This window comes from Streptomyces sp. NPDC051219, assembly GCF_040682335.1.
Lineage (GTDB): Bacteria > Actinomycetota > Actinomycetes > Streptomycetales > Streptomycetaceae > Streptomyces.
The window spans coordinates 113,705-171,375 of record NZ_JBFBAS010000009.1 but is presented as its reverse complement, the minus strand read 5'-3'; the positions used below and the strand labels follow the sequence as shown (position 1 = coordinate 171,375).

At 70.0% G+C, this 57,671-nt stretch carries 46 protein-coding genes and 4 pseudogenes (2 of these 50 running past the window's edge); 37 read left to right on the top strand and 13 right to left on the bottom strand.

Annotation, left to right across the window (positions count from 1 at the left end; genetic code table 11):
• Positions 1–276, top strand: partial view of a tRNA (N6-isopentenyl adenosine(37)-C2)-methylthiotransferase MiaB gene (miaB, locus tag AB0M62_RS13830; RefSeq protein WP_366074377.1) — the final stretch only. The gene continues 1,215 nt to the left of window position 1, outside the view; 276 of the gene's 1,491 nt are visible here — the last part of the coding sequence; its start codon lies beyond the left edge, outside the window; its stop codon occupies positions 274–276.
• Between the two features lie 60 nt (positions 277–336).
• Positions 337–1,047, top strand: a complete 711-nt coding sequence (locus AB0M62_RS13825) for a class III extradiol dioxygenase subunit B-like domain-containing protein (protein WP_366074376.1) — start codon at positions 337–339, stop codon at positions 1,045–1,047.
• Positions 1,048–1,142: 95 nt separating this feature from the next.
• On the opposite strand, the gene AB0M62_RS13820 is transcribed toward AB0M62_RS13825, so the two are convergent.
• The gene (locus AB0M62_RS13820) at positions 1,143–1,394 is read right to left on the bottom strand and encodes an antitoxin (RefSeq protein ID WP_366074375.1); all 252 of its coding nucleotides are present in this window, start codon (positions 1,392–1,394) and stop codon (positions 1,143–1,145) included.
• Between the two features lie 24 nt (positions 1,395–1,418).
• Positions 1,419–1,643: a hypothetical protein gene (locus AB0M62_RS13815; protein ID WP_366074374.1), complete on the bottom strand. Its 225-nt coding sequence runs from the start codon at positions 1,641–1,643 to the stop codon at positions 1,419–1,421.
• 184 nt (positions 1,644–1,827) lie between these two features.
• Here AB0M62_RS13815 and miaA point away from each other — a divergent pair, with 184 nt between their 5' ends.
• The 4 genes from miaA to AB0M62_RS13795 all read left to right on the top strand — a co-directional run bounded on the left by miaA (position 1,828) and on the right by AB0M62_RS13795 (position 6,525).
• On the top strand, positions 1,828–2,766 hold the full coding sequence (gene miaA / locus AB0M62_RS13810) for a tRNA (adenosine(37)-N6)-dimethylallyltransferase MiaA (protein ID WP_366074373.1): 939 nt from the start codon (positions 1,828–1,830) through the stop codon (positions 2,764–2,766).
• Between the two features lie 107 nt (positions 2,767–2,873).
• Positions 2,874–3,302, top strand: coding sequence for a hypothetical protein (locus AB0M62_RS13805; RefSeq protein ID WP_366074412.1), 429 nt, complete (start codon positions 2,874–2,876; stop codon positions 3,300–3,302).
• Between the two features lie 29 nt (positions 3,303–3,331).
• On the top strand, positions 3,332–4,213 hold the full coding sequence (gene dapF, locus AB0M62_RS13800; RefSeq protein WP_366074372.1) for a diaminopimelate epimerase: 882 nt from the start codon (positions 3,332–3,334) through the stop codon (positions 4,211–4,213).
• A 140-nt stretch (positions 4,214–4,353) separates the two neighbouring features.
• The gene (locus AB0M62_RS13795; protein WP_366074371.1) at positions 4,354–6,525 is read left to right on the top strand and encodes an HD domain-containing protein; all 2,172 of its coding nucleotides are present in this window, start codon (positions 4,354–4,356) and stop codon (positions 6,523–6,525) included.
• Between the two features lie 76 nt (positions 6,526–6,601).
• Here AB0M62_RS13795 and AB0M62_RS13790 read toward each other — a convergent pair whose 3' ends face one another.
• Complete coding sequence (locus tag AB0M62_RS13790; protein ID WP_366074370.1) at positions 6,602–7,132, bottom strand: hypothetical protein; 531 nt, start codon at positions 7,130–7,132, stop codon at positions 6,602–6,604.
• Positions 7,133–7,458: 326 nt separating this feature from the next.
• Between AB0M62_RS13790 and AB0M62_RS13785 the strand changes: the two genes are divergently transcribed.
• Together AB0M62_RS13785 and hflX are read left to right on the top strand one after the other, a co-directional pair.
• Positions 7,459–8,904 (top strand): M1 family metallopeptidase, encoded by a 1,446-nt coding sequence (locus AB0M62_RS13785; RefSeq protein WP_366074369.1) that lies wholly within the window; start codon positions 7,459–7,461, stop codon positions 8,902–8,904.
• 214 nt (positions 8,905–9,118) lie between these two features.
• Positions 9,119–10,618, top strand: a complete 1,500-nt coding sequence (gene hflX / locus AB0M62_RS13780) for a GTPase HflX (protein ID WP_366074368.1) — start codon at positions 9,119–9,121, stop codon at positions 10,616–10,618.
• 97 nt (positions 10,619–10,715) lie between these two features.
• Here the strand turns inward: hflX and AB0M62_RS13775 are convergent, their stop codons facing one another.
• Both AB0M62_RS13775 and AB0M62_RS13770 read right to left on the bottom strand, forming a co-directional pair.
• A complete protein-coding gene (locus AB0M62_RS13775; protein WP_366074367.1) occupies positions 10,716–11,888 on the bottom strand; it encodes a hypothetical protein in 1,173 nt (390 codons plus the stop codon).
• A 168-nt stretch (positions 11,889–12,056) separates the two neighbouring features.
• Positions 12,057–13,277 (bottom strand): hypothetical protein, encoded by a 1,221-nt coding sequence (locus tag AB0M62_RS13770; protein ID WP_366074366.1) that lies wholly within the window; start codon positions 13,275–13,277, stop codon positions 12,057–12,059.
• 256 nt (positions 13,278–13,533) lie between these two features.
• Here AB0M62_RS13770 and AB0M62_RS13765 point away from each other — a divergent pair, with 256 nt between their 5' ends.
• From AB0M62_RS13765 to AB0M62_RS13745, 5 genes are all read left to right on the top strand, one after another.
• Positions 13,534–14,916, top strand: coding sequence for a diaminobutyrate--2-oxoglutarate transaminase family protein (locus tag AB0M62_RS13765; protein ID WP_366074365.1), 1,383 nt, complete (start codon positions 13,534–13,536; stop codon positions 14,914–14,916).
• A 29-nt stretch (positions 14,917–14,945) separates the two neighbouring features.
• Positions 14,946–16,862 carry an IucA/IucC family protein gene (locus AB0M62_RS13760; RefSeq protein WP_366074364.1) on the top strand — a complete coding sequence of 639 codons (1,917 nt, stop codon included), beginning with the start codon at positions 14,946–14,948 and terminating at the stop codon, positions 16,860–16,862.
• A 41-nt stretch (positions 16,863–16,903) separates the two neighbouring features.
• Positions 16,904–17,698, top strand: coding sequence for a GNAT family N-acetyltransferase (locus AB0M62_RS13755; protein WP_366074363.1), 795 nt, complete (start codon positions 16,904–16,906; stop codon positions 17,696–17,698).
• 146 nt (positions 17,699–17,844) lie between these two features.
• On the top strand, positions 17,845–19,683 hold the full coding sequence (locus tag AB0M62_RS13750; RefSeq protein ID WP_366074362.1) for an IucA/IucC family siderophore biosynthesis protein: 1,839 nt from the start codon (positions 17,845–17,847) through the stop codon (positions 19,681–19,683).
• Positions 19,684–19,723: 40 nt separating this feature from the next.
• Positions 19,724–21,745 carry an ATP-dependent DNA helicase gene (locus tag AB0M62_RS13745; RefSeq protein ID WP_366074361.1) on the top strand — a complete coding sequence of 674 codons (2,022 nt, stop codon included), beginning with the start codon at positions 19,724–19,726 and terminating at the stop codon, positions 21,743–21,745.
• 81 nt (positions 21,746–21,826) lie between these two features.
• On the opposite strand, the gene lexA is transcribed toward AB0M62_RS13745, so the two are convergent.
• Positions 21,827–22,612: a transcriptional repressor LexA gene (gene lexA / locus AB0M62_RS13740; protein WP_366074360.1), complete on the bottom strand. Its 786-nt coding sequence runs from the start codon at positions 22,610–22,612 to the stop codon at positions 21,827–21,829.
• Positions 22,613–23,079: 467 nt separating this feature from the next.
• Between lexA and nrdR the strand changes: the two genes are divergently transcribed.
• From nrdR to AB0M62_RS13725, 3 genes are all read left to right on the top strand, one after another.
• Entirely contained in the window at positions 23,080–23,592 is a 513-nt protein-coding gene (gene nrdR, locus AB0M62_RS13735) for a transcriptional regulator NrdR (protein ID WP_254371405.1), read from the top strand.
• 131 nt (positions 23,593–23,723) lie between these two features.
• The gene (locus AB0M62_RS13730) at positions 23,724–26,630 is read left to right on the top strand and encodes a vitamin B12-dependent ribonucleotide reductase (protein ID WP_366074359.1); all 2,907 of its coding nucleotides are present in this window, start codon (positions 23,724–23,726) and stop codon (positions 26,628–26,630) included.
• A gap of 473 nt (positions 26,631–27,103) precedes the next feature.
• Complete coding sequence (locus tag AB0M62_RS13725) at positions 27,104–28,057, top strand: hypothetical protein (protein WP_366074358.1); 954 nt, start codon at positions 27,104–27,106, stop codon at positions 28,055–28,057.
• A 195-nt stretch (positions 28,058–28,252) separates the two neighbouring features.
• Here the strand turns inward: AB0M62_RS13725 and AB0M62_RS13720 are convergent, their stop codons facing one another.
• On the bottom strand, positions 28,253–28,780 hold the full coding sequence (locus tag AB0M62_RS13720; protein ID WP_366074357.1) for a TerD family protein: 528 nt from the start codon (positions 28,778–28,780) through the stop codon (positions 28,253–28,255).
• A gap of 413 nt (positions 28,781–29,193) precedes the next feature.
• Between AB0M62_RS13720 and AB0M62_RS13715 the strand changes: the two genes are divergently transcribed.
• The 8 genes and pseudogenes from AB0M62_RS13715 (at position 29,194) to AB0M62_RS13680 (ending at position 35,011) form a co-directional block, all read left to right on the top strand.
• Positions 29,194–29,367: a hypothetical protein gene (locus tag AB0M62_RS13715; RefSeq protein ID WP_366074356.1), complete on the top strand. Its 174-nt coding sequence runs from the start codon at positions 29,194–29,196 to the stop codon at positions 29,365–29,367.
• A 190-nt stretch (positions 29,368–29,557) separates the two neighbouring features.
• Positions 29,558–29,716, top strand: a pseudogene (locus AB0M62_RS13710) (DUF2795 domain-containing protein); the annotation flags it as partial.
• 108 nt (positions 29,717–29,824) lie between these two features.
• The gene (locus tag AB0M62_RS13705; protein WP_366074355.1) at positions 29,825–30,160 is read left to right on the top strand and encodes a metalloregulator ArsR/SmtB family transcription factor; all 336 of its coding nucleotides are present in this window, start codon (positions 29,825–29,827) and stop codon (positions 30,158–30,160) included.
• A pseudogene (locus AB0M62_RS13700) lies at positions 30,157–30,505 on the top strand (hypothetical protein). The gene AB0M62_RS13705 and the pseudogene AB0M62_RS13700 overlap by 4 nt, the downstream one beginning before the upstream one ends.
• A gap of 74 nt (positions 30,506–30,579) precedes the next feature.
• Complete coding sequence (locus AB0M62_RS13695; protein WP_366074354.1) at positions 30,580–31,185, top strand: YdbC family protein; 606 nt, start codon at positions 30,580–30,582, stop codon at positions 31,183–31,185.
• Between the two features lie 165 nt (positions 31,186–31,350).
• Positions 31,351–32,010, top strand: a complete 660-nt coding sequence (locus AB0M62_RS13690; RefSeq protein WP_366074353.1) for a histidine phosphatase family protein — start codon at positions 31,351–31,353, stop codon at positions 32,008–32,010.
• Positions 32,011–32,022: 12 nt separating this feature from the next.
• Positions 32,023–32,928, top strand: a complete 906-nt coding sequence (locus AB0M62_RS13685) for an ADP-ribosylglycohydrolase family protein (protein WP_366074352.1) — start codon at positions 32,023–32,025, stop codon at positions 32,926–32,928.
• A gap of 509 nt (positions 32,929–33,437) precedes the next feature.
• Positions 33,438–35,011 (top strand): annotated as a pseudogene (locus tag AB0M62_RS13680) (DUF4173 domain-containing protein).
• A 66-nt stretch (positions 35,012–35,077) separates the two neighbouring features.
• Here the strand turns inward: AB0M62_RS13680 and AB0M62_RS13675 are convergent.
• The gene (locus AB0M62_RS13675; RefSeq protein ID WP_366074351.1) at positions 35,078–36,631 is read right to left on the bottom strand and encodes an MFS transporter; all 1,554 of its coding nucleotides are present in this window, start codon (positions 36,629–36,631) and stop codon (positions 35,078–35,080) included.
• 113 nt (positions 36,632–36,744) lie between these two features.
• On the opposite strand from AB0M62_RS13675, the gene AB0M62_RS13670 reads away from it, so the two are divergent.
• Genes AB0M62_RS13670 through AB0M62_RS13660 form a run of 3 tightly spaced genes read left to right on the top strand, consistent with a single transcriptional unit; the run spans position 36,745 to position 38,800 of the window.
• The gene (locus AB0M62_RS13670) at positions 36,745–37,368 is read left to right on the top strand and encodes a TetR/AcrR family transcriptional regulator (RefSeq protein WP_366074350.1); all 624 of its coding nucleotides are present in this window, start codon (positions 36,745–36,747) and stop codon (positions 37,366–37,368) included.
• Between the two features lie 49 nt (positions 37,369–37,417).
• Positions 37,418–38,119: a ribonuclease HII gene (locus AB0M62_RS13665; RefSeq protein WP_366074349.1), complete on the top strand. Its 702-nt coding sequence runs from the start codon at positions 37,418–37,420 to the stop codon at positions 38,117–38,119.
• Positions 38,120–38,179: 60 nt separating this feature from the next.
• Positions 38,180–38,800: a hypothetical protein gene (locus AB0M62_RS13660; RefSeq protein ID WP_366074348.1), complete on the top strand. Its 621-nt coding sequence runs from the start codon at positions 38,180–38,182 to the stop codon at positions 38,798–38,800.
• Between the two features lie 177 nt (positions 38,801–38,977).
• On the opposite strand, the gene AB0M62_RS13655 is transcribed toward AB0M62_RS13660, so the two are convergent.
• Positions 38,978–39,607, bottom strand: a complete 630-nt coding sequence (locus AB0M62_RS13655) for a hypothetical protein (RefSeq protein WP_366074347.1) — start codon at positions 39,605–39,607, stop codon at positions 38,978–38,980.
• Positions 39,608–39,825: 218 nt separating this feature from the next.
• Positions 39,826–41,988: a RecQ family ATP-dependent DNA helicase gene (locus AB0M62_RS13650; protein ID WP_366074346.1), complete on the bottom strand. Its 2,163-nt coding sequence runs from the start codon at positions 41,986–41,988 to the stop codon at positions 39,826–39,828.
• A gap of 109 nt (positions 41,989–42,097) precedes the next feature.
• Between AB0M62_RS13650 and AB0M62_RS13645 the strand changes: the two genes are divergently transcribed.
• The 7 genes and pseudogenes from AB0M62_RS13645 to AB0M62_RS13615 all read left to right on the top strand — a co-directional run bounded on the left by AB0M62_RS13645 (position 42,098) and on the right by AB0M62_RS13615 (position 51,580).
• Positions 42,098–43,378 (top strand): DUF4192 domain-containing protein, encoded by a 1,281-nt coding sequence (locus AB0M62_RS13645; protein WP_366074345.1) that lies wholly within the window; start codon positions 42,098–42,100, stop codon positions 43,376–43,378.
• Positions 43,379–43,516: 138 nt separating this feature from the next.
• Positions 43,517–44,969, top strand: a pseudogene (locus tag AB0M62_RS13640) (glycogen debranching N-terminal domain-containing protein).
• A 72-nt stretch (positions 44,970–45,041) separates the two neighbouring features.
• Positions 45,042–45,806 carry an NUDIX domain-containing protein gene (locus AB0M62_RS13635; RefSeq protein ID WP_366074344.1) on the top strand — a complete coding sequence of 255 codons (765 nt, stop codon included), beginning with the start codon at positions 45,042–45,044 and terminating at the stop codon, positions 45,804–45,806.
• A gap of 101 nt (positions 45,807–45,907) precedes the next feature.
• Positions 45,908–47,647 carry an ATP-binding cassette domain-containing protein gene (locus tag AB0M62_RS13630; protein ID WP_366074343.1) on the top strand — a complete coding sequence of 580 codons (1,740 nt, stop codon included), beginning with the start codon at positions 45,908–45,910 and terminating at the stop codon, positions 47,645–47,647.
• Positions 47,648–47,752: 105 nt separating this feature from the next.
• Positions 47,753–48,694 (top strand): FadR/GntR family transcriptional regulator, encoded by a 942-nt coding sequence (locus AB0M62_RS13625; protein WP_366074342.1) that lies wholly within the window; start codon positions 47,753–47,755, stop codon positions 48,692–48,694.
• Between the two features lie 353 nt (positions 48,695–49,047).
• Positions 49,048–50,607, top strand: coding sequence for an RNA polymerase sigma factor (locus AB0M62_RS13620; RefSeq protein WP_366074341.1), 1,560 nt, complete (start codon positions 49,048–49,050; stop codon positions 50,605–50,607).
• A 133-nt stretch (positions 50,608–50,740) separates the two neighbouring features.
• Positions 50,741–51,580: a serine protease gene (locus AB0M62_RS13615; RefSeq protein WP_366074340.1), complete on the top strand. Its 840-nt coding sequence runs from the start codon at positions 50,741–50,743 to the stop codon at positions 51,578–51,580.
• A gap of 127 nt (positions 51,581–51,707) precedes the next feature.
• Here the strand turns inward: AB0M62_RS13615 and AB0M62_RS13610 are convergent, their stop codons facing one another.
• On the bottom strand, positions 51,708–51,938 hold the full coding sequence (locus AB0M62_RS13610; RefSeq protein WP_254371384.1) for a hypothetical protein: 231 nt from the start codon (positions 51,936–51,938) through the stop codon (positions 51,708–51,710).
• Between the two features lie 429 nt (positions 51,939–52,367).
• On the opposite strand from AB0M62_RS13610, the gene AB0M62_RS13605 reads away from it, so the two are divergent.
• The 3 genes from AB0M62_RS13605 to AB0M62_RS13595 all read left to right on the top strand — a co-directional run bounded on the left by AB0M62_RS13605 (position 52,368) and on the right by AB0M62_RS13595 (position 56,725).
• On the top strand, positions 52,368–54,488 hold the full coding sequence (locus AB0M62_RS13605; protein WP_366074339.1) for a DNA topoisomerase IV subunit B: 2,121 nt from the start codon (positions 52,368–52,370) through the stop codon (positions 54,486–54,488).
• A gap of 141 nt (positions 54,489–54,629) precedes the next feature.
• Positions 54,630–55,136 (top strand): DUF485 domain-containing protein, encoded by a 507-nt coding sequence (locus tag AB0M62_RS13600; RefSeq protein WP_366074338.1) that lies wholly within the window; start codon positions 54,630–54,632, stop codon positions 55,134–55,136.
• Complete coding sequence (locus AB0M62_RS13595) at positions 55,133–56,725, top strand: cation acetate symporter (protein WP_366074337.1); 1,593 nt, start codon at positions 55,133–55,135, stop codon at positions 56,723–56,725. The genes AB0M62_RS13600 and AB0M62_RS13595 overlap by 4 nt, the downstream gene beginning before the upstream one ends.
• Before the next feature lie 58 nt (positions 56,726–56,783).
• Here the strand turns inward: AB0M62_RS13595 and AB0M62_RS13590 are convergent, their stop codons facing one another.
• The gene (locus AB0M62_RS13590; RefSeq protein WP_366074411.1) at positions 56,784–57,467 is read right to left on the bottom strand and encodes a response regulator; all 684 of its coding nucleotides are present in this window, start codon (positions 57,465–57,467) and stop codon (positions 56,784–56,786) included.
• Positions 57,468–57,481: 14 nt separating this feature from the next.
• A protein-coding gene (locus tag AB0M62_RS13585) for a sensor histidine kinase (RefSeq protein WP_366074410.1) crosses the window boundary here: on the bottom strand, positions 57,482–57,671 show its 3' end. The gene runs 1,382 nt beyond the window's last position; only the last 190 of its 1,572 coding nucleotides appear in the window; the start codon falls outside the window, past its right edge; its stop codon occupies positions 57,482–57,484.

Genomic DNA, 57,671 nt, shown 5'->3' with positions numbered 1-57,671 from the left:
GGCCGTGCCCCCGACAACCGCCTCGTCCACTTCACCAAGCCCGCAGAGCCGGTACGCCCGGGCGACGTGGTGACAGTGGACATCACCTATGCGGCCCCGCACCACCTGCTCGCGGAAGGCCCCGCCAAGGCCGTGCGGCGCACCCGCGCGGGCGATGCCTGGGAGAAGCGGACGGCGGCCCCGGCGCAGCCGGCGGGTGTGATGCTCGGCCTGCCGACCATCGGTGCTCCGGCGCCGCTCCCGGCTCCGTCCGGCGGCTGCGGCGCCACTGCCTGAGGAAGTCGGCATCCGGGGTCGTCCGACCGATCGAGCCGAACACCCCCTAGGCTGCGGATCATGCTCGTAGCCGCAGCCGTCTGCCCGTGCCCGCCGCTTCTCGTTCCCGAGGTCGCTGCCGGAGCCGCTTCCGAACTCGACGCCGCCCGGGCCGCCTGCTCGGACGCCCTGGGGGTGCTGGCCGCGTCGCGGCCCGACCGGTTGATCGTCGTCGGCCCCGCGGAGCAGGAGGGGCGGGGCCCGCATCCGCAGGGGGCGACCGGTTCGTTCCAGGGCTTCGGGGTGGATCTGCGGGTAAGTCTCGGTCCCGCGGCGAGTACGCCGGAACGGCAACTTCCGGGGTCCCTCGCGGTGGCCGCCTGGCTGCTTCAGCACGCCTACTGGTCGGCTTCGCCGGTCGAGGGGCTCGGGGTGGGCGAACCGCTGGCGACCGAGCGCTGTCTGCAGGTCGGACGGGATCTGGCCGCCCAGGCGGAACGGGTCGCCCTGCTCGTCATGGGCGACGGCAGCGCCTGTCGCAGCGTCAAGGCGCCCGGCTACCTCGACGAGCGGGCCGCCGGGTTCGACGCGGTGGCCGCACGGGCGCTGGGCGATGCGGACGTGACCGCCCTGGCGGCGATCGACGCACACCTCGCGTACGAACTGAAGGCGGCCGGACGGGCCCCGTGGCAGGTTCTGGCGGGCGCCGCCGAAGGGGCGTCCCTGGGCGGACAGCTGCTGTACGAGGACGCACCCTACGGCGTCGGGTACTTCGTGGCCGCCTGGTCGTAGCGGCGCACGTTCGTCCCTCCCTCCGCCGGAACACGGCGGAGACGGCCGCCGGGCGCGTGTGCCCCACGGCCGTCCCCGGTCGTCCACCCGTGGACTCAGAACTTGGCCGACGGAGTGGTTCCGCCGCCCTCGCCGCCCTCTTTGTGCGCGAGCCGGTCCAGCGCGTGCTTCGCCTTGTCCGTACCGGTCGCGATCTGGCTGCTGTACTTGCCCTTGGTCTTGGAGTCGACCGTCCTCGCGGCCTTGTCCAGCCCGTGCTCGATCTTTCCCCCGTGCTGGTGCGCAAGGTCACCGACCTTGTCCTTCGCCGGGCCGAGTTTGGCTTTCAGTGTGTGCAGCAGGCCCATGGGTCACCTTCTCCCGACAAGGTTCTATTTGCGGGCGCCTTCGCCGGCCTCGCTGTCCGCCGCCTCCTCCGCCGACTGCTGCTTGGGAATGTCGACTCCCTCGGCGGCGGCATCGGTCGCCACAGGCTCCGTGGCCTCCGCCTTGGCCGCGGGCTCGGCCGAAGCGGGCGAGCCCGTCGCTGGAGTGGCCGCCATTGAACCGTCGCCCGACGGTTCAGATTTCCGACGAAACCGTGCAAAAACGCCCATATCTACTCCATACATTACTCGTGTGGGCGAAATCCCGCGCCGCCCGGAGCGCCTCATTGCGTCGCCCGGAGGCAGCCGGTCCGTAAACCGGCGGCCGGAACCTCGCAACAGGCAACGACCCCGGTCTTGTGCCGTCACGTAACTCGTTCGGGGGGCGAGCAGCCGGGTTTGCGAGACTGGGTCGGTGAAAAGCGCACCTCCCGCTTCGCGGGTCATCGCCGTCGTCGGTCCGACCGCGGCCGGAAAGTCCGATCTGGGTGTCGCCCTGGCCCAGCACTTCGGCGGCGAGGTCGTCAATGCCGACTCCATGCAGCTCTACCGGGGGATGGACATCGGCACCGCCAAACTGACGCCCGAGGAACGCGGCGGCATCCCGCACCACCTCCTGGACATCTGGGACGTCACCGAGGCGGCGAGCGTCGCGGAGTACCAACGCCTCGCGAGGGCGGAGATCGACCGGCTACTGGCAGAGGGCCGCACGCCCGTGCTGGTCGGCGGCTCCGGACTGTACGTCCGCGGAGCCATCGACGCCCTCGAGTTCCCCGGTACCGATCCGGCCATCCGCGCCCGGCTGGAGGAGGAACTGACCCTGCGCGGCCCCGGCGCGCTGCACGCCCGGCTGGCGGCCGCGGACCCGGCGGCCGGGCAGGCCATCCTGCCCAGCAACGGCCGCCGTATCGTCCGCGCCATGGAGGTGATCGAGATCACCGGCCGCCCCTTCACCGCCAATCTGCCGGGCCATGACTCCGTGTACGACACCGTCCAGATCGGCGTGGACGTGGCCCGCCCAGAACTCGACGAAAGGATCTCCCTCCGGGTCGACCGCATGTGGGAGGCCGGCCTGGTGGACGAGGTGCGCACGCTGGAGGCGCGCGGATTGCGGGAGGGGCGTACGGCCTCGCGCGCACTCGGCTACCAGCAGGTTCTCGCGGCGCTCGCGGGGGAGTGCACAGAGGACGAGGCGCGCGCCGAGACCGTACGCGCCACCAAACGCTTCGCGCGCCGGCAGGACTCATGGTTCCGGCGCGACCCGCGGGTGCACTGGCTCAGCGGAGCGGCCGCGGACCGCGCGGAACTCCCCGGACTCGCTCAGGCGTTGGTCGAACGAGCGGTCACAGCCTGATCACGTGATGGCATCGGGACGCTCCGGTCGTCGATCAGGCGGCCGGGAGCGTGCCATCATCGAGCTTCGATCGACCAGTGAAGTCCGAGTTGGGAGGGCGCGTGGCGATGGAGGCCGGCCCTCGCGACACAGATCAGGGAACCCCTGAAGAGGCGGCTCGACTGAGCCCGGACGGACCGGAGCACGACGAGCCGGCGCCCGAGTTCGAGGTCGAACTGCGCCCGCAGCGGCGCCTGCGGATCTGGCAGCTCGCCCCGATCGTGATGCTCGCCGCGGTGGGGTCGCTGATGTTCGCGTTCCCCCTCGCCTTCGAGTTCGGCGACGGTGGAGCCGTGGTGGCCATGCTGGGGCTGCTGATCAGCTGCTGCGCGGCCGGCTGGGGAATGATGGCCGCCCGCCGGGTGGGTCACACCTGGCCAGGACTGCCGCCCAGAGGCTCCGGCGAGCGCCGCGACTGGCGGGTGATCGCGCTGTACGCGACCGTGGTCCTCGCCGTGGCCGTGCTCTCCGTCTGGCGCGTGGCCCGGCTCCGCTGACCTCGGCCGCAGCTTTGTACGATGGGCGCGTGACCATCTCGCAGATCGCCTTCCTCAAGGGCCACGGCACCGAGAACGACTTCGTGATCGTTCCCGACCCGGACAACACGATCCACCTGCCCGAGGCGCTGGTCGCCAGGGTCTGCGACCGCCGGGCCGGCATCGGCGGCGACGGGGTGCTGCACGTCGTACGATCCGCAGCGCATCCCGAGGCGAAGGCGATGGCCGACGACGCCGAGTGGTTCATGGACTACCGCAACGGCGACGGCTCCATCGCCGAGATGTGCGGCAACGGAGTCCGGGTATTCGCCCACTACCTCCAGCACGCCGGCCTGGTGAGCGCGGGGGACGTCCCCATCGCCACCCGCTCCGGGGTCAAGCAGGTGCACATCGCCAAGGACGGTGACGTCACCGTCGTGATGGGCAAGGCCGTGCTTCCCGGGGACGGCGTCACCGTGACCGTCGGCGGCCGTAGCTGGCCCGCCCTCAACGTCAACATGGGCAATCCCCATGCCGTCGCCTTCGTCGACGACCTCGATCACGCCGGCGACCTGTTCTCCGTGCCGCCCTTCAGCCCCGCCGCCGTCTACCCGGACGGCGTGAACATCGAGTTCGTCGCGGACCGCGGCCCGAACCACGTCGCCATGCGCGTCCACGAGCGCGGAGCCGGTGAAACCCGCTCCTGCGGGACCGGCGCCTGTGCCGTCGCCGTCGCCGCGGCCCGCCGGGACGGCGCCGACCCCTCGGTGACCGGGGCTCCCGTGACGTACACCGTGGACGTACCAGGCGGCACTCTGGTGATCACCGAGCTGCCGGACGGAACCGTCGAGATGACCGGTCCGGCCGTGATCGTGGCCGAAGGCTCGATCGACTCGGCCTGGTTCGCAGCAACCGAAACGGCCGCCGCCTAGGGCTTCGCTCGAATGGGTGATCCGGTTCACGCTGAGCGAGAGCCTGACTGCGCCACGTGGTGGGGTCGGTAGCATCAAGCACCGGTCCGGAGGGCACATCACCGCCCGCCCACCGCCGGTCGATGCTGCCGGAGGTGCCCATGAGTGCAGAGGCCACGAACCCCGACGCGCACAGTCGCAGACGCGCCCGTCCCCGGATCGACCTCCGCCGGCTGGGCCGCGCCGCTCTGCTGGGGCCCGCCGGCAGGGACCGGCTTCCGGACGCGATCGGCCATGTCGCGGACGCCCACCGGGCGCACCACCCCGACGCGGATCTCGCCGTGCTGCACCGGGCGTACGTCCTGGCCGAGTCCTCGCACCGCGGTCAGATGCGCAAGAGCGGCGAGCCATACATCACCCATCCGCTCGCCGTCACGCTGATCCTCGCCGAACTCGGCGCGGAGACCACGACCTTGACCGCTTCCCTCCTCCACGACACGGTCGAGGACACGGAGGTGACACTCGATCAGGTGCGGGCGGAGTTCGGGAAGGAGGTCTGCTACCTCGTCGACGGCGTGACGAAGCTGGAGAAGGTCGATTACGGCGCGGCCGCCGAGCCGGAGACCTTCCGCAAGATGCTCGTCGCCACCGGCAACGACGTCCGGGTCATGTCGATCAAACTCGCGGACCGGCTGCACAACATGCGCACGCTCGGGGTGATGCGCCCCGAGAAACAGGCGAGGATCGCCAAGGTGACCCGGGACGTCCTGATCCCGCTGGCCGAACGGCTCGGCGTACAGGCCATGAAGACCGAGCTGGAAGATCTCGTTTTTGCGATCCTGCACCCCGAGGAGTACGAGCACACCCGTGTCCTCATCGCCGCGAACGCAGCGCACGAGGACCCCCTCCCCGTCATCGCGGACGAGCTGAGGACGGTACTGAAGGAAGCCGGAATCCCGGCCGAAGTACTCATCCGGCCCCGGCACTTCGTCTCCCTCCACCGGGTTCGGCTGCGGCGTGGCGAGCTGCGCGGTTCCGACTTCGGACGGCTCCTCGTCCTGGTCGGTGAGGACGCCGACTGCTACGGGGTCCTGGGCGAACTTCACACCTGCTTCACCCCGGTAATCTCGGAGTTCAAGGACTTCATCGCCGTTCCCAAGTTCAACCTGTACCAGTCGCTCCACACGGCTGTCGCCGGCCCCGACGGCGCCGTGGCCGAAGTCCTCATCCGTACCCACCAGATGCACAAGGTCGCCGAGGCGGGTGTCATCGCGCTCGGCAATCCGTATGCACCGGCGGAGGGCGGCGAACCGGCGGAGGTGGGCGGCTCCGGCGACGCGTCGCGGGCAGGCGAGGCGCGAGTCGAGGGGGAGCGGGCCGACGGAGAACGCGCCGACGGGGAGCGGGCCGACGGGGAAAGGGCCGACCCCACCCGTCCCGGCTGGCTTTCGCGGCTGCTCGCCTGGCAGCAGTCCGCTCCCGACCCCGACACGTTCTGGAGTTCTCTGCGCCAGGACCTCTCCGAGGACCGGGAGATCACCGTCTTCCACTCCGAGGGCGGCACACTCGGCCTTCCCGCCGGCGCGAGCTGCGTGGACGCGGCGTACGCCCAGCACGGCGAGGCCGCCCACGCGTGCATCGGGGCGCGCGTCAACGGACGGCTGGCGACCCTGGGCACCGGCCTCAGCGACGGCGACACCGTACAACTGCTGCTGGCGCACGACGCGACCTCCGGCCCCTCACCGGAGTGGCTCGATCACGCGCGCACGCCCGCGGCCCGGATCGCCATCACCGCATGGCTCACGGCCCATCCCGAGGCCGTGAAGGTTCCGACCGCCGCGCCCCGCCCGGCAGCCGCCGCGCCCGGCACCGTCCGGCAGACCGCGGCCAACGCCGTGGCGGACCTGCCGGAGGCGACCGTACGGCTCGCCGGCTGCTGTACACCGGTGCCGCCCGACGCGGTGACCGGCTTCCCGGTGCGCGGCGGGGTGGTCACCGTCCACCGTGTCGAGTGCGCCGCCGTGGCCCGGATGGAGGCCGCCGGACGGGCCCCCGTCGGGGTGCGCTGGAGGGCGACCGGGGACTGCCGGGTCACGCTGGTCGCCGAATCGTTCGGCCGTGCGCACCTGCTCGCGGACCTGACCGAGGCGATCGCGAAGGAGGGCGCGGCGATCGTATCCGCGACCGTCGAACCTCCCACCGAACAGCGCGTCCGGCACACCTACACCCTGCAACTCCCGGATGCCGCAGGGCTGCCTGCGCTGATCCGCGCGATGCGCGACGTCCCGGGCGTGTACGACGTGAGCCGCGCCCAGCACCCCGCCTCCGCCTGAGCCAGTGATCACCTACCGCGACGGCCGTCGCGGTATGCCGAGGTATGAGGGCCGTCGAGGTACGCGGGCTTCCCGGCTACGGTCGTGAGGTGCCGGCCGTGTCGGCATCGAGGAGCCCGAGCAGTGTCTCGCGGTGGAGGTCTGCGATCGGGCCGAGAAGGTCCGGGTGGCGCAGCAGCGGCGCCGCATGGTGATCGCGAGGGCTGGGAATCGTCAGCCGACGCGCGTCGCCCACACTGTCCGAGCCGTGGTGGGTCGCGGACAGGCAGGCCGCAGCGACGGTGGCGAGTTCGGCGTCGGCGAGCAGGCAGGTCGCCCAGCTGACGACGGTTTCGTCCACCCAGGTGCGCCAGGCGTATTCGGCCGAATCCAGCGGGAGGGCATCGGCGCCGGTGACGGAGTCCAGCCGGCCGGAGCCGCCGGGGCCGAGCATGTTCAGCAGCTCGGCGTCCAGCACCGTGGGGTAGCGGAGGGCGGCGGCGATGGTGGCCGCCTGCCGTGCCTGGGCTTCGGCCAGGGCGAGGTTCAGCGAGCCGGCTGCCGGCGGGAATGCCGACAGCAGCCAGCGAGTGGAGGCAGCTATGACCGGCGAGAGATCACTGAGCATGGTGGTCCGTCCTTTGCACGTGCCCGCCATGGTTCGGTTACCTGTGCGTGATCCGGTCGCGAGCATTCGCGCGCCTGGGGCGCGGGTGGCAGGTAAGAGTAAGGCGGCCGCCTGAGCGGCGACAGGACGTACGTCACAGCCGGGATTCCCCTCGCCGCCCGCCGCCCCGCCGCCCACGCCGCGCAGGCGGGGCCGTGCGCCCCGGATCGGACGTGGAGCGACCAGGCTTCATCCGGGCCCGATCCGCAGGGGCCGCCAGACCCCGTTCGGGTGGGCGGAACGCGCGGCGTCACCGCGTACGCGGCGGGCCCTGGTAGCGGTGGTGCATGAAGCTGACCTCCCGCCGCGTACGCGCCGCACTGCTGGCCGCCGTCTCGGCCGCCCTCCTCGGCGCGGCTCTTCCCCCGCCCGCGCCGCTCGGTATCGGCGATCCGCTCTTCCCGCACCTGGGCAACCCCGGCTACAACGTCCTGGCGTACGACATCGCCTTCACCTACGGCGGAAACAACACCAAACCGCTGGACGCGGTCACGAAGATCGATGCTGTGGCCACCGACAAGCTCCAGCAGATCAATCTCGATTTCGCCGACGGCACGGTCCGCGGTGTCGCGGTGAACGGGCTCGCCGCCGGCTTCGCGGGCGCGGGCGAGGACGTGGTCGTCACTCCCGTGCATCCCCTGGCCGAGGGCATGCCGTTCTCCATCACCGTGCGGCACACCAGCGAGCCGAAGGGGACGGCGGACGGCGGCTGGGTACGGACCGAGGACGGGCTGGCGATGGCGAACCAGGCCGACGCCGGGCACCGCGTCTTCCCGAGTAACGACCACCCGTCCGACAAGGCGTATTTCACCTTCCGGATCACCGTGCCCGAAGGGCTGACGGCGGTGGCCAACGGTCTGCAGGTGGCGCGGGACCGCCGCGGGGCCACCAGCACGTGGACGTACCGGACCGCCCGCCCGATGGCCACCGAGCTCGCCCAGGTGTCCATCGGCCGCTCCGCCGTGGTGCGGCGGACCGGACCACACGGACTGCCGGTCCGTGATGTGGTGCCGGCCGCAGACAAGGACGCGCTGGAGCGCTGGCTGAGGAAGACCCCCGGGCATCTGGAGTGGATGGAGTCCAAGGTGGGCCGCTACCCCTTCGAGACGTACGGAATGCTCATCGCCCGGGCCGACACCGGCTTCGCGCTGGAGACGCAGACGCTGTCCCTCTTCGAACGGCAGCTGTTCATGCGGCCCGAATACCCGGAGTGGTACGTCGACTCGATCATGGTCCACGAGCTGGCCCACCACTGGTTCGGCAACAGCGTCACGCCCCGGGCCTGGGCGGATGTGTGGCTGAGCGAAGGACACGCCACCTGGTACGAGGCCCTCTTCACTGAGGAGCGCAACGCGGACCGGACGCTGGAGGCCAGGATGCGCATGGCCTACGAGCACTCGGACGCCTGGCGCGCGGCCGGCGGGCCGCCCGCCGCGCCCAAGCCGGCGGCCCCGGGCCAGAAGATCGGCCTCTTCCGGCCGGTGGTGTACGACGGCAGTGCGCTGGTTCTCTACGCGCTGCGCCAGGAGATCGGGAAGCCCGCCTTCGAGGCGCTGGAGCGGCGCTGGGTGCGTGAGCACCGGCACACGTCGGCCGGCACCGCCGACTTCGTGAGGCTGGCGTCCCAGGCCGCGGAGCGGGACCTGACAGGATTCTTCCAGGGCTGGCTGTACGGCCCCAAGACCCCTGCCATGCCCGGACGGCCCGGCTGGAGGAGCGCCCCGCCTGTCTGACGGTCCAGCCGGCGGTGCGGCAGGTTCGGCGGGGCCGTGGCGGGAATAACCGTATGACGTGCGCGCAGTAGCGTGCCACTATCGAACCGTCGGCTGCGCTGCCGGGCGAACGATTCGGCAAGACCTTGCGGGAACCCGCGGGGACCTGCGGGAATGTTCCGGATCCGTCACGCGTTGTGATTGACGAATGAGATTCCATCGACGTAAGGAACCAATGACCTCCTCTTCTTCCCCTTCCCAGGACGCGCAGGATGCGCAGAGCTTCACCGAGAGCCTTCGGGCCGATGCCCTGATGGAAGAGGACGTCGCCTGGAGCCAAGAGATCGACGGAGACCGGGACGGCGATCAGTTCGACCGCTCGGAACGAGCGGCGCTGCGTCGCGTGGCCGGCCTTTCCACCGAACTCGAGGACGTCACCGAAGTCGAGTACCGGCAGCTGCGCCTCGAGCGGGTCGTGCTGGTGGGCGTCTGGACCTCGGGGACCGTGCAGGACGCCGAGAACTCCCTCGCAGAGCTTGCAGCGCTGGCCGAGACGGCGGGCGCGCTGGTGCTCGACGGCGTCATCCAGCGGCGGGACAAGCCGGACCCGGCGACCTATATCGGATCCGGCAAGGCGCAGGAACTGCGCGACATCGTGCTCGAATCCGGGGCAGACACCGTGGTGTGTGACGGTGAGCTGAGCCCCGGCCAGTTGATTCACCTCGAAGACGTCGTCAAGGTCAAGGTGGTCGACCGGACCGCACTGATCCTCGACATCTTCGCCCAGCACGCCAAGTCCCGAGAGGGCAAGGCGCAGGTTGCCCTCGCGCAGATGCAGTACATGCTGCCGAGGCTCCGCGGCTGGGGTCAGTCGCTCTCCCGTCAGATGGGTGGCGGCGGTTCCGGTTCCTCGGGCGGCGGTATGGCCACCCGTGGTCCCGGTGAGACCAAGATCGAGACGGACCGGCGTCGGATCCGCGAGAAGATGGCCAAGATGCGCCGGGAGATCGCGGAGATGAAGACCGGCCGCGAGATCAAGCGGCAGGAGCGCAAGCGCAACAAGGTGCCTTCGGTCGCGATCGCCGGGTACACCAACGCAGGCAAGTCCTCGCTGCTCAACCGGCTCACGGGCGCGGGCGTCCTCGTGGACAACGTCCTGTTCGCCACCCTCGACCCGACCGTGCGCCGGGCCGAGACGCCCAGCGGCCGGGGGTACACCCTGGCCGACACCGTCGGGTTCGTCCGGCATCTGCCGCACCACCTGGTCGAGGCGTTCCGCTCCACCATGGAGGAGGTCGGCGAGTCCGACCTGATCCTGCACGTGGTGGACGGCTCTCATCCGGTTCCGGAGGAGCAGCTGGCCGCCGTGCGCGAGGTGATCCGTGACGTGGGCGCGAGCGATGTGCCCGAGGTCGTGGTGATCAACAAGGCGGACGCTGCCGATCCGCTCGTACTGCAGCGGCTGCTGCGCATCGAGCGGCACGCGATCGCCGTGTCGGCCCGTACCGGTCAGGGCATCGACGAGCTCCTTGCGCTGATCGACGCCGAACTGCCCCGCCCGCAGGTGGAGATCGAAGCCCTCGTGCCGTACACGGCGGGCGGGCTGATCGCGCGGGCCCACTCCGACGGTGAGGTGATCTCCGAGGAGCACACCCCGGAGGGCACGCTGCTCAAGGCGCGGGTGCACGAGGAGCTGGCGGCGGACCTGGCACCGTACGTGCCGGCCGCGCACTGAGCGCCGCTCGCGGAACAGCTGAAGAGCAGAACGGCAGAAGCCGAAGGCCGGCCCCCTCGGACGAGGAGTCCGGCCTTCGGCCTTGCGGCGGGTGGCGTTACCGTCCGGCGAACTTGTCGCTCATCGTGGTGTAGATCTCCTGCGCACCCTCACCCAGTCGCGGACCGGCGAGCCAGCCCGAGGTGACCGGGCCGATAGAGGTGTTGGAGACCAGCGCGAGCTTGCCGTTCGGCTGCTCGGAGAACCAGCCGCCGCCGGAGGATCCACCGGTCATCGTGCAGCCGATGCGCCACATGGTCGGCGTACCGGGGCTGATCGACAGCCGGCCCGGGCGGTCAACGCACTTGTGCATGATCGCGCCGTCGAACGGCGGGGCGGCCGGGTAGCCCCAGGCACCCATCGCGGAGATGCTCTGGGCCTCGGGGGCGTCGAAGTTGACGTCCAGGGCGACACCGACGGTCTCCTCGAGCGTCTTGGTGCCCTTCTCCGGCTTCACGTGCATCACCGCGTAGTCGTACGGAGCACCCTCGCCGCCGGTCGGGCCGCCCTGGGAGATCCACTCACCGGAGGTCGAGACCCAGTCGGCCCAGTAGACGCCGTACGGCGCCACTTCCTGCGGCTGGGCGTTCTCCAGCTCGGCCGGGGACTTGCCGAGGTCGTTGTAGGCGGGGACGAAGGCGATGTTGCGGTACCAGCCGCCGGCCTGCCCGGCGTGCACGCAGTGGCCCGCGGTCCACACCAGGTTGGACTTGCCCGGGTTCTTCGGGTCCTTGATCACCGTGGCGGAGCAGACCATCGAGCCCTCGGGGGCGTCGAAGAAGACCTTTCCGACCGGGGCCGCGTTCTTGTGGTACGGCTTGTCCTCGGCCTCGGCCCGCACAGGGGCGGGCTCCGGGTCCGTGACGCCCTGGTCACCGGAGATGTCACCGGCGGCGAGCGTCTTGGTCGGCGACTTCGCCGTCGTCATCCGCTCGGGCTTCCACAGGTCTTCGATGACCGGGTTGACGAAGTCCTTGGCCTCGCGCAGCCAGTCGTCCTTGTCCCAGTTCTTCCAGGCGCCGTTCTTCCACTTGTCCGGGTCGATGCCGTGCTGCTTCAGCTGGTCGGCCAGGTCGGCGACATCGGCGCTGCCCTCATTGCCGGCCACCGCGGAAGCGGAGTCGCTGGGCTTGTCGCTCGACTCGTCCTCGGTGGGACCACAGCCGGTGGCGGTGAGCGCCAGTGCCGCGGCGAGGCCGGTGGCGGCCAGCAGCGGACGTATGGATCGCATGAAACAAAAACCCCCGATAGGTTCTTCTCAATGTCATGAACTTGTCACGCTGCGGCTCGCATCTGACGAACGGCTGAAGCGCAACACCCCACTATGCCTGTGCTGTTGTGAGATGCGGACGCGGGGTCCCGCCCGCCGTCGGCGTGCGGGACCGCGTGCGTGCACCGGCTACCGACCGGCGAACTTCTCGCTCACCGCGTCGTAGATTCCCTTGGCCTCCTGGCCCAGTCGCGGGCCGGCGAGCCAACCGGCCGTCACCGGGCCGATGGAGGTGTTGGACACCAGAGCCGGCTTGCCGTCCCGGCCCGTCGCCACCCAGCCTCCGCCCGAGGAGCCGCCGGTCATGGTGCAGCCGATGCGGTACATGGTCGGATCGGTGGTGTTCAGTGCCAGACGGCCCGGCCGGTCGGCGCACTGGAACTGCTTCTGCCCGTCGAAGGGGGGCGCTGCCGGGTACCCGGTGGCGGTGATGCGGCTGACCTGCTGCACGGCCGGGGCGTTGAACTCCACCGGCACCGCCGAACCGACGGTCTCCTCCAGCGACTTGCCACCGCTGCCCTTTTCCGGGGTGACGTGGAGCACCGCGAAGTCGTAGGGCGCGCCCTGGCCGCCCGTGGGCCCGCCCTGCGAGATCCACTGCTCCGAGGTCTGCGCCCAGTCGCCCCACCACACGCCGTACGGGGCGACCTCTTCGCGCTTGGCACCCTTCAGCTCCGCCGCGGACTTGCCGGCGTCGTTGTAGGAGGGCACGAACGCGATGTTGCGGTACCAGCCGCCGTTCTTGCCGGCATGCACGCAGTGGCCGGCGGTCCACACCATGTTGGACTTGCCCGGATGGGCGGGATCCTTGACGACGGTCGCGGAGCAGACCATGGAACCCTCGGGACCGTCGAAGAACACCTTCCCGGCTTCGGGAACGCTGCCGTGGTACGGCGGACTGACGGACGTGGCCTTCACCGGCTCCGGCGTCGGGTCCGTCTTGCCCTGGTCGCCGGACAGGTCCTCTTCCTCGACCGGCTTGTCGGGCTGCTCGGCGTCACGCATCCGGTCCGGGTCCCAGAGGTCCTCGATGATCGGGTTGATGTAGTCGCCGGCCTCGCGCAGCCAGTCGTCCTTGTCCCAGTTCTTCCAGGCGCCGTTCTTCCACTTGTCCAGGTCGACACCGTGCTCCTTGAGCCGGTCCTTCAGGTCGTCCGGGATGGTGATCTTGCCGTCGGCCGACTGGCTCGCGGAGGCGGACGGCTGGTCGGCGGCGTTGTCCTCGCTCGGACCGCAGGCCGTGACGGTCAGGGCGAGCACGGCGGAAAGGCCGACGGCTGCCCGCACGGGGCCTCTGCGACGCGCGCTCCTCCCGCGTCGGGCAGCGAAGGCCGGGCGTATGGGTCGCATGTCTTGATCCCCCTGGGACTTCGAAAGCTGAAGCGAACTCGTTGCTCACGCCGGCGTCCGAGCGACGGGCCCCGGAGTGCAGCCCCCCACTATGCCGGTGCCGTTGGGGACGGCTGGAGGCAGGGCCGCGGTTCCTTTACCGCAAGGATCTTCCGCCTGACCCGTGATCCATTGCCGTCGGCGTCGTTGGTACGTACGGGGTCACCCGATCAGCGTTCACGTTCGCACAGCAACCACTGCGGGAGGACCAACAGCCGTGGCCGTGACCGAGACCGCCGCTCCGGCGGTGCCGAGCGCCGCGCACGAGGGCATCCTGCGGCGGCAGTCCCTGCGCGAGTCGGCAGCCCGGACCTACGCGCGCTCACTGCCCATCGTGCCGGTGCGCGCGCGGGGGCTGACGATCGAAGGGGCGGACGGGCGGCGCTATCTGGACTGCCTATCCGGCGCGGGGACGCTGGCTCTCGGCCACAACCACCCCGTGGTCCTGGAGGCGATCAGAAAGGTCATCGACTCCGGCGCTCCGCTGCACGTCCTCGACCTTGCCACGCCGGTCAAGGACGCCTTCACCACCGAGCTGTTCGCCACCCTCCCGCGCCAACTCGCCGACAGCGCACGGGTGCAGTTCTGCGGCCCCGCCGGTACGGATGCCGTCGAGGCGGCCCTCAAGCTGGTCCGGACCGCTACCGGCCGCCGTGGCATCCTCGCCTTCACCGGTGCATACCACGGGATGACGGCAGGGGCCCTCTCCGCCTCCGGGGGCGCCGAGGACGTGCGCGTGACCCGGCTGCCCTACCCGCAGAACTACCGCTGCCCGTTCGGTGTGGGCGGCGAACGCGGGGCCGAACTCTCCGCCCGGTGGACCGAGAGTCTGCTGGACGACCCCAAGAGCGGAGTCCCCGCCCCGGCCGGGATGATCCTCGAACCCGTGCAGGGCGAGGGCGGTGTGATTCCGGCGCCCGACAGCTGGCTGCGCCGGATGCGTGAAATCACCGCGGACCGCTCGGTTCCGCTGATTGCGGACGAGGTGCAGACCGGCGTAGGGAGGACCGGCGCCTTCTGGGCGGTCGAGCACAGCGGGATCGTCCCCGACGTCATGGTCCTGTCCAAGGCCATCGGTGGCAGCCTTCCGCTGGCGGTCGTGGTCTACCGCTCGGACCTCGACGCCTGGGAGCCGGGAGCCCACGCCGGCACCTTCCGCGGCAACCAACTCGCCATGGCGGCGGGAGCGGCGACGCTCGCGTACGTGCGGGAGAACCGTCTCGCCGACCGCGCGGCCACCCTCGGGGCGCGGATGCTCGGCCAGCTCCAAGGCCTGGCCGCGCAGCATCCGTGCATCGGGGATGTCCGTGGTCGCGGCCTCATGATCGGCGTCGAACTCGTCGACCCCGAGGCGCAGGACCCCACCGGCGCCGCGCCGGCCCCGGCCTCGCCGGCCCTCGCCGCCGCGGTCCAGCAGGAGTGCCTTCGGCGCGGACTCATCGTCGAACTAGGCGGCCGTCACTCCAGCGTCGTACGTCTGCTGCCTCCCCTCACCCTCACCGACGAACAGGCCACGGCGGTCCTCGACCGGCTCGCCGACGCCCTCGCCGCCGCTGAACGCATTTCTTACCGCCCCGAACAACCCGGGCTGTCGCACTGAGCCCGGACACCATCACAAGGAAGACCTCCGTGAACTCCAGCCCCGCACCCGAGCAGACTCCGGCCGACGGCCATTCCACCGCCCCCCACGACGGCCCGCGCGGCGCCCAGAGTGCCGAGACGGCCGGACCGGCGACGGTGCCCCGGCAGAAGTCCGGTCGCGACGGCGAGGGGCGCGTGTCCGGCCCCGGCTCAACCCGCCTCACGGACCTGCTCGTCGAGCCGGACCCTCTCGACGACCCCGAGCCGTCGTCGGCCGCCGAGGCGGCCGCGGTGGAGAATCTGATCCGCTGCTGGACCCGGGAGAACGACTTCCCCCGGCCGGACGGGCACACGCTCCGGATCCCGCTCGCCGCCAGCGGCACCGCGCTCCTCGTGCCCGTCCGGTACTGGTCCGACGCCGGCTGGCACCGGTTCGGCGCGCCCGCTCTGGAGGGCGGCGACCCACACGACGAAGCCCCGGTTGTTGACGCCGTCACCGTCGCCGCGCTGCTCGTACGGGAAGCGGGCGGGCACGGCGGCGCCGAACTCGTCGGACGGGTGGCCGACTCGGTGCGCCGCACCGCGGATTTCATCGCCGACCGGCGCACCCGTCCCGAAGCCCCCACGACCTCGGATCTCTTCCTCACCGCAGAACAGTCCCTCCTGCTGGGCCACCCCCTGCATCCGACACCCAAGAGTCGTGAAGGCCTCTCCGAGGCTGAATCACGCCTTTACTCCCCCGAGTTGTACGGCTCCTTTCCCCTGCACTGGATGGCTGTCGACCGGTCCGTGCTCGCCACCGACTCGGCGTGGACCGAGCGCGGCCGTACCATCCACGCCGACCAACTCCTCGCCCGACTGGCCGCGGACATCGCTCTCCCCGACGGCACCGCACCGTTGCCGCTCCACCCCTGGCAAGCCCAGGAGATCAGGCACCGTCCTGCCGTCGCCTCGCTGTTCGACGCCGGCCTCCTCCACGATCTCGGCCCGCACGGCGACGCCTGGCACCCCACGTCCTCCGTTCGTACCGTGCACCGGCCGGGTGCCGCCGCGATGCTCAAGCTCTCCCTCGGCGTACGCATCACCAACTCCCGCCGGGAGAACCTCCGCAAGGAACTGCACCGGGGCGTCGAGGTCCATCGACTGCTCCGCGGCGGCCTCGCCGAGGAGTGGCAGGCTGCGTACCCCGGCTTCGACATCGTCCGAGATCCAGCCTGGCTCGCCGTCGACACCCCGGACGGTGAACCGGTCCCCGGGCTCGACGTACTGCTGCGCCACAACCCGTTCCGCCCGGAGGACGACGCCGTCTGTATCGCCGGGCTCGGGAGTCCGCGCCCCTGGCCCCGCCGAGCCGGGATGCACTCCCGCCTCGCCGACCTCGTGGGCCGGCTCGCCGCAAGCACCGGCCGACCGGCCGCCGCCGTCGCCGCCGAGTGGTTCATGCGCTATCTCGACCACGTCGTACAGCCGGTGCTCTGGCTGGACGGCACCGCGGGCATCGCCCTCGAAGCCCACCAGCAGAACACACTCGTACTCCTCGATCACCACGGCTGGCCCGTGGGCGGCCGCTACCGCGACAACCAGGGCTACTACTTCCGAGAGTCCCGCCGGACCGAGCTCGAGCACCGGCTGCCCGGCATCGGCACCGCCAGCGACACCTTCGTCTCCGACGCCGTCACCGACGAACGCTTCGCGTACTACCTCGGCATCAACAACGTCCTCGGTCTGATCGGAGCGTTCGGCGCCCAGCGTCTCGCGGACGAACGGGTCCTGATCGCGGCCTTCCGCAGGTTCCTCGGAAAGGCGGCCGCGCTGGGCTCACCGCTGCCCGCACAGCTCCTGGAGAGCTCCCACCTGCGTTGCAAGGCCAACCTGATGACCCGGTTGCACGGCCTCGACGAACTCGTCGGCCCGGTCGACACCCAGTCCGTCTACGTCACCATCACCAACCCCCTTCACGACTGACGGCTCACGACCCGTCCGACTCCAGAGAGGAGAGCCTCTCCGTGCCTCCCACCGACGCGAGCACAGACGCCGGCACAGACCCCGGGCCCGATACGGACTCCGGCGGCGAGGACACCCTGGACTTCCGGCTGCCCGTCGGTGACGTACTCACCGACGAACTCCGCCCAGGCCTGGCACTCTTCGACGATGAGGCTCTGACCGTTCCCAAGCGGGCCGCCCCCGGCTCCCTCGGTGTGGCTGCCGATCTGCCCTACCTCGCAGAGTCAGACCTTCTCGACTCACCGGCCGACTGGGGCCCCGCGGCTACGCCCGCCGGTGTCTTCCAGCTGGTCCCGGTGCGGATCGACCGTGATCTGCCGATCATCTGCCGCTGGATGAACGACCCCGCGGTCGCCGCCTTCTGGAACCTCTCAGGTCCGGACTCCGTCACCGCCGACCATCTGCGCGCCCAACTCGACGGTGACGGCCGGAGCATCCCCTGCCTCGGTGTCCTCGGCGGCACCCCCATGAGCTACTGGGAGATCTACCGCGCGGATCTCGACCCCCTCGCACGCCACTACCCCGCCCGCCCTCATGACACCGGACTCCACCTCCTCATCGGCGGTGTCGCCGACCGAGGCCGCGGCCTCGGCACCGCCCTTCTGCGAACGGTCGCCGACCTCGTCCTGGACAACCGCCCCCGCTGTGCACGTGTCCTCGCCGAACCGGACCTTCGCAACACCCCCTCCATCTCCGCATTCCTGAGCTCGGGCTTCCGCTTCTCCGCCGAAGTGGACCTCCCCGGCAAGCGGGCCGCGCTCATGGTCCGCGACCGCGCCCTGCGGAACCTGCTCTGACCCGTCGCCGCGTCCGAGCCCTGCTGGTCCGACCTGCTGTGCTCCGACTTGCCGTGCTCCGCTTTGCCGTGCTCCGACCTGCCGCTTTCGTACCCCTGCCTTAGATACACCGCTCGCGCCCGATCGGTTCCACCCAAGGAGTCCCCGTGCCGAATCAACTTGCCACCCCCGACTCCGAACATCCGGCCGCGCCGCACTCCCCGCCCCATTCCCCGCCCGAGCTCAACCGCGAAGCATGGGACCGCGCCGCGCGCCGCCTGCTCGCCAAGATGCTCGGAGAGTTCGCGTACGAGGAGATCGTCGAGCCGGTACAGGCATCCGAAGACGACCGGTGGACCCTTGCCCTCGACGACGGAGGGACCCTGAGCTTCCGGGCACGCCGAGGTGCCTACGACAGCCGGGTCGTCGACCCGCAGAGCATCACCTTGCAGGAGCGGGCCGACGGCGAGACCCGCGCCTTCGGCGACCCGCTCCGGTTCCTCGTCCTCGCCCGCCGTCTCCTCGGCCTGGACGGGGCCACTCTCGGCCACCTGATCCGCGAACTGAACGTCACCCTCAGCGCCGACGCGCGGCTCGACCACACCGCCGTGACCGCCGAGCGACTTGCCGACCTCGACTACGCCGAACTCGAAGGCCATCAGACCGGCCACCCGTGGCTGGTCCTGAACAAGGGCCGCCTCGGCTTCTCCGGCACCGACACCGCCCGCTGGGCGCCCGAGGCCCGCAGCCCCCAGCGTCTGCCCTGGATCGCAGCGCACACCTCGATCGCCGCCTACCGTGGCACCGGAGCCCTTTCCGAAGCCGGACAGCTCTACTCCCGAGAGCTCGACGAGCCCACCCGAGCCGCCTTCGACCAGGTCCTCCTCGCCAGGGGCCTGGACCCCCGCGAATACCTCTACCTGCCCGTACACCCCTGGCAGTGGGACGAGATCGTCCTCCCGCTCTTCGCCGAGTCCGTTGCCGGCGGCGTCATCGTCCCGCTGCCCGCCGACGACGATCTCCGGCTGCCCCAGCAGTCGATCCGTACCTTTCTCAACACCAGCCGGCCCGACCGGCACACCGTCAAGCTGCCGCTTTCGGTGCTCAACACCCTCGTATGGCGGGGGCTGCCCACCGAGCGCACCCTCGCCGCACCCGCCGTCACCGCGTGGGTGCACGCACTGCGCGACGCCGATCCGTACCTCCGGGACGGATGTGGAGTGATCCTGCTCGGCGAAGTCGCCTCGGTCACGGTCGCCCACCCCGTCTACGACGCGCTGCCCGAGGTCCCGTACCAGTACAGGGAGCTCCTCGGTGCGATCTGGCGCGAGCCCCTGCCGGCACGGCTGGCGGCCGGCGAGCGGGCTCGCACGCTGGCCTCGCTCCTCCATACCGATCCGCGGGGCCGGGCCTTCACCGCGGAGCTCGTGGCCCGCTCGGGACTGGCCCCCCGGGTCTGGCTGCGCCACCTCTTCGCCGCGCTCCTGCCCCCGTTGCTCCACTTCCTGTACCGCTACGGCACGGTCTTCTCCCCGCACGGTGAGAACGCCATCGTCGTCTTCGACGGGCGGGACGTGCCGGTACGTCTCGCGGTCAAGGACTTCGTGGACGACGTGAACGTCAGCGCGGAGCCGCTGCCCGAACACGAGTCCATGCCGGACGACGTGCGGGAGGTCCTGCTCACCGAGCCGCCGTCGTTTCTCACCCAGTTCATCCACTCCGGGCTCTTCGTGGGCGTCTTCCGCTACCTGGCGCCCCTGTGCGAGGAACAGCTGGGCGTCCCGGAGCCGGCTTTCTGGTCGCTCGTCCGGGCAGAGATCCTTCGTTACCAGGCGCGCTTCCCTGAGCTCAAGGAACGGTTCGAGCTCTTCGACCTGCTCACGCCCCGTATCGAGCGGCTCTGCCTGAACCGCAACCGCCTCCACCTCGACGGCTACCGCGACCGCCCGACCCGGCCGCACGCGGCCGTCCACGGGACCGTCCCCAACCCGCTCCATCTGGCGTGATCGCCCTGTTGTCAGTGCTGCCCCGTAGGGTGGACCCGCTATGACGAAGCCCTCCCTCCCCGACCTGCTGCACGCCGCCGTCACCGCCGTCGGCGGTACGGAGCGCCCCGGCCAGGTCTCCATGGCCGAAGCCGTCGCAGAAGCCATCGACAACAACTCCCATCTGCTGGTCCAGGCCGGCACCGGCACCGGAAAGTCCCTCGGTTATCTGGTACCGGCCCTTGCCCATGGGGAGAGGGTCGTCGTCGCCACGGCCACGCTCGCGCTCCAGCGGCAGCTGGTCGAGCGCGATCTTCCACGGACGGTGGAGGCGCTGCATCCGCAGCTGCGCCGCCGTCCCGAGTTCGCCATGCTCAAGGGCCGTTCCAACTACCTGTGCCTGCACCGCCTCCATGAGGGCGTGCCGCAGGAAGAGGAGGACGGCCTCTTCGACCAGTTCGAGGCCGCCGCACCCACCAGCAAGCTGGGCCAGGATTTGCTGCGGATGCGCGACTGGGCGGACGAGACCGAGACGGGCGACCGCGACGACCTGACACCCGGCGTCTCGGACCGCGCCTGGGCCCAGGTCTCCGTATCCTCGCGCGAGTGCCTTGGCGCGACAAAGTGCGCGTACGGGGCGGAATGCTTCGCCGAGGCGGCCCGTGAGCGTGCCAAGCTCGCCGATGTCGTCGTCACCAATCACGCCCTGCTGGCGATCGACGCCATCGAGGGAGCACCAGTGCTTCCGCAGCACGAGGTGCTGATCGTCGACGAAGCCCATGAGCTGGTCTCCCGGGTTACCGGTGTCGCCACCGGCGAACTCACACCCGGCCAGGTCAACCGGGCCGTGCGCCGGGCTGCCAAGCTCGTCAACGAGAAGGCGGCGGACGCTCTACAGACGGCCGCCGAGACCTTCGAGCGCCTGATGGAGCTCGCGCTTCCCGGCCGTGTCGAAGAGATCCCCGAGGATCTCGGATACGGCCTCATGTCGCTACGCGACGCCTCACGTACGGTCATCTCCGCCCTGGGCAGTACGCGAGACAAATCCGTCCAGGACGAGGACGCGGTCCGCAAGCAGGCCCTCGCCTCTGTGGAGAGCATCCACGACGTTGCCGAGCGGATCACGAACGGTTCGGAGTACGACGTCGTCTGGTTCGAGCGTCACGACCGCTTCGGTGCATCCCTGCGCGTCGCCCCGCTCTCCGTGTCGGGGCTGCTCCGCGAAAAGCTCTTCGCCGAGCGGTCCGTCGTCCTCACCTCGGCCACCTTGAAGCTCGGCGGCGACTTCAACGGAGTGGGCGCCTCGCTCGGACTCGGACCCGAGGGCTCCGCGGGATCCGGAGCCTCTGCGGGCTCTGCCGACGAGGCCGACGGGGGAGCCGCCGATGTGAGCAGTCCCGTCTGGAAGGGACTCGACGTCGGGTCGCCGTTCGATTATCCGAAGCAGGGCATCCTGTACGTCGCCAAGCACCTGTCCGCGCCGGGCCGCGAGGGCTCGCGCAGCGACATGCTCGACGAGCTCACCGAGCTGATCGAGGCCGCCGGTGGCCGCACTCTCGGACTGTTCTCCTCGATGCGGGCGGCTCAGGCCGCGGCTGAGGAGCTGCGCGGTCGGCTCGACATGCCGATCCTGCTGCAGGGCGAGGAGACGCTGGGCGAATTGATCAAGACATTCGCCGCCGATCCCAGGACCTGCCTGTTCGGCACGCTCTCCCTCTGGCAGGGCGTGGACGTGCCGGGAACGAGCTGCCAGCTGGTGATCATGGACCGGATTCCGTTCCCCAGGCCCGACGACCCGCTGATGAGTGCCCGCCAGAAGGCCGTCGAGGAGCACGGGGGGAATGGATTCATGGCCGTCGCGGCCACTCATGCCGCCTTGCTCATGGCCCAGGGCGCGGGCCGTCTCGTACGGGCTTCAGGTGACCGCGGCGTCGTCGCCGTGCTCGATCCGCGGCTGGCCACGGCCCGCTACGGCAGCTACCTACGGGCTTCACTGCCCGATTTCTGGTTTACGGCGGACCGTAATCAGGTACGCCGCTCGCTGGCCGCGATCGACGCCATGGCCAAGGCGGAGGAGACGTAGGCCAGCGGCCGCCCACGGGACACAGCAGGGCCCCGGGACCGGCGCAGAGGTCCCGGGGCCCGGTCTTTGCCGGCGGGGTGGTCACACCCGCCGCAGCACCGCCACCACCTTGCCGAGAATGGTGGCTTCGTCACCGGGGATCGGCTGATAGGCCGAGTTGTGGGGAAGCAGCCACACATGGCCGTCCTCGCGCTTGAACCGCTTGACCGTGGCCTCGCCGTCCAGCATGGCGGCCACGATGTCGCCGTTCTCCGCGACGGGCTGGCGCCGCACCGTGACCCAGTCCCCGTCACAGATGGCTGCTTCGATCATCGAGTCACCGACGACCTTGAGGACGAACAGCTCGCCGTCACCGACCAGCTGACGGGGGAGGGGGAAGACGTCCTCGACCGACTCCTCGGCGAGGATCGGGCCACCGGCGGCGATACGGCCTACCAGAGGGACGTAGGAGGCGGCCGGCTTGCCCGCCGTGTCCGTCGGCTGGGGGCTCGCCTGATCGGAGCCGCGCACTTCGTAGGCACGGGGCCGGTGCGGATCGCGGCGCAGGAAGCCCTTACGCTCGAGAGCCATGAGCTGATGGGCGACGGACGACGTGCTGGAGAGCCCCACCGCCTGGCCGATCTCACGCATCGACGGCGGGTATCCGCGCCGCTGCACCGAGTCCCGGATGACCTCGATCACCCGCCGCTGCCGGTCCGTGAGGCCGGAGCTGTCCGCCCGGATGCCTGGGGGCCGCCCGGGCAGCGAGCGTGCCGGCTTGGGCCCCTCCGGGGTCATGGCTGCGTCATTCATTGCATGCACCGGCTCGAGTCGGCTCTGGGAGCGATCCTGGGCAGTGATGGTGGCACTGTCTGCGGTGGTGGTCACGTCGTAGGCCCCTCTCGAGATGTTCTCCCTAGTCGGACAACGGTAGTTGCTTTCGAAAGGTTGCGCCAAACACACGTTCGAGTGAAAAATTGCAGATCACCGGACGTGATCACAAGTCCAGGTGTATGGCCGACCGATTAACCGAACAGTAATTCGGTTAATTACGGTACCGCCTGCCTTCGGTGGCCCCGCCGCCGGGTCTGTCTCCAGTGTGGCACCCGAGGACCCCCGAGCCGGGTACCGAACCCGTTCCCGTACCCTCGTGGCTGGCCGGAACTGCGCGACACGCCCGGAGTGATATCGCGGCCGGACACCAGATGTAGTGGTTGGATGGATTTGGCCGCCCAGAAGTTGTGTTCTGCGGTCCGTCGAGGCCCTGGATATCGCCTATGCTGGTGGCTGCTTCAAGGGGCCCTGGCGGGCTCGTTGAGGCTATTCAGTCGTGCCGAAAAGGAGGGTTGGGAACCATGCACTGCCCCTTCTGCAGGCACCCCGACAGCCGCGTCGTCGACAGCCGCACCACAGACGACGGCACGTCGATCCGCCGCCGCCGCCAGTGCCCCGACTGCTCCCGCCGATTCACCACGGTGGAGACCGCGTCACTCATGGTGATCAAGCGCAGCGGCGTGACGGAACCCTTCAGCCGTACCAAGGTCATCTCCGGCGTGCGCAAGGCGTGCCAGGGACGGCCGGTGACCGAGGACGCCCTCGCCAAGCTCGGCCAGCGGGTCGAGGAGGCGGTACGCGCCACCGGGAGTGCCGAACTGACCACGCACGACGTGGGGCTGGCCATACTCGGCCCGTTGCAGGAACTCGACCTCGTCGCGTACCTGCGCTTCGCGTCCGTGTACCGGGCGTTCGACTCGCTCGAAGACTTCGAGGCCGCCATCACGGAGCTGCGTGAGCAGCGGCCTCCGCTCGACGACTGCGAGCCCGGAGTGACCCGCGAGGTCCCCGTGCCCGCCACCGCCGCCGACTGACCGACCGGCCGGGCGACGGCACACCAGACCTGTCCGGGGCGCTCAACGAGCCTCGGGCACCAGAGACAGACACCGTGCCACGGGAAGATGTGGGCACTTCAGGGCGTTTTCGTCCGTATATGGGAGGCGGCATGACAGAGACGACGAGCGGTCCGGCACGAGGATCCCGCGCCAAGGGATCCAAGGCTGCCGCGGCCCGACAGGGGCTGCGCATCGAGCGCATCCACACCACCCCCGGCGTGCATCCGTACGACGAGGTGGTCTGGGAGCGTCGCGACGTCGTCATGACCAACTGGCGCGACGGCTCGGTCAACTTCGAGCAGCGTGGCGTCGAGTTCCCCGACTTCTGGTCGGTGAACGCGGTCAACATCGTCACCAGCAAGTACTTCCGGGGCGCCGTAGGCACCCCGCAGCGCGAGACCGGTCTGCGGCAGCTGATCGACCGGATCGTGAAGACCTACCGCAAGGCCGGCGAGGAGCACCACTACTTCGCCTCGCCCGCCGACGCCGAGATCTTCGAGCACGAGCTTGCGTACGCCCTCCTGCACCAGATTTTCAGCTTCAACTCGCCGGTGTGGTTCAACGTCGGCACGCCTCAGCCGCAGCAGGTCTCTGCCTGCTTCATCCTGGCCGTCGACGACTCCATGGAGTCGATCCTCGACTGGTACAAGGAAGAGGGCATGATCTTCAAGGGCGGCTCCGGCGCCGGCCTGAACCTCTCCCGTATCCGCTCCTCCAAGGAACTGTTGTCCTCCGGCGGAAACGCCTCGGGCCCGGTCTCCTTCATGCGCGGTGCGGACGCCTCCGCAGGAACGATCAAGTCGGGCGGCGCGACCCGCCGCGCGGCCAAGATGGTCGTACTCGACGTCGACCACCCCGACATCGAGGACTTCATCGAGACCAAGGTGAAGGAAGAGGAGAAGATCCGCGCGCTGCGTGACGCGGGCTTCGACATGGACCTGGGCGGGGACGACATCACGTCCGTCCAGTACCAGAACGCCAACAACTCCGTCCGGGTGAACGACGAGTTTATGAAGGCCGTCGAGAACGGCGGCAAGTTCGGGCTGCGCGCCCGGATGACCGGCGAAGTCATCGAGGAGGTCGACGCCAAGTCGCTCTTCCGCAAGATGGCCGAAGCCGCCTGGGCCTGTGCCGACCCCGGCATCCAGTACGACGACACGATCAACCACTGGCACACCTGCCCGGAGTCCGGCCGGATTACCGCGTCGAACCCCTGCAGCGAGTACATGCACCTGGACAACACCTCGTGCAACCTGGCCTCGCTGAACCTGATGAAGTTCCTCAAGGACGACGGCAAGGGCACCCAGTCGTTCGAGTCCGAGCGCTTCGCCAAGGTCGTCGAGCTGGTCATCACCGCGATGGACATCTCCATCTGCTTCGCGGACTTCCCCACCCAGAAGATCGGTGACAACACCCGCGCCTTCCGTCAGCTGGGCATCGGTTACGCGAACCTCGGCGCCCTGCTGATGGCGACCGGCCACGCCTACGACAGTGACGGCGGCCGGGCGCTCGCCAGCGCCATCACCTCGCTGATGACCGGCACTTCGTACCGGCGCTCGGCCGAGCTCGCCGCGGTCGTCGGCCCGTACGACGGCTACGCCCGCAACGCCGAGCCGCACCAGCGCGTCATGAAGCAGCACGCCGACGCCAACGCCAGGGCCGTCCACATGGACGACCTCGACAACCCCGTCTGGGCCGCCGCCACGGAGGCCTGGCAGGACGTCATCCGCCTCGGCGCCAAGAACGGCTTCCGCAACGCGCAGGCCTCGGTCATCGCGCCGACCGGCACCATCGGTCTCGCGATGTCCTGCGACACCACCGGCCTCGAGCCCGACCTCGCCCTGGTCAAGTTCAAGAAGCTGGTCGGCGGCGGCTCTATGCAGATCGTCAACGGCACCGTCCCGCAGGCTCTGCGCCGCCTGGGCTACCAGGAGGAGCAGATCGAGGCGATCGTGGGCCACATCGCCGAGCACGGCAACGTGGTCGACGCTCCGGGTCTGAAGACCGAGCACTACGAGGTCTTCGACTGCGCCATGGGCGAGCGCTCCATCTCCGCGATGGGCCACGTCCGCATGATGGCGGCCATCCAGCCGTGGATCTCGGGCGCGCTCTCCAAGACGGTCAACCTCCCGGAGACCGCCACCGTCGAGGACGTCGAAGAGGTCTACTTCGAGGCGTGGAAGATGGGCGTCAAGGCGCTCGCCATCTACCGCGACAACTGCAAGGTGGGCCAGCCCCTCTCCGCCAAGAAGAAGGAGAAGGAGAAGGCCGAGGTCACCGAGAAGGCCGAGGAGACGATCCGGGCCGCGGTCGAGAAGGTCGTCGAGTACCGCCCGGTACGCAAGCGCCTTCCGAAGGGCCGCCCCGGCATCACCACGTCGTTCACCGTGGGCGGCGCCGAGGGCTACATGACCGCCAACTCCTACCCGGACGACGGTCTCGGTGAGGTGTTCCTGAAGATGTCCAAGCAGGGCTCGACCCTCGCGGGCATGATGGACGCCTTCTCGATCGCGGTCTCGGTCGGTCTGCAGTACGGCGTCCCGCTGGAGACGTACGTTTCGAAGTTCACCAACATGCGCTTCGAGCCGGCCGGTATGACGGACGACCCGGACGTGCGGATGGCGCAGTCGATCGTCGACTACATCTTCCGCCGCCTCGCGCTCGACTTCCTGCCGTTCGAGACCCGCTCCGCCCTCGGTATCCACTCCGCCGACGAGCGTCAGCGTCACCTGGAGACGGGTTCGTACGAGCCGTCGGACGACGAGGTCGACGTCGAGGGGCTGGCCCAGTCCGCCCCGCGGCAGGCCGAGCCGCTGAAGGCGGTTGCCGCGCCGAAGACCGGGGCCGTCGCGGTCGACGAGGCCCCGAAGGAAGCGCACACGTCCGCGGAGCTGGTCGAGATGCAGCTCGGCATCAGCGCCGACGCGCCGCTGTGCTTCTCCTGCGGTACCAAGATGCAGCGTGCGGGCAGCTGCTACATCTGCGAGGGCTGCGGCTCGACCAGCGGCTGCAGCTAGAACTGGGCGGAATTGCATCGAGTGCAACACTCGGCCAACGCTCACCTGAGAAGTAATCCCTGATGGGAGGGGCGTCAGCCTCGCGCTGACGCCTCTCCCGTGGTGTGCCCAGCATGGGCGATTGCTTGGGGGTGGGAGTCCCTCTGGGGGAAGAGGTGGTGCTAACCCCGAGCCGGAGGCAGGGGCGTCATCGTGAGGTGGATGCAACACGAAGCTCGCCGGAGAGGCTTGTCGCGGCGGTGCCGTGATGGCAGGCTCGTGGGCATGATCAAGAGAATCGAGTCCTCCGTCCGCCTGTGAGCGAGACGCCCGGGACTGGACTGCCCGGAACTCGGACAACGCTGTTTCGCCACGTGCTCCGACTGCATCGGCTGTCGCCGGACAAGCCCCTGCCACGCGACGGTGAGCCGTATCCCGATGAGGAACGGCGCCGACGTGAACCACACCCGAAAGCGCCGCGCGACCGCAGGATCGTGGGAGTCGACGTCGCCCGGATTCTCGACGAGCACTTCGCCGAACCGAGCGCTGTACCGAGTGCGCTGTGCGACCGCTTCCATGACGTCTACGTGCCGATGCACCACAACGAGCACATCGCCGCCGCCGCAGTGACGGCTGGGGAAGTCCGAGCACGGGAAGCCGGCCGTTGGTTGGTGCGACACGGAACCGATACCTGCACCGTCACGGTCGGCTTGGCCTTGCTCGCCGCCGTCGGCACGGCAGAGGACATTCCGCTGATCCAGACCATCGGGTTGCTCTCCTGCACCTTCGGCCCGCTCGCAGCGCGGGCCCTCGAACGGTTGTCCGGCGGCGCAGATGCGCTGACCTGGCTGGCAGAACGGGTGACCGGCTGGGGTCGGGTCTACGTGGTGGAGGCTCTGTGCCGGCTCGTGGATGGCCATCCGGCCGTCCGGCCCTGGCTGTTGCGGAGAGCGGCCGACGGCGGCTTCCTCAATGGCTACTTCGCTGGCCAGGTCGCGCGGGTGGCCAAACTTCATGAGGCTGTCGCTGCGTTTGGGGACGACGCCGAACTGGTTGACCACACGACGCGGCTTCTCCATGTGATGACGTACTGCGAGGGCATGGGTACTTCTCTCCGGCGCTACCCGCACGCGGTCACGGTCCTGGAGGCTCGCGTCCGTTACCTCGGGCACCTCGAGCCGACAGTCGAGCGTTACTTCGCCGCGGCGACGATCGCCCAGTACCTGACCAAGGAGACACCCGTCGCATCCGATGATCCCGGCCTCAAAGCGTGTTGGGAGCAGAGCCGCACTGCCTACCTCACGCTGCTCGACCAGGAGGACTGGTGCGACACCGCGCGTGAGGGACACGAGGCCGAGGACGCTCGGCTCACATGGCTGGCCGGCTCCGTGGCACCGGAGCTCAAGCTGAGGGCCTTCCTCAACGATCAGCCGAGTGCGGCGGAATAGCGCAGCCAGGAATAGGTGCTCTGCGCCGGTACGTTGCCCGGGTAGACGGAAGGTTCTGAGGGGCGGTGAGCCGGTCGGCTCACCGCCCCTCAGCCGCGGCTACGGCTCGGTATGGGCGCGCGGCTGGGGCGCCGTCCGGGCCGTGTGGGGCCGGGGTCCGGGCACGTGTGGGGCGGGGGCCGGCGCCGCGGTTCGTCAGGAGTCGATGCGGCCCATCGTCGCTGCGAAGGCATCGGGATCGCCGCCGAAGCCCCGCACATCGGCGACCAGACCCCAGGTGCCGCTCTCCCGCGTGAACTCGGCGACGGTCGCGGCCGTTGAGCCGTGCACGTCGGTGAAGTCGTCCTCGAACAGCGTGGTATGTCCTTCCACCAGCCGGACACCGGAGTTCGGTATGTCGCCGAACGTCATCTCCTCACCAGCCTGTTGTATGGCCACGCCGACCACCACGCGCGAGTAGGCGGCGGACAACCGGTCGAGCTCCAGGGTCATGACCTCGTCGAATCCGAAGCCCTGGCCGGTCCGGCTGTCCCTGTTCAGGATGATCGTGCCGTCCGGCGACCGGCTGTCGAAGTGCACGAGGTAGGCCGCGGGACCCTGCGGATTGTCCGCGAGATACGTCGCGGCGATGATGTCGAGGTCATGGGCCGGTGCGCCGATCGGGCTCGGGTCCCACCTGAGCATCACCTGAACTTTGCGTATCCCCTTGCTGACGCTGCTCACGAACTTTCCTTCCCGGTCGACGACTTGGAGCCAGGCTAGTGGCTCGAGCGCTGACGTTGACCGGGGTTGCCCCTCCCCGCATCGCGCTCGCGGAGCCCGGCCCCTGCCGGAGGTGGCGGCCGCCTCCGGTACGCCACCGCTGCTGAGCGGGACATTCGCAGCCGGTCGACCGGCTGCCCTTGCGGTCCGGGAGATGCACGAGACCGCTGAGGCTTCGGGGTTCGTTCGTCGGTCGCCCGAGACGGCGGACGCCTTCGTGTTCTCCCGGACCCGGTACGTCTACGTCCCCCCAGTGGCTCGCCGACCGGCGGATCGCCGTCGTCCATCCGTCGATCGGTCCGCTGCCGGTCAGAGCCGGCCACGCCAACCGATCCGCTTGTGCAGCACCTCGTCTCCACCGGGTAGCGCCCCCCATGGGGCAGACCTCTCGCGAGGATTCCCTCAAGGACATGGCCGGTGCAATGGCATCCGTCGCCGTCGGCGATTATCCGGGGGGAGCGGCCCGAGTCGCGACGGTGGGCCGGCAGGTCGGCGACGTGAGCGCCGCGCGGACCGGCAGCCTGGGGGCGCGCCGGCGTCAGCCCTGACAAGGCGTGCGAGCGGAGCTGAGTACCCTGCGCGAAGCGGTGAGCGACGGCGAGGTCCGGAACGTCATGGCGCAGCTGCCGCAGGATTTCAGGGAACTCGTCGGCTCCTCGAGTTGACCCCCGATTCACCCGACCGCCCTTCGGCGGTGTGCCGACAGCCGTCGCCGGAACCGCCGTGAGCTGCAGGGGTGAGGAGGTAGCCCGCTCGGTACGTGTGGACCCCGCCTCCGACCTCGGAACGAGCCCCGGGCAGCGGGCCGAGCAAGCTCGCAAGGGCGGCAGGCCCGGTCAGTCACAGGACCTGCGTGACGTTCCCAGGCCCCCGATCGAGGAGGAACTGGACCACTGACGACGACAGGCGAACGGCATGCTGCGAAGTTGGATGCGCAGGTTCCGCGCCGGTTCTGAGCGGCTCGCTCAGTTGTTAGCTATTTAGCTACTGTGCTAAAAAGTGAACATGACGCAGGACAGAGACGACGAGGTCGGAGTCTTCAGGGCTCTTGCCGACCCCACGAGGCGGCAGATCCTGGAGGATCTGCGCGCCGGAGAGCTGGCCGCCGGAGACATCGCGGGCCGGTTTCCGATCAGCGCGCCGTCCGTGTCGCGGCATCTGGGCGTCCTGAAGTCGGCGGGCCTGGTGCGGGAGCGGCGCGAGGGCAACCGGATTCTGTACTCGCTCGTCGAGGAACGGCTGGCGGCGTCGGTCGGCAGGTTCCTGAGCGCGGTGTGCCCGGAGCAGATCGTCCTTCGCCACAGCCGGCGCAGGGGAATCGAGGGGGAGGGCAAGGCATGATCGCTCCGCGACTTTCGGGCGTCATAGAGAGACGCCTGCTGGTGAACTACCGCGTCGAGCCCGGCATGGCCGCGGCGCTGCTGCCGGGGCCGCTTCGGCCGCAGCTGGTGCGAGGCTGGGCGGTCGGCGGGATCTGTCTGCATGGAACTCCACACGGACGCCTGGGGAGTGGAGGCGGCGGAAATCAGGTTGGTGCGTTCGTCGTTCTTCGAGGACCCGGACCGCTTCCCGCCCGGCAGCGCACTCGTGGACTCCGCCCTGCTGATGCGGGACGTACCGGTGCGTTGGCACCCGCTGCCGCCGCCTCTCGTCAGCGCGGGATACGGCGTGGCCGTCGCGAGCTGATCTCTTCGCGACGCGAAGTACGCCAGTCCGTCGGAGTGTGACCGGCGTCATGCCGTGCGCCGTACGATGGCGCGGTGCTGGTCAAGTGGATTCGCTGCACGGTGGTTGACCGTCGAGGTTTTGAGCGGGGGCAGCGAAAATGGGCGGGGCTGCTGGGTGAGCCGGGATTCCGGGGACAGGGCGGGGGCTGGAGCAGGGGGCGGCAGGGGGTGGCCCATGTGTTCGCCTTCTGGGAGAGCCGGGCCTTCTACGACTCGTTCATGGCGCGCTCGCACGACCGCCTCGCGGCCGCGCAGATCGGCACGTACAAGGACATGCAAGTCAGATTGTTCGACTACCGGTTCGATGTGAAGACCGGTTTCGAGCCGCGGTTCACGGACGCCGACGTGGTGCGGGTCGCGCACTGCCGAGTCCACGAGCATCGCGTCGAGCACTTCGCGCTGATGCAGGAAAAGGTCTGGAACCCCGCGATGGCTGGGTCTCCGGGGATGCTGCGCGGCCTGTTCGGTGAGGCGCCCGGCCACGAGTTCCTGGTGCTGTCGATGTGGAAGTCCGCCGCCGAGCACGGCAAATACCGGGTGGAGAGGGTGGAGCGGCTCTCCCTGCGCGCGCAGACGGATGCGGACGTCGCGGCGTTGGCCGGTGACGTGGTGGAGCTCGAACCGTCCTGGACGGTGTGAGCGGGCCACCTGCTGATCACCCACGGCCGACAGCTGCGCGGTGGATCGCGCGCGGTTGGTTCAGGGCCGACCGGCGGGCCGGGGCAGCGGGCCGGTGCTGTGGCCGCATGCGCCGGATGGAGGCCGGTCTGCTCGGCGGAGCCGCGTCCGTTCTAGGGTCGTGGTATGGCACGACCGCGGCGCATTGTCCTTGTCAGACACGGAGAATCGGAGGGCAATGCCGACGACACGGTGTACGAGCGCGTGCCGGACCATGCCCTGCGGCTGACGGCCACCGGGCGCCGGCAGGCTGAGGAGGCGGGGCTTCGGCTGCGGGAGCTGTTCGGCGGGGAGCGGGTCAGCGCGTACGTCTCTCCGTACCGGCGCACGCTGGAGACCTTCCGCTGCTTCGGCCTCGACCCCTCCCTCGTGCGCGTCCGGGAGGAGCCGCGGCTGCGCGAGCAGGACTGGGGGAATTGGCAGGACCGGGAAGACGTACGGATGCAGAAGGCATACCGGGACAGGTACGGGCACTTCTTCTACCGCTTCCCGCAGGGCGAGTCCGGAGCCGACGTCTACGACAGGGTGGGGGCCTTCCTCGAGAGCCTGTACCGCAGCTTCGAGGCACCCGACCACCCGCCGAACGTCCTGTTGGTCACCCACGGGCTGACCATGCGGCTGTTCTGCATGCGGTGGTTCCACTGGTCGGTCGCCGAATTCGAGTCCCTTTCCAACCCCGGCAATGGGGAGTCGCGCATGCTGGTGCTGGACGAGCGAGGGCGCTACTTCCTTGACCGTCCTTTCGAACGCTGGTGCACCCCCGAGACGTACGACATCACCGGCTAGAGTGGCTGTGCGATGACCGCTGACTCCTCTCCCGACCGGCGCTTCGAACGCGCTCTGGCCAGCCTGCGTGGACTGGCCGTGGGTGACGCCCTGGGCTCCCAGTTCTTCGTACCCGCGAACTACCCGCTGCTCAAGCGGCGGGATCTTCCGCCAGGGCCCTGGCAGTGGACTGACGACACCGAGATGGCCTGCTCCGTCGTGTCGGTGCTCGTCTCGCACGGCCGTATCGACCAGGACGCGCTCGCGCGTTCCTTCGCCGAGCATCACGACTTCGACCGCGGCTACGGCCCGGCGGTCAACCGGATGCTGCGCCTGATCAGGGAGGGCGGCGACTGGCGCGAACTCGCCTCCGCGCTCTTCAAGGGCCAGGGATCGTGGGGCAACGGCGCCGCCATGCGTATCGCCCCGCTCGGTGCCTGGTACGCGGACGACCCCGAGCAGGCCACGCACCAGGCGGAGATCTCGGCCTACACCACGCACCAGCACCGCGAGGCGGTGGTCGGGTCGATGGCCGTGGCCGCCGCTGCCGCGCTCGCCGCCTCCCCGGACGGGCCCCCCACCGCGGAGGCGCTTCTCGACGGTGTGGTCGCGCTCGTACCGCGCAGCGCTGTCGGCGCTGGTCTCCGGCGGGCCCGGGACATGCTCGACTACGGCGATGCCGGTACGGTCGCCGCGGTCCTCGGCTGTGGACGGCGTACCAGCGCCCACGACACCGTGCCGTTCGCCCTGTGGTCAGCGGCCAGGAGCCTCGACGACTTCGAGCAGGCGTTCTGGACGACGGCCCAGGTGGGCGGGGACGTGGACACCAACTGCGCCATCGTCGGCGGCGTGGTGGCGGGGCAGACCGCGCTGCCGCCCGCCAAGTGGCTGGAGCAGACCGAAGAGCTGCCCGCCTGGACACCCGTCGGAGTCGGCTGAAACCTGCCGCCGCGGCTTTGACTGTCACGGTCCTGCCACAGCCCGGCCCCGGAGCCCAAGGCTCGGCACCGGCCGGTTTAGCCTGTCGGCCACGCCGCCTCGTTGATCTTGAAGGCGGTCGCCTACGAGACACCGGGTCGAACGCGCCTGCCTTGCTGCTGAGCGGGACCCGGTCGGGAGGGGGTCCCGTGTCCGAAACACCGTCCACATCACCCTCTGGTGATGAGCCGCGGGACGCGGTGCCGTCGCCGAGGGCGGTACCGCACGAGGCGGCTCCGTCGCGGACGTCGGACCGGACGCCACGATCTGCGGCAGGATCTACCGCAGAGGCAGGTCCCGTGCCGGCAGCCGCGGCCGAACCCGCGTCGGTATCCGGGTCAGGAGCCGCGGCCGAACCCGCGCCTGAGCCGGTGGCGCGTTCCGCACCGCGATCGGCGCCGCCCCAACAGCCGCGGCAGCAGGTGCCCTGGCAGCCTCCCCGGGCGGAGCCGCCCGAGTGGCTCACCGCCGTGAGCGCCGCCGATCCGGCCGCTGTCCGTCCGGCCACGCTGTGGTCGGTCCTCGCCACCGCGCTGTTCAGCGCGGTGCTGCTCGGCGACGGCCTGGGGCTCAGCCTCCTGCTGACGGCTCTGCCGGCCGCGCTGGCCGCTTTCTTCGCCGCACAGGCCGCCGGCCGCCGGCTGCGCCCGTGGACAGCGGTCTGGGGACTCGGCGGACTCGCGCTGCTCGTGGTGCCGGCTCTGCGCGACGCAGGCTGGCCTGTATTTCTCGCCGTCCTCTCGGCGCTGGCGTGCGGTTCCCTGGTCTTGCACGGCGGCCGCACCTGGCTGGGTGTCCTGGTCGGCCCGCTCGGCATCTTCGGATCGCTCGGTTCCGGGATGGGCTGGGCCTGGAAGGGCCTGCGTGACCGCGCCGACGGTTCCAAGGAGCGCTGGGGGCCCATTGTTCGTACGACCGCAGTGGCCGCCGTCCTGCTGCTTGTCTTCGGCGCGCGTTCGCGGGCGCCGATGCCGCCTTCGCCGACCTGCTCGGCGGGCTGGCGCCCGACGTCTCGCTCGAGGACGGCCCCTGGCGGTTCTTCCTCTTCCTCCTCGGCCTGCTCGGCGCCCTCGCGGCGGCGCACACCGCCGCCGCGCCGCTGCGCTGGGACCGGATCAAGTTCAAACCGGGACGCGCGCGCGGGCGGATGGAATGGGCGCTTCCGCTGATCACACTCAATGTGCTGTTCGCGGCTTTCATCGCCGTCCAGCTGACCGCCCTCCTCGGCGGATACGACAAGGTGCTCAGCCAGACAGGCCTGACCTACGCCGAATACGCGCGCCAGGGTTTCTGGCAGCTGCTCTGGGCGACGCTGCTCACCTTGGCCGTCATCGCGGGCGCCCTGCGCTGGGCGCCGCGCGGCGGATCGCGGGACCGCGCGCTCGTGCGGTCGGTCCTGGGTGTGCTCGGTCTGCTCACCCTCGTGGTCGTCGCCTCCGCCCTGCGCCGCATGGACCTGTACGTCGATGCGTACGGGCTGACCCGGCTACGGGTGTCCGTCGCCGCGATGGAGCTGTGGCTGGGGCTGGTCGTCGTCCTGATCATGGCGGCCGGAGCCCGAGGCGGTGCAGCGGACCGACCGGGTGGAGCCCGCTGGCTGCCGCGCGCCGTCGCGGCGAGTGGCGCCGCCGCAGTGCTCGCCTTCGGTCTGCTCTCCCCGGACGCCCTCGTCGCGGAGCAGAACATCGCGCGCTACGAGCGTCTCAGCGCCGGGCAGGGCAACACACAGGACAGCCAGGACGGTCAGGGGGACACCCAGTACGGCCGGGAGTGGACCGCGGACGACGAGAGCATCGATCTGGCGTACCTCCAGGACCTTTCCGCGGATGCCGCGCCCGCCCTCGACAAGCTGCCCGAGCCGCTGCGCTCCTGTGCTCTGCGCGGCATCAACGACGCGTTGGCGGAAGACGGGGACAAGCCCTGGTACGCCACCAGCCTGGGTGAGTACCGAGCCCGCGTCATCCTCAACGAGCGGCCCGTGAAAGCGGACTGGGAAACCTGCAACGAGCTGGGTACGTTCCGGGATTCGAGCGGAGCGTATTGACGTGCGCGCGTAGGCAACGGCGTTCGCGGCCGGGCCGTCCCGGCGGACGCCCCGGCCGCCGCCGCGTCACCCCACGGGGCCCGCGTCCGCCGCCGTTCCGTTCAGCGCGGCCAGGTCGCTCTTGCGCACCCGTATCACCAGCAGCGCGGTGAGCAGGGCGAGAGCGACCATGGCGACACCCGCGACGAATGCGGCCGATATACCTTCCGTGAGCACCTCGTGCCCCCACGGCGCGGGCAACTCCCGGGTCTCGGCGAACTCCGCCTGCTGCTCCGGCGTGGCCTGTGCCATAAAGGCCGGCACCTGCCTCTCCGCCTCGTTCCTGCCGGCCGTACCGAAGACGGTCACCAGGATCGAGAGGCCGAGCGAGCCGCCGACCTGTTGGGTCGCGTTGAGCAGACCCGAAGCCGCGCCCGCCTCGTGCTGCGCGACCCCCGAGACGGCGGTCAGGGTGAGCGTGACGAAGTTCAGGCCCATGCCGAACCCGAACAGCAGCATCGGGCCCAACACCCCTCCCGCGTACGAACTTCCGTCGTCGATGAGCGTCAGCCAGGCCAGCCCCAGACCGGTCAGCGCTGAACCGGTCACCATGAACGGCTTCGGTCCGAGCACCGGCAGGAAGCGCTGCGACAGGCCTGCCCCTGTGACAATCGCCACCGTCACCGGCAGGAACGCGAGACCCGCCTGTATGGGTGTGTAGCCCAGCACGTTCTGCACGAACAGCACGATGAAGAAGAACATGCCGAACATCGCCGCCGCGAGGCTCAGCATGATCACGTACGTGCCCGAGCGGTTGCGGTCGGCGAACATCCTCAGCGGGGTGATCGGCTCCCGCGCCCGCGACTCGATGAGTGCGAATGCGGCGAGCAGCACGACTGCCGCACCGAACGAGGCCAGAGTGAGCGTGTCCCGCCAGCCCTCTTCCGAGGCGCGGATGAATCCGTACACCAGCGAGGCCATACCGCTCGTGGAGGTCAACGCGCCTGCGATGTCGAACCGTCCGGGGTGACGCTCGGACTCGCTGATGTAGAGCGGTGTGAGGACCGCTATCAGGATGCCGATCGGTACGTTCACGAAGAGCACCCAGCGCCAGTCGAGCCACTCGGTGAGCATCCCGCCCGCGAGCAGTCCGATCGCACCGCCGCCGGCCGAGACCGCGGCGAACACGCCGAACGCCCTGTTCCGTTCGGGGCCTTCTGGGAACGTTGTCGTGATCAGCGCCAGCGAGGTCGGTGAGGCTATGGCGCCGCCGACACCCTGCAGGGCCCGGGCCGCGAGCAACTGCCAGGGCTCCTGGGCGAATCCACCGAGCAGCGAGGCCAGCGTGAAAAGAAGTATGCCGCTGAGGAACACCCGGCGGCGTCCCAGGATGTCGCCGGCCCGGCCGCCGAGGAGCAAAAGCCCGCCGAAGGTCAGGGTGTAGGCGCTCAGGACCCAGGAGAGATCGGTGGTGGAGAAGCTGAGAGCGTCCTGGATATGCGGAAGAGCGATGTTCACAATCGTCGCGTCGAGGACCACCATGAGCTGACAGGCGGCGATGACGGTGAGCGCGACTCCGGGACGCCCCTCCCGGCGTGCCGCGCCCGGCTTCGACGGTGTCGCGAGTTGAGAGGTTGTCACTATGGTTCCCCCACAAGTGAATTAGTGAACGATGGCGTTCACTGTTGAACTACGGTAGTGAGTCCCTGTCAGGGAACGCAAGCGTTCACTAAATGTCTTTGATGGAGATACAGATGGCTGCTTCGCGCTGGACAACCGCTCATGCCCAGCCGGTCTCCCTGCGTCGCCGCGGCCCCGTACTGGAGCGCGCCATTCTCGACGCCGCGCTCGAGCAACTGAGCACGGTCGGCTGGAACGGTCTGACGATGGAGGGGGTTGCCGCCGGAGCGCAGACAGGCAAGGCCGCGGTGTACCGCCGCTGGCCCTCGAAGGAGGATCTCGTCGCCGATGCCCTGCAGGCCGGCCTGCCGACGATCGACGAGGCGCCCGACTGCGGTTCCGTCCGCGAGGACCTATACCAGTTGTGCCGGACCGTGCGTGACGCGATGTTCTCGCGATCCGGCTTCGCGCTTCGCGCGGTGCTTCACGAATGCGACAGCGGGAGTGCGGAGCGGTTCCACGGGCTGATCGTCAGGGGAGTGATCGAACCGTCCAACGGTCTCTTCCGGGAGGTGGTGCGGCGCGGTATCGAGCGCGGTGAGGTTCGAACTGATGCCACCGGCGACCTCGTCTTCGATGTCATTCCGGCAATGATGATGTACCGCTCCAAGGTGTGCGGCAGCGAATGGGGCGACACCGACATCGCCGGGATGGTTGATCACGTGATGGTCCCGCTGCTCCGCTCGCGAGCCGGCTGACGCCCGGGGTGTCGCGGCCGCCCCCGAGCGGCGTAACCTTGCTGGCGCCATGCCCTACGAAGCACCCACCCACACCGTCGAGCGCTCCCTCCGCGCCACCACCGGAGCCAAGATCATCGCCGGGGTCGACGAGGTCGGGCGAGGAGCTTGGGCCGGTCCGGTCACCGTCTGCGCGGCGATCACGGGCCTGCGTCGGCCGCCCGAGGGGCTCACCGATTCCAAACTCATCAGCCCGAAGCGGCGCGACGAGATGGCCTTGCTTTTGGAACGGTGGGTCACCGCGCACGCGCTGGGCCACGCCTCCCCGGAGGAGATCGACGAACTCGGGATGACCGCAGCGCTGCGGCTAGCCGCCGTGCGGGCGTTGAACGCACTCCCGGTACGGCCGGAGGTGGTGATCCTCGACGGCAAGCACGACTACCTGGGCGGGCCGTGGCGGGTCCGTACGGTCATCAAGGGCGACCAGTCGTGCGTGTCGGTGGCCGCCGCGTCCGTGATAGCGAAGGTGCGCCGGGATAAAATGATGGCCGAACTGGGTGCCGACCATGCAGACTTCGCCTTCGCGGCCAACGCCGGCTATCCCTCGCCGGTGCACCGGGCCGCGCTGGAGGAGTGGGGGCCGACCCCGTACCACCGGCTCTCTTGGGCCTATCTCGACGCGCTGCCCCGGTGGCGGCACCTCAAGAAGGTCCGCCTGGGTGCGGAAGCATGGGAACTGGAAATCGGGGGCCAACTCGGCTTCGACTTCTGATCGCACTTATGTACCCACCCGCCGATACGCCTCGTACCGGCGTTTGATAGACATCCACCCATGCCTCCCATCCCCGAGGAGCCTCAGATTCACGAGAGTGCCCAGGGTCCCCGCGTCACGCCGGCCGCAAGCCGTACCGCGCCGACCCCTCGCCCTGTACCCGGTCCGCGACCGGCCGCCGTAGCGCGCCCCGGGCGCCCCGGTCCCGCCAGGCCCGCACCGCCCGCGCAGCGCACGCCGCGTGAGCCGGTGAGGACCGGCCCCGCCGCTGTGCCGGCCGCCGCCCCCGCCATGCCGCAGATCCAGCTGATCCCGGCCCCTGCGGACGGCGCGCTCGACGCTGCCGAGGAAGCCGTCGACCTGCTGCTCGACTCCGGTCGCGCGCCGAGCGACATCCTGGTGCTGACCACCGGCGAGCCGCACCCGTGGGCAGCGCACGAGCTGTCCTTCGGCGAAGCCGCCTACTGGGCGCAGCACGACGCCCGTGACGATGTGTTCTACGCCGATGCAGGCGTCGCCGGCCGCGCCGCCGCCCGCCCAGTGGTGGTCCTCGCCGCCAACGGCGGCCTCGACGAGGAGGCCGCTCGCGCGCTTCCCGTCGCCCTGGGACGCGCCGGTGCGCTGCTGATCGTCTGCGGCGACCCGAAGCAGATCAACGCGGTGCTCGGCGCGGGCGTCTGACGCCTGCCCGTACCGGCGGAGCCTGCGCCGCCCGGTGGCCCTTCGCTCCTGCGAGGGCGACCGGGCGGTGATGCCTGTACGCGGTGCACACGCACACACCGTGCTCGTCGTGCTGACCCCTACGGACTCACGCGCAGGCCTGCCCACGTAGGCCTGTCCTCCTGTCCCGGGCGCGGGTCAGCGGGCTGCCGTACGCCGCTGAGCCTCGACCGAACCGCCGCCGGTACGCAGTGGGGCGAAATCTGTCTCCCCTCCTGCGTCCTCGAGCCGGCTGGGCCGTGACTCGGAGCTCGGGTGCCGGCCACCGCGGCCTTCGCCGAGCACCTGCCACCCACCGCGCGTGAGCGTGATGTACGCGCCGCAACGCAGCCCGTGCAGAGTGCAGGCGTCTCGCAGCCCCCACATCCACGCCCCGTCCTCCTCGGTCCAGCGCTCGTCCCCGTCGCGGCAGTAGAGCAGAACGGCCGTCCGTACGGGCGTACGGCGCCGGAGATCGTGCGGGATGACCCGGCGAAGCTGGGCCAGCAGCGCGTTGCGGTACTCCCAGCCGTCGGCCGCGGACGAGCGCCGGATGAACGACGCGCTCGCCGCGAGCCTTTCCTCCGGTCCGAAGACGGCGATGACGGCGGTCGAGGGGGTCAGTCCGTGCCGGGCGTGGAGGCCGCTGACGACCTCCCGGGGATTGCGCAGCAGCGGAATGCCCGCGGCAGCCCATTCAGCGGGCTCGAGCATCCGGCCAAGGCGGTTGACGGCATCCGCGGATGCGGGCATCGACGCTGCTGCGGACGGAGCGAATCCGAAGGTCACGGGTCTCCCTTCGGCTACGCGCCCACAATGCGGGCAGGGTTGGGTTAGGGGCGCACCGCGGCACAGCCCTGGTGGACCCGGAGCGGGCCGTGCGGGGAGCGCTTCCAATTCTTGCGGGCCGGTCAGTCTGCGGCAACGAGCAATCGGAACGACCGGCCGGATTCAGTCGGTATGCCGCTCATATCCCTGCCCCGCTCCGCCACTGACGACGCATCTCACTATCCCTGAACGGCAAGGACCAGCGGAAACACCTCTTCCGCACCGGCTTTGCGCAACAGCCGCGCCGCCATGGCTAGCGTCCAGCCGCTCTCCGAGAGGTCGTCGACAAGCAGTACCGGACCCCCGGCCGTGGCGAGCGCATCGGCCAGCGTGGGGGGCACGGTGAGCGCCTGGTGGAGCGCCCGCACCCGCTGAGCGCTGTTGGACGCCGGGATCCGGTTCTCCGGCGCCCCGGGGGCGTACTCCACGGATCCGAGCAGCGGCATCCGGCCGATGACCGCGATCCGCTCGCCCAGAGTGCCGATCAGCTCGGGCCTGCTGCGCGATGTCACGGTGACGACCCCCACCGGCCGCGCCGGGGCGTCCTCCGCTCCCGACGCCCAGCCCCCCGGACCCTTGGCCCAGTCGGCGAGTACGCTCACGACGGCCTGTGCGACGTCGTCCGGAACGGGTCCGTCCGGAGACTGCGGGGCGAGCAGCGGGCGTAGCCGGTTTCCCCAGCCGATGTCGGAGAGCCGTCCCAGAGCGCGACCGGGAGAGGCCAACTCGCCCGCCGGGATACGGCCCTTGAGATCCACCCCCACCGCGGCGAGCCCGGTCGGCCACATCCGCCGGGGCTCCAGCTCCACGCCGGGCCTGCCGAGCTCACCGCGCGCGGTGTCCAGGGCAGCCGTGGACACCACGTCGGTGAAGCGGGTCCCGGCGCAGTTGTCACAGCGCCCGCAGGGTGCTGCCTCTTCGTCGTCGAGTTGTCGGCGCAGGAACTCCATCCGGCAGCCCGTGGCCGACGCGTAGTCCCGCATCGCCTGCTGTTCGGCCGCACGCTGTCGCGCGACCCAGGCATAACGCTCCGCGTCGTAAACCCAGGGCTCTCCGGTGGACGTCCAACCGCCCTTGACCCGATGTACAGCGCCGTCCACGTCCAGGACCTTGAGCATGGTCTCCAGCCGTGTGCGCCGCAGGTCCACAAGAGGCTCGAGGGCAGGCAGCGAGAGCGGCTTGCCGGCCTGCGCGAGCACATCGAGGGTACGCCGCACCAACAGCTCCGGAGGAAAGGCCACCGAGGTGAAGTACTTCCAGATCGCTTCGTCCTCCTGGCCCGGCAGCAGCAGCACTTCCGCGTGCTCCACGCCACGCCCGGCCCGGCCGACCTGCTGGTAGTAGGCGATCGGGGAGGAGGGGGAACCGAGGTGCACCACGAATCCGAGATCGGGTTTGTCGAATCCCATGCCCAGGGCGGATGTGGCGACCAGCGCCTTGACCCGGTTGGCCAGCAGATCCTCTTCGGCCTGCTGGCGCTCCGCGTTCTCCGTCCGGCCGGTGTACGAGGCGACGGTGTGGCCGCACTGGCGCAAGTACGCGGTGACTTCCTCGGCCGCGGCAACCGTGAGGGTGTAGATGATCCCGGACCCCGGCAGCTCGGTGAGATGGTCAGCGAGCCAGGCGAGCCGGTGGGCTGCGTCCGGGAGGCGCAGGACGGCCAGACTCAGGCTCTCCCGGTCCAGCGGACCACGTAGGACCAGCGCATCGGTGCCCGCACCCGTACCGAGCTGCTCCGCGACATCGGCGGTCACACGGGCGTTCGCCGTCGCGGTGGTGGCGAGCACGGGAACGCCGGGCGGAAGGTCGGCAAGCATGGTGCGCAGCCGACGGTAGTCGGGACGGAAATCGTGGCCCCAGTCGGAGATGCAGTGCGCCTCGTCGACCACCAGGAGGCCCGTGGCCGCGGCCAGTTTCGGCAGCACCTGGTCGCGGAACTCGGGGTTGTTCAGCCGCTCGGGGCTGACCAGCAGCACATCGACCTCTCCTGCGGCGACCTCGGTCTGGATGGTCTCCCACTCCTCCGGGTTGGAGGAGTTGATGGTCCGGGCCCGGATGCCGGCCCGTGCCGCGGCCTCGATCTGGTTGCGCATGAGCGCGAGCAGGGGTGAGACGATCACCGTCGGCCCACTGCCACGCGCCCGCAGCAGGGAGGTGGCGACAAAATAGACCGCGGATTTGCCCCAGCCGGTGCGCTGAACGACAAGGGCCCGGCGTTTGTCCGCCACGAGCGCCTCGATCGCCCGCCACTGGTCCTCGCGCAGCCGGGCGCTGCCGGCGGCGTCACCTACGAGGCGGGCGAGAACCGAATCGGCCGAGGTCCTGAGGTCTGCGTTGCTCATGCCCCCATGCAACCCGATGGCTCTGACATTGCCCAATGAGAGCGCCAGCCTGTGGATAACTTTATCCACAGGGGTCGCGTCGTGAGGGCTGCCGGGGGACCGTCGTGCCATGACCAAGCACCAGGAATCCACCGGGCCGTCCTCCGAGCAGCAGATCACTCTGCGGAGCCCGGCCGAACTCGCCGATGCCCTGCCGTACTTGATGGGTTTCCACCCGACCGAATCGATCGTCATGGTCGCGCTGCACGGAAGTCGTGGCCGCTTCGGCGGACGGCTGCGACTCGGCATCCCCGGTGCACCGGGGGAGTGGACCCAGACTGCAGAACAACTCGCCGACTGCCTGGTGACCGGCAGTGAACGCCGAGGCGCGCGCCCCGACGGCATCATCGTCTTTCTGTGCCTGGACCCGGCGGAGGGTGAAGCGGGACACCAGGTGATGGAGCGGTTGCGGCCCCTTGCCCAGCGGCTGCGCACCGCGTGCGGAGCGCTGGAGGTGCCGGTGCTCGAGGCACTCTGCATCTCCGACGGGCGCTATTGGTCCTTCTGCTGCCCCGATTCCCGGTGCTGCCCGCCCGAGGGGAATCCGTTGGCCCTCCCCGGGACGTCCGTCATGGCCGCGGCGGCCACGTATGCCGGGGTGCAGGTGCGTGGATCACTGAAGGAGATGGAAGCGCGCCTGGCGCCGTGGGACGGCTCCGCCGCGGTGGAGCAGGAACTCGCCCTCGACACCGCGGGGGCGGCGCTGGTGCCCAGGATCCTGGGCGGGGCGGACCGTGAGCAGGTCGGCGTCGAGACGCTCGGGCTGGCCCGGGCACTGATGACGAGGCTCGAGGGCGCCCCGGCCCCGGCGACGTCCGGGCCGGAGGCGGACCGGTGGGACGACCGCCTGCTCACCCATGACGAGGCCGCGACCGTCATCCTCGGCCTGCAGGACCGGGCGACCCGTGACATCGCCGCGGAATGGATGGAGGGCCCCGAGGCGCATTCCGCGCTCCGGCTCTGGCGGGCACTGGCGCGCCGATGTGTCGGCTCGTACACGGAACACAGCGCGGCGCCGCTGGCGCTGGCCGGCTGGGTCGCCTGGTCCACGGGTGACGAACCGGGGGCCCGGGTCACCCTGGGCGTGGCGCTGCGCGCCGATCCCGAGTACCACTTCGCGCAGCTCCTGCACCACGCCTGCAACGAAGGGCTGGACCCGGAGGCGCTGCGTCGATGTCTGCGGAGCGAGCGCGAGCAGCGGGAAACCCCGGCGACGCACGTCAAGGCGGTGCGCAGGAGGCCGTCGGCTTCCCAGAGCGCCCCCAGGCCCAGGAGCCGGCCCGGAGGTGTGGCGCCGCGGGCCCGTACGCGTCGCCGGACAGGGCAGCGCGGGGCCAGGAGCGAACGGTGAGACCACGTACGCCGGGATGGCGGTCCCGCTCCGTGGCGGCCGTGACCACCTCAACGGCGTCGCCGTTCAGCGGTGTAGTGGAAGGGGGCGACCCGCCGCCGACCGGTGAAACCGTCCGCAGTGCAGACAAGGCGACACATGGCCCACCCCGTTCCCGGCGCCCGGCGGTCAGCCGCCGGGCACACTCCCCTATCGGCCGGAAAGCCCCCTGCATCCGGGCGGCGCCGTCCCGGTGAGCTGCCGCCCGTGCACGGCTCCCTCATCTGTGTCGCCGTGCCGTTCCTCGCGATCTCCGCGGAGCACGGCCAGCTGACGGGAGAGGGCCTGGAGGGCGTCTACCAGTCGGGCCGGCGTCTGCTCTCCCGCTGCCACCTGCTGGTGGCGGGCCGCGAACCGGTAGCAGTACAGGGCAGACAAGTCTCCGCCGACGGCGCCCGCTTCGTCTCGATCGTGCGCACGGTGGCTGAGCGGCCCCGAGCCCGACATCAGTGTCGAACGGCTCAGGTACGCCCACGGCGCGGAGCGGATCACCCTCCGCAGCGCCGCGGACCGCCATCTGCGCCTGCCGGTGGAGATCTCACTGGGCACCGATCTTGCGGAGCTGAGTGCGGTCGCCGAAGGCCGGTCCGGGCCGGATCTGCCTGCCGGCGTTCACGGGGCCGGATTGCGCTGGACGTCCCGAGGCGCCCAGTCCGTGATCAATGCGGACCCGCCTCCCGACGACGCCCTGGCCTCGGCCGGGCTGCTGCGCTGGGAACTGGAGCTGGCTCTCGGCGCGAGCCGGACCATCGAGCTGCGGACCTGCGGGGACCGGGCGGCCGGGTCCTCGAACGGCCAGGTCGCGTCCGTACTGCCCTCCGCCCGGGCGGAGGCGGACGACCCCCGGGCCGCGGAACTCTTCCGCACCTGTCTCGACGACCTGCGCGCGCTGCTGGTGCCGGCCCCCGGCCATCCGTCCGACGTGTATCCGGCAGCCGGAGCGCCGTGGCGGTGGGGGCTCGCACCGGCCGAAGCGCTGTGGGCGGCGCGAATGGCACTGCCGCTGGGCACCCGGCTCGCCGAGGACACTCTGCGGACGCTCGCTCGCACCCAACTGACCGGGCGAGGACCGGATTCCGGTCGCATTCCCGGGGCACTTAGAGCGGCCGGACCTCATCTCCCGCCGAGCTGTACAGGTATGGAGGCGACTCTCGCCTTCCTCGTGGTGCTCGCCGAGGCCAGGCGCTGGGGGCTTGCGGACCGGGACGTCGAGGAGCTGCTTCCTGCCGCCGAGCGCTGCCTGAGGTGGGTGCGTTCAGCGGCCGATGAGGGTGGACTCCTCCCGGAGCCTTCCCCGACCGGTCCGCGGAGGTGCGAGACCCAGGCCCATGCCCACCGCGCGGCACGCCATCCATCTGCTCGCCGCGCTCGTCGGCATCCGCCCAGACGTACCGGCCGGGATCGTCGCCTTCACCCCGGGGCGCAGTGCCCGCTCGGGGCTCTGCAGCTGTCCGGCCTGAAGGTGGCGGGAGAGCCCTTCGCCGTACGGGTGAGCCGGCTCGGGCTCGTAATGGTGGAGGAGGCGGCCGATGGGCTTCAGCTCGGGGTGTGAAGCGGTGCGACGGAGAGTGAAGCGGATCGCCAAACGACTGTTTATCGTCAGGCAGACGACTATGATCACGGCATGTCCCCCTACGACCCGTCGGCCTTTCCGCCCTTTGCCGTCACCGTCGACCTGGTCGTGCTCACCGTGCGGGGCCACGCGCTATGCGCGCTGGTGGTCCGCCGTGGTGAGCCGCCGTTCCAGGGCCGGTGGGCGCTGCCTGGCGGCTTTGTCCGGGGTGACGAGGATCTGGCCGCTGCCGCCGCGCGGGAGCTCGCCGAGGAGACTGGGCTGTGCGCCCACGACCCGGCCACCCCGGTGTCCGGCAATGGCGCCCACCTCGAGCAGCTCGCCACTTACGGCGACCCCAAGCGAGACCCACGAATGCGCGTGGTCAGCGTGGCGCATCTGGCGCTCGCCCCCGACCTCCCGGCGCCCCGGGCCGGCGGGGATGCCAACAGCGCGCGCTGGGCTCCCGTGGAAGCGCTGCTCAGTCAGGAGGCAGGCTTCGGCCGGGAGGAAGAGCAGCCCGCCCCGCTCGCCTTCGATCATGCGCAGATCCTCGCGGACGGGGTGGAGCGCGCCCGCTCGAAGATCGAGTACTCCTCGCTCGCCACCGCCTTCTGCCCACCGGAGTTCACCGTGGGAGAGCTGCGCCGGGTCTACGAGGCGGTCTGGGGAGTCGCGCTGGATCCCCGCAACTTCCACCGCAAGGTGACCGGGACCCCTGGCTTCCTGGTGCCGGCCGGCGGCACCACCACACGTCAGGGCGGCAGACCCGCCCAGTTGTTCAGAGCTGGGGGAGCCACCGTGCTCAATCCGCCGATGCTCCGTCCGGAGGTCTGACACCCGCGGTCGCATGCTGCGCTGAAAGTCGGAAATGTCGGGTTATCTTGCTGCGGTAACCGCTCTGCCACCGAGCGGTCTCACCTCCCGCGAGAGAAGCGATGCTCCAGGCCATCGGACTGACCAGCGCCCCCCGCCGAGATCTCCCGCCAGCCGTGAACGACCTCACCTTCGAGGCGCGGCCCGGCCGGGTCACGGCGCTCCTCGGTGCCCCGGGCTCGGGCAAGTCCACGGCGCTGCGGCTGATGCTCGAACTCGAGCCGGGCCGCGGTGTCACGTACTTCCGTGGCCGTCCCCTGCACGGCATCGCGCACCCCGCCCGCGAGGTCGGAGTGCTGCTGGGCGACGTCCCGGGGCACCCCGCTCGTACCGTCCGCAGCCAGCTCCGCATGCTGTGCGCGGCTTCCGGGGTCCCGGCGTCCCGGGCCGACAGCATGCTCGAAGTCGTCGGCATCTCCGGCCTGCGCGACCAGCGGCTGGGCACCCTCTCGCACGGCATGGACCGCCGGCTCGGGCTCGCCGCCGCGCTGTTGGGTGACCCGTGCACTCTGCTCCTCGACGCTCCCGCCGACGGTCTCTCGTTGCGCGAGCAGAGCTGGCTGCACGGCTTGCTGCGCGGCCATGCCGCACACGGCGGCACCGTGCTCTTCACCACCGCCGACGCCAAGGAGGCGGCACGCACCGCCGACCGCGTCGTCACCATCGACGAAGGCCGGCTCGTCGCCGACCAGGAGGCCGTCGACTTCGCCCGCACTCGGCTCCGCCCCCGCGTCGTCGTGCGGACGCCGCACGCCGCCCGCCTCGGCGACCTCGTCGCCCGCGAGGCGCGCGCGGCCCAGCGCTCCGTCGAGGTGGTCGCCGAGGACGGCAACCGTCTCTCGGTCTACGGCAGCAGCTGCGCGGTCATCGGTGAAACCGCCTACCGGCACGGCATCCTCGTCCATCAACTCGCCGACGAGGTCGGAGACGCAGGCCCGCCCGCGGCCCCCGCCAAGTGTCACCCGGCAGGACCGTCCGACGCCGGGCAGTCGGTCGCCCCCCTCGCCCCCGTGGCCCTGCCGCATCCGCTGCGCAGCCCGCTGTGTCCCTTCCGTTACGAGCTGCGTCGCATCACGGGGGTCAGAACGGCGCTCCTGGTGGCGGCGGCCATCCTCGTCGCCTCCGTCGTCATCGCCGTCCTACTCGCCCGTACCGGCCGCACCCCGCTGCCGCAGGTGTTCGCCGCCTGGCCGGCGTTCCTCCCGCTGCCGCCCGCAGCCCTCGGCGCCGGTCTGCTGGGAGCCCTGGCCTTCGGTGAGGAATTCCGCTACCCCGCCCTCGCCGCCGACCGGGGCACCGTGCCTCGTCGTCTCGGCCTGCTCATGGCCAAGCTCACGGTCTGCGCCGGGGTCGCGCTGCTGCTCGCATGTCTCTCGGTCGCCGCTGCCATGACGGCGGTGCGTCTGGTGTATGGGGGGGAATTGACGCAGGTCCCCTCGGACTGGGTTCTGCCGGCCTTGAGTTGGGCGGGACTCACCATCGGTTGCGCGTGGGCCGGCCTGCTGGCCGCGGGCATCTTCCGCGCGACGGCGGCCGGACTGGCCGCGGTGCTCGCGGTGCCGGTGGCGGTCGTCCCACTCGTACATAAGGCCATCGCCTATCCGTCCGCGCGTTCGGCGGTCGGGTTTCCGGCCCGGCTGCGGGAACTGACGTGGTTGGAGTGGCCGCACGTGGCGGACGGTTGGCTGATGGCGGCGATGCGCGTCGTGTCACAACCAGTAGGCGCGGCACTCATTTTGTCGCTTGCCGCCCTGCTTTGCGCGTATCTGTTCACAGGTCTCCGCGATAGGCCCCGTTGGTGACCATCTGGAGGTCTGCACTGCACAACTGGCCACAACTTCCCGGAGAACGCCCGGTTCTTTCCGATAAGGCGTCAATTGTGGGGGTGGCTGCGATCACCCTTTCGTGTGCTTTTCACCAAAGACCTCAAGGGGGGCCGGAGCCACGCCGACAAAGGATGCGTGAGTACCCTTGCGCACACCATGATGACCGCCGCCCGTCACGCAGACACAGGCCTTGTCGGCCCGGGCGATCTCGACCGCTACCCCTACGCGGAGGCGTCCGGCCCCGACCGCGTCGGTGCCCCCCACTGGGACGGCGCGGATGTGGAGTTGGGCCGGGTGGGCCGGCGCGCGGCGGGTAGCCGCGGCCGCGGACTGCACGGCCAACTCGTCCAGCAGCTGGGCCAGATGATCGTCTCAGGCGACCTCGGCGCGGACCGTCCGCTCGTTCCCGAAGAGATCGGCCAGCGCTTCGAGGTCTCCCGCACCGTCGTACGCGAGTCCCTTCGCGTCCTCGAGGCCAAGGGCCTCGTCAGCGCCCGCCCCAACGTCGGGACCCGAGTGCGTCCGGTCAGTGACTGGAACCTGCTGGACCCGGACATCATCGAATGGCGGGCATTCGGGCCGCAGCGCGACGATCAGCGCCGTGAGCTGAACGAGCTGCGCTGGACCATCGAGCCGCTCGCGGCCCGCCTCGCCGCCGGACACGGCCGCCAGGACATCCAGCAGCGTCTCACCGACATGGTCGAGATCATGGGCCACGCCCTGGCGCAGGCCGACTCGGTCACCTTCGCGCGGGCCGATGCCGAATTCCATTCGCTGCTGATCCAGGTCGCGGGCAACCGCATGCTCGAGCACCTCTCCGGGATCGTCTCCGCCGCCCTCCACGTCTCCGGCAGCCCTGTCACGGCCTGCGACCGCCCCAGTGAGACCTCGGTCGCCCACCACTCCCGGATCGCTGACGCGCTCGCGTCAGGAGACGCCCAGGGGGCCGAATCCGCGATGCGCCAGCTGCTCACCGTCCACCCGGAGGTGGAGCGCGTGGTGCCCGCACCGCGCGAGCACTGACCGGCAGGCACGGCCAGGTCGCGTACCTGGCGGCAGTACCGCGTAGACGAACCGTGTCGCCGGGCCCCGCAGGGGTCCGGCGACACGGTTGTGGGGGGTCTATCCTCGTATTTGCCGCTTTGATTGCTTACGGGGTGTGACTCGGGCCACGCAGATTGGGCGTAACGCTGCGCGCAGTGGCGCGATGACCTAAGAGGTGATGGCCGAGGAGGGAGTACAGCAGCCGTTCAAGGCGCTGTGCAGCTCCGCGGCCACAGCCCGCGCCGTCGGCCCATTCCCAGTCGGCGGTCGTCGGCTCCGGTCCAGCAGAGGACGGGGCCGGAAGCCGTTTCCATCGTTCCGAGAGGTTGTTCGTGTCGGCCAGCACATCCCGTACGCTCCCGCCGGAGATCGCCGAGTCCGAGTCTGTCATGGCGCTCATCGAGCGGGGAAAGGCTGATGGGCAGATCGCCGGCGATGACGTGCGTCGGGCCTTCGAGGCTGACCAGATTCCGCCAACCCAGTGGAAGAATGTTCTGCGCAGCCTCAACCAGATCCTCGAGGAAGAGGGTGTGACGCTGATGGTCAGTGCCGCGGAGTCGCCCAAGCGCACCCGGAAGAGCGTCGCAGCGAAGAGCCCCGCCAAGCGCACCGCTACGAAGACCGTTCCGGCCAAGACGGCCGCGGCCAAGACCGTGGCCGCGACCGCAGCCCCGGAGCTGGACGAGACGGTGGACGCCCCGGAGGACGAGGCCGCTGCCGCGCCCGCGAAGAAGGCTGCTGCCAAGAAGGTGGCGGCGAAGAAGGCCGCGCCCGCGAAGAAGACGGCGGCCAAGAAGACGGCGGCCAAGAAGACCGCCGCCAAGAAGGACGACGAGATCCCGGACGAGGAGCCCGTCGAGGAGACCCCGGGCACCGGCAAGGCGGGCGCCGAGGAGGAGGAAGAGGGCGGCGAGAACAAGGGCTTCGTCCTCTCCGACGACGACGAGGACGACGCTCCGGCGCAGCAGGTCGCCGTCGCGGGCGCCACCGCCGACCCGGTCAAGGACTACCTCAAGCAGATCGGCAAGGTCCCCCTGCTCAACGCTGAGCAGGAGGTCGAGCTCGCCAAGCGCATCGAGGCCGGCCTCTTCGCCGAGGACAAGCTGGCGAACTCCGACAAGCTCGCGCCGAAGCTCAAGCGTGAGCTGGAGATCATCGCCGAGGACGGCCGCCGCGCCAAGAACCACCTGCTCGAGGCCAACCTCCGGCTCGTGGTTTCGCTGGCCAAGCGCTACACGGGCCGCGGCATGCTCTTCCTGGACCTGATCCAGGAGGGCAACCTGGGCCTGATCCGCGCGGTCGAGAAGTTCGACTACACCAAGGGCTACAAGTTCTCCACGTACGCCACCTGGTGGATCCGCCAGGCGATCACCCGCGCCATGGCCGACCAGGCCCGCACCATCCGTATCCCGGTGCACATGGTCGAGGTCATCAACAAGCTCGCGCGCGTCCAGCGCCAGATGCTCCAGGACCTGGGCCGTGAGCCCACCCCGGAGGAGCTGGCCAAGGAGCTCGACATGACCCCGGAGAAGGTCATCGAGGTCCAGAAGTACGGCCGCGAGCCCATCTCGCTGCACACCCCGCTCGGCGAGGACGGCGACAGCGAGTTCGGCGACCTCATCGAGGACTCCGAGGCGGTCGTGCCGGCCGACGCGGTCAGCTTCACGCTCCTCCAGGAGCAGCTGCACTCGGTTCTGGACACCCTGTCCGAGCGTGAGGCGGGCGTCGTCTCGATGCGCTTCGGCCTCACCGACGGCCAGCCGAAGACGCTGGACGAGATCGGCAAGGTCTACGGCGTGACGCGTGAGCGCATCCGCCAGATCGAGTCCAAGACGATGTCGAAGCTGCGCCACCCGTCGCGCTCCCAGGTGCTGCGCGACTACCTCGATTAGGTCGTCACGGAAGTTCCACCGAGGGCCCGGAGTCTCGTGCGCGAGACTCCGGGCCCTCGGTGTTCGCAGGTGCGCCCGACGGCGGCGCGGTCGACTCTGGGTGAGCAATGCACACACAGAGTCAGGAGGCCGTATGCGTCGTCCCATTGCCCGAGCCCTCACGGGTGCCCTGGCCATGCTGGCGGGGGCGGTCGGCTTTCCGCTGATCTCCGCCGCTCCGGCCGCCGCTGACGGAGTCGTCATCGGCGGCGGGCCGGTGAGCCTGAATGAGAGCCCTTGGGCCGTTGCCCTCTCCAGCCGTGACCGGTTCGGAGGTATCAGAGCCGGACAGTTCTGCGGGGGCGTGATGGTTGCTCCCACGAAGGTGCTGACCGCTGCCCACTGCCTGAGTCAGGAGGCACTCGGCGTGCCCCTCACCGCGGTCCGCGACCTGAAGGTCGTCGTGGGCAGGGTAGAACTTCTCGCGGCCGCCGGACGCGAGATCCCGGTGAGCGGTTCCTGGATCAATCCGGCGTACGACACTGCCTCGAACGCCGGTGATCTTGCTGTGCTGACGCTCTCCGAGGCGGTGCCTGCCACTGACGTACTGCCGATGGCGGGGCCGGGAGATCCGGCGTACGCACCGGGTCCGGGAGCGGTCGTCTACGGCTGGGGGGATATGACAGGAGCCGGCAACTACGCCGACGCGCTCCGCTCCGCCGAGGTCAGTGTCTTCCCGGACGAAGTGTGCGCGGCGGCGTACCCGGGGGACGCCAATGGCAAGTACCTCCCGGCATCGATGTTGTGCGCCGGTGATCCACAGGGCGGCAGGGATGCCTGCCAGGGGGACAGCGGCGGACCGCTGGTGGCGCGGGGCCGGCTGATCGGCCTGGTCTCCTGGGGCCGCGGCTGCGGCCGGAGCGACAGCCCGGGCGTCTACACGCGGATCGCGCCGCTGGCGGCCGTAGTGGCAGCAGTGGCGGCGCAGGGCTGATCAGGGTCCCTCAGGGCCATCCTCGCGCCTCTTACGGCGAACCAGAACGGGCGGCCTCCCTGGCACGCAGGGAGCGCCGCCCGTAGCCCGGTCCGGAACCGGTACTGGCTCGTCGTGGTGCGAGGTCTCAGTGTTCCTCTTCGTCGGCGGAGGCCGGGGCAGCAGTAAGCCGCTCAGTCTCATCCTGTATCTCAGCGGCGATCTTCTTGAGTTCCGGCTCGAACTTGCGACCGTGGTGGGCGCAGAAGAGCAGTTCACCGCCGCTCATCAGGACGACACGCAGGTATGCCTGGGCTCCGCAACGGTCGCATCGGTCAGCGGCCGTCAGGGGGCTCGCGGGGGTCAGAACAGTAGTCACGTCGCCTCTTCTCTAGCTCGACGAGCTGTCGTACCAGGGTCAACATCCAACCAGGCCGAAAACGTTCCCGCTCTCGGCTTTTCCTCGAAACTTCCTTCCGAGAAGGCTGTCTGCTGCCGGTTGGCGGCGAATGGGCCGTATCGCGTAGCTCTACGGTTTCGCATTGCTTGTCTCGGTCTTCCTCCCGGCCGGCTTGCCGGTTGTTCATGAGGACGTGCCCGGAGCCTAAATGGTTCATGCGTCGAAGGGAACGTGATGTTTGCTTCACTCCACCGAGGGATCGAACATTTATACGACTCTGGACTACTCTGAGGGTTCACGAGGGTGGCGTTACATCGGCTCTACCAGGCCTCGGTACCCTCTGACGGGCGACTCAGCCATCCCTGGGCCCGACCGGGCCAAAAAGAAATTCAGCGAGGAGCGAACTGCGTGACCGCCGACACGTCCGTGCCTTCCACTGCGCTGCTGACCGGAGCAGACCGTGACGGCTCCAACTACACCGCGCGGCACCTTCTCGTCCTCGAGGGCCTCGAGGCGGTCCGTAAGCGCCCCGGCATGTATATCGGGTCCACCGACAGCCGAGGGCTGCTCCACTGTCTCTGGGAGATCATCGACAACTCCGTCGACGAGGCCCTGGGAGGCTACTGCGACCACATCGAGGTCATCCTGCACGAGGACGCCTCCGTGGAGGTCAGGGACAACGGCCGGGGCATCCCGGTCGACGTCGAGCCGAAGACCGGGCTCTCCGGCATCGAGGTCGTCATGACCAAGCTGCACGCCGGCGGCAAGTTCGGCGGCGGCTCCTACGCGGCCTCCGGCGGCCTGCACGGTGTGGGCGCCTCCGTGGTCAACGCCCTCTCCGCCCGGCTGGACGTCGAGGTCGACCGCAACAGCGCCACGCACTCGATCAGCTTCCGCCGCGGGGTGCCCGGCATCTTCACCGAGCAGGGCCCCGACGCGCCCTTCGACCCGGCGAACGGGCTGCGCAAGGGCAAGCGCGTCCCCAAGAACCGGACCGGCACGCGCGTGCGCTACTGGGCCGACCGGCAGATCTTCCTCAAGGACGCCAAGCTCTCCCTGGACACGCTGTACCAGCGCGCCCGGCAGACCGCGTTCCTGGTGCCCGGACTGACCATCGTGGTCCGCGACGAGCGCGGCATCGACGGGGCCGGCAAGACCGAGGAGACCTTCCGTTTCGACGGCGGCATCAGCGAATTCTGTGAGTACCTCGCGCAGGACAAGGCCGTCTGTGACGTGCTCCGGCTCACCGGTCAGGGCACCTTCAAGGAGACCGTCCCGGTCCTGGACGACCGCGGCCACATGACCCCGGCCGAGGTCACCCGGGAGCTCGGCGTGGACATCGCGCTGCGCTGGGGCACCGCGTACGACTCGCAGGTCAAGTCCTTCGTCAACATCATCGCCACCCCTAAGGGCGGCACGCACGTCTCGGGCTTCGAGCGGTCCATCACCAGGACCGTCAACGAGGTGCTGCGCTCCGCCAAGCTGCTGCGCGTCGCCGAGGACGACGTCGTCAAGGACGACGCCATGGAGGGGCTCACCGCGGTCGTGACCGTACGACTGGCCGAGCCGCAGTTCGAAGGGCAGACCAAGGAGGTCCTCGGCACCTCGGCGGCCACGCGCATCGTCGCCAACGTCGTCGCCAAGGAGCTGAAGGCGTTCCTGACCTCCACCAGGCGGGACGACAAGCAGCAGGCCCGCGCGGTCATGGAGAAGATCGTCGCGGCCGCCCGTACCCGGATCGCGGCCCGCCAGCACAAGGAGGCGCAGCGCCGCAAGACCGCGCTGGAGTCCTCCTCGCTGCCCGCGAAGCTGGCCGACTGCCGCAGCGACGATGTGGACCGCAGCGAGCTGTTCATCGTCGAGGGCGACTCGGCGCTGGGTACGGCGAAGCTCGCCCGGAACTCCGAATTCCAGGCGCTGCTGCCCATCCGCGGCAAGATTCTCAACGTCCAGAAGTCCTCCGTGTCGGACATGCTCAAGAACACCGAGTGCGGCGCGATCATCCAGGTCATAGGAGCGGGCTCGGGCCGGACCTTCGACATCGACGCCGCCCGCTACGGCAAGATCGTGCTCCTGGTCGACGCCGATGTGGACGGCGCGCACATCCGCTGCCTGCTGCTCACGCTCTTCCAGCGCTACATGCGGCCCATGGTCGAGGCGGGCCGCGTATTCGCCGCCGTGCCGCCGCTGCACCGCATCGAGCTGGTCCAGCCCAAGAAGGGCCAGGACAAGTACGTCTACACGTACTCGGACAACGAGCTCCGCAGCACGCTGCTGGAGTTCCAGCGCAAGGGGGTGCGCTTCAAGGACTCCATCCAGCGCTACAAGGGCCTGGGCGAGATGGACGCGGACCAGCTGGCGGAGACCACGATGGACCCGCGGCACCGCACCCTCCGGCGTATCAACATCGGCGACCTGGACTCGGCCGAGCAGGTCTTCGACCTGCTCATGGGAAACGAGGTCGCACCCCGCAAGGAGTTCATCACCAGCTCGGCCGCGACCCTGGACCGCTCGCGTATCGACGCATGACCGCGCGGCACGCTCTCGCACCCGGTTCGGGCGGATCCATCACCTGATGGGGTGAAGAGCGGGGAGAGAAGAGTCCGGGATCTTCCCGTTCTGCACATCCTTGGGCACGCGGCCAGCGCGGCTGCGGGCAAGGAGAGCGCGGTGGAGAAGCACGAAGGGCGTGATGCCGGAACGATCCGGTTGGACGACCCCTGGTACGACGCGCTTGCGTCCGGCTGGGGCGAAGTGGACGGTGCGGGCGCTCCCACGAGCGCAGCCGCGCCGGCGGCGCCGCTCGTCCCCACCGGCCCGGACCGGGGCCACGGCACGGCCGACATCTACCTGGAAGTGCAGCGCAGCGCGGCCTTCCAGGAGGTGCGCAGCCGCTACCGCAGGTTCGTCGTCCCCGCGGCCCTCACCTTCTTCACCTGGTACGTGGCATACGTCGTCGCCGCGACCACCGCACCGGCACTGATGGCGCGTCCCGTCGCGGGGGCTGTCAACGTCGCCATGCTCGCCGGTCTTGGGCAGTTCCTCTCCACCTTCCTGCTCACCTGGGCGTACGCACGGCACGCGCGGCTGCGCCGCGACCGGGCCGCGCTCGACCTGCGCTGGACGGTGTTCGAGGAGCAGCGGGCCCAGCGGCTGACGCGGGGGACCGGGCGTTGAGCAGCGACCACCAGACCCTCGCTCTGCTGCTGTTCAGCGCGTTCATCGCCGTCACACTGGCGATCACGACCTGGGTGAGCCGCAACCGGCGGGGTTCCGCAGAGGAGTTCTATGCGGGAGGACGGCTGTTCTCCCCCATGGAGAACGGTTTCGCCATCGCCGGCGACTACATGTCCGCCGCCTCCTTCCTCGGCATCTCCGGCCTGATCGCCCTCTTCGGATACGACGGCCTGCTGTACTCCGTGGGCTTCCTCGTCGCATGGCTCGTGGTCCTGATGCTCGTGGCCGAACTGGTGCGCAACTGCGGCCGGTTCACCCTCGCCGACGTGGTTGCCGCCCGGATGACCGAGCGTCCGGTGAGGATCGCCGCCGGCACCTCCTCCGTCACCGTCTCCGTGCTCTACCTGGTCGCCCAGATGGTCGGCGCGGGCAGTCTGGTGGCGCTGCTGCTGGGCGGAACCGGCGAAGCCGCCCGCACCTGGACCGTCATCGGGGTGGGTGCGCTGATGGTGATCTACGTGTCCTTCGGCGGTATGCGCGCCACCACATGGATCCAGATCGTCAAAGCCGTACTGCTGATGGGCGGCGCGATCGCGCTCACCGTGCTCGTGCTGGTCCGCTTTCACGGCGACTTCAACCAGCTCCTCAACTCCGCAGCGGACCGCAGCGGGCACGGCAAGGACTTCCTGGCCCCCGGCCTCAAGTACGGCGGTGACTGGACGGCGCGGTTCGACTTCGTCAGCCTCGCGCTCGCGCTCGTACTCGGTACGGCCGGCCTGCCGCACATCCTGTCGCGCTTCTACACCGTGCCGACCGCCCGTGCCGCCCGCCGCTCGGTCGTCTGGGCCATCGGACTCATCGGCAGCTTCTACCTGATGACGATCGTGCTCGGGTTCGGCGCGGCCGCGGTGGTCGGCCCGGACGAGGTAAGGGCCTCCAACGCGGCGGGGAATACGGCGGTTCCGCTGCTCGCGCTGGATCTGGGCGGTGGTGCGGGTTCCACCGGAGGAACGGTTCTCTTCGCCGTGGTGGCCGCGATCGCCTTCGCCACGATCCTGGCTGTCGTCGCCGGAATCACGCTCGCCTCCTCAGCCTCCGTCGCGCACGACCTCTACGCCTCACTCCGGCGCCGCCATGCCAGGCAGTACAGCGAGGTTACGGTCGCGAGGGTGGCGGCGGTGGGTGTCGGAGCGGCCGCCATCGGACTCGGCCTGCTAGCCCAGGACCTCAACGTGGCGTTCCTGGTCGGTCTCGCCTTCGCCGTCGCGGCCTCGGCGAATCTGCCGGTGCTGCTCTACTCGTTGTTCTGGCGGGCCTTCACCACGCGCGGTGCTGTCTGGTCGGTGTACGGGGGACTCGCGCCGGCGGTGCTGCTGGTGCTGTTCTCGCCCGTGGTGTCGGGCAGTGCGGACGCCCTGTTCCCCGGCGTCGACTTCCATGTGTTCCCCCTGCAGAACCCGGGCCTGGTCTCCATCCCGCTCGGTTTCCTGGCCGGCTGGATCGGCACGGTCACCTCGCCCGAGATGCCGGACAGGGCCAGACACGCGGAAACCGAGGTCCGTTCGCTGACGGGGGCCGGGGCGGTCTAGGTGTATCGATCACCAAGCGTTGCCGCCGGTCGTGTTCAACACATCGTGATCAACACATTCAGAGGCCGGCCGCCCAGGTGTAGCGGTGCTCCGGGCGGCCCGTCTCGCCGTACCTCAGTCCGAGCCGGACCAGTCCGGATCGCTCCAGCAGCTTGAGATAGCGCTGGGCCGTCTGCCGGCTCAGCCCTGCCCTCTCGGCGATCTGCTGCGTCGAGAGCGGGCCTTCGGCGCTCAACAGCACCTGGCGAACCACCTCCGCAGTGGTGGGGGAGTGCCCCTTCGGCAGCTCGGCGGGGCCTGTCTGGGCCGTCGCGAGAACCCCGAAGATCCGGTCCACCTGGTCCTGTTCGGCCTCGCCGCCCTCGTCCAGGGCGCGGCGCAGCGCGGCGTACGCCTCGAGTTTGGCCCGCAGCGCCGCGAAGGCGAACGGCTTCACCAGGTACTGGAGTGCTCCGTGACGCATGGCCGACCGGACGGTGGCGACATCGCGGGCCGCGGTCACCATGATCACGTCGGTGTGATGTCCGAGCCGGTGCAGCCTCCGGACGAGCGCGAGTCCGTTCTCGTCCGGGAGGTAGTGGTCCAGCAGGACCAGATCGACGGGGACCCGCTCGATGACGGCGAGCGCCTCGGCCGCGGAGTACGCCTGCCCGGCGACCCGGAAGCCCGGAACCTTCTCGACATACGCGGCGTTGATCTGAGCAACCCGCTTGTCATCGTCCACGACCAGTACCTCGATCACACGGCTCACACCGATCATGGTGCGCCCCCGGCCGCCGCGGCCAGACCGGCATCGGTCAGCGCCTCGGGCAGTACCACCGAGAATTCCGCGCCTCCGTCCACGCCGGCGGAGACCCGCACACTGCCGCCCTGCCGTTCCGCCAGTCGGCGCACCATGGCGAGGCCGAGCCCGCGCTTGCCGTGCGCGGGGACCTCCTTGGTGGAC

What these genes read in the sequence shown, in the direction of transcription:
- AB0M62_RS13825 (WP_366074376.1), top strand. Translation starts at nt 337, where the DNA reads ATGCTCGTAGCCGCAGCCGTCTGCCCGTGCCCGCCGCTTCTCGTTCCC.
- AB0M62_RS13820 (WP_366074375.1), bottom strand. Translation starts at nt 1,394, where the DNA reads ATGGGCCTGCTGCACACACTGAAAGCCAAACTCGGCCCGGCGAAGGAC.
- AB0M62_RS13815 (WP_366074374.1), bottom strand. Translation starts at nt 1,643, where the DNA reads ATGGGCGTTTTTGCACGGTTTCGTCGGAAATCTGAACCGTCGGGCGAC.
- AB0M62_RS13805 (WP_366074412.1), top strand. Translation starts at nt 2,874, where the DNA reads ATGGAGGCCGGCCCTCGCGACACAGATCAGGGAACCCCTGAAGAGGCG.
- AB0M62_RS13795 (WP_366074371.1), top strand. Translation starts at nt 4,354, where the DNA reads ATGAGTGCAGAGGCCACGAACCCCGACGCGCACAGTCGCAGACGCGCC.
- AB0M62_RS13790 (WP_366074370.1), bottom strand. Translation starts at nt 7,132, where the DNA reads ATGCTCAGTGATCTCTCGCCGGTCATAGCTGCCTCCACTCGCTGGCTG.
- AB0M62_RS13785 (WP_366074369.1), top strand. Translation starts at nt 7,459, where the DNA reads ATGAAGCTGACCTCCCGCCGCGTACGCGCCGCACTGCTGGCCGCCGTC.
- hflX (WP_366074368.1), top strand. Translation starts at nt 9,119, where the DNA reads ATGACCTCCTCTTCTTCCCCTTCCCAGGACGCGCAGGATGCGCAGAGC.
- AB0M62_RS13775 (WP_366074367.1), bottom strand. Translation starts at nt 11,888, where the DNA reads ATGCGATCCATACGTCCGCTGCTGGCCGCCACCGGCCTCGCCGCGGCA.
- AB0M62_RS13770 (WP_366074366.1), bottom strand. Translation starts at nt 13,277, where the DNA reads ATGCGACCCATACGCCCGGCCTTCGCTGCCCGACGCGGGAGGAGCGCG.
- AB0M62_RS13745 (WP_366074361.1), top strand. Translation starts at nt 19,724, where the DNA reads ATGACGAAGCCCTCCCTCCCCGACCTGCTGCACGCCGCCGTCACCGCC.
- nrdR (WP_254371405.1), top strand. Translation starts at nt 23,080, where the DNA reads ATGCACTGCCCCTTCTGCAGGCACCCCGACAGCCGCGTCGTCGACAGC.
- AB0M62_RS13730 (WP_366074359.1), top strand. Translation starts at nt 23,724, where the DNA reads ATGACAGAGACGACGAGCGGTCCGGCACGAGGATCCCGCGCCAAGGGA.
- AB0M62_RS13715 (WP_366074356.1), top strand. Translation starts at nt 29,194, where the DNA reads ATGGGGCAGACCTCTCGCGAGGATTCCCTCAAGGACATGGCCGGTGCA.
- AB0M62_RS13705 (WP_366074355.1), top strand. Translation starts at nt 29,825, where the DNA reads ATGACGCAGGACAGAGACGACGAGGTCGGAGTCTTCAGGGCTCTTGCC.
- AB0M62_RS13690 (WP_366074353.1), top strand. Translation starts at nt 31,351, where the DNA reads ATGGCACGACCGCGGCGCATTGTCCTTGTCAGACACGGAGAATCGGAG.
- AB0M62_RS13685 (WP_366074352.1), top strand. Translation starts at nt 32,023, where the DNA reads ATGACCGCTGACTCCTCTCCCGACCGGCGCTTCGAACGCGCTCTGGCC.
- AB0M62_RS13670 (WP_366074350.1), top strand. Translation starts at nt 36,745, where the DNA reads ATGGCTGCTTCGCGCTGGACAACCGCTCATGCCCAGCCGGTCTCCCTG.
- AB0M62_RS13665 (WP_366074349.1), top strand. Translation starts at nt 37,418, where the DNA reads ATGCCCTACGAAGCACCCACCCACACCGTCGAGCGCTCCCTCCGCGCC.
- AB0M62_RS13660 (WP_366074348.1), top strand. Translation starts at nt 38,180, where the DNA reads ATGCCTCCCATCCCCGAGGAGCCTCAGATTCACGAGAGTGCCCAGGGT.
- AB0M62_RS13650 (WP_366074346.1), bottom strand. Translation starts at nt 41,988, where the DNA reads ATGAGCAACGCAGACCTCAGGACCTCGGCCGATTCGGTTCTCGCCCGC.
- AB0M62_RS13645 (WP_366074345.1), top strand. Translation starts at nt 42,098, where the DNA reads ATGACCAAGCACCAGGAATCCACCGGGCCGTCCTCCGAGCAGCAGATC.
- AB0M62_RS13635 (WP_366074344.1), top strand. Translation starts at nt 45,042, where the DNA reads ATGTCCCCCTACGACCCGTCGGCCTTTCCGCCCTTTGCCGTCACCGTC.
- AB0M62_RS13630 (WP_366074343.1), top strand. Translation starts at nt 45,908, where the DNA reads ATGCTCCAGGCCATCGGACTGACCAGCGCCCCCCGCCGAGATCTCCCG.
- AB0M62_RS13615 (WP_366074340.1), top strand. Translation starts at nt 50,741, where the DNA reads ATGCGTCGTCCCATTGCCCGAGCCCTCACGGGTGCCCTGGCCATGCTG.